This window comes from Acinetobacter sp. YH12043 (assembly GCF_013419915.1).
Lineage (GTDB): Bacteria > Pseudomonadota > Gammaproteobacteria > Pseudomonadales > Moraxellaceae > Acinetobacter.
Genome location: NZ_VOZD01000001.1, coordinates 1 through 57,671, shown reverse-complemented (window position 1 = coordinate 57,671; position 57,671 = coordinate 1). Strand labels below are relative to the sequence as shown.

Here is a 57,671-nt window from a genome sequence, read left to right as displayed (position 1 = left end):
TTTCTTTTTGTTTTAGTTGGCTCATTTGAGCTTGGGTAAGTTTAATTAGATGCTCTAAAACCTGTGCCAATTCCTGTTGCATCACCGGTTTAAGCAGGTAGCCGTCTGCATTAGACTTGAATGCATCCAGCGCGTGTTGGTCATAGGCCGTACAAAAGACAATAGCCGGCATCGGGTCGAGCTGACGCAAATGCTGCGCACAGGTCAAACCATCCATTTCAGGCATTTGAATATCTAATAAGATGACATCAGGTTCATGCTGGTGAGCCAGATCAATTGCTTGACGACCATGCGTAGCTGTTGCAACCACATCATGCCCCAGTTGAGAGACTAAACGTGATAGTCGCTCGACAGCCAAAGGCTCATCGTCACAAATCAGGACGTCCATTTCTCCTCCTTAATCCAGTCAACATTATTCATTTGATTATAAGTTAACTGTGATTTCCTTGATTTCTTTTTATTTATAGCGATATTGCACAACCGTGGTAAACACCCCTCCACCGGCGAAAGTTTGAAACGTCATCGTAGGTCCGTAATAAGCTTCCAGACGCTGTCTGACATTTTCAATTGCAATACCATGTCCCTTTTTTAATGTTTTATTATCCTGCGTATAGGGGTTTGTTATGATGATATTAATTTGATTTTGCAAGATTTCAATCAATATGCTTATGGTACTCTTTGTCAAAATTTTTTCAACTCCATGGAAAATACTATTTTCCACTAGGGGTTGTAAAGTCAATAATGGAATTTGGACTTGTGAGTATAAGTCTTTGTTTTCTAATTTCCATTCGACCTGCAAACGCTCTCCCAGACGAATCTGTTCAATCTCCAGATAGCGCTGGCAGAGTTCAATTTCTTCCTGCAACTTGACCAGCTTCAATTCCTGAAAACTGGCCCGAAAAAGACGGGACAAATTCAGCAACATTTGTTCGGCTTTGTCCGGGTCAATACTGATCAGGCTAATCACGCTATTGAGACTATTAAACAGAAAATGCGGATGAATCCTGGCCTGCATGGCCTGAATCCGTGCATGTAATTCACTGTGCTGCTGCTGCGCCCATTGTTCACGCAAATACAGATAGCGAAAACAGAACATGCCTAACAGGATACCAAAACTCAGATGTAGGCCGACCTGATCCAGTGCGACTGCCAGACTCAGTCCCTGAAAATTCAAATTGCTGCCAAAATAAGTCAGCACATTCAGACTGGTCGTAGTTACCAAAACAATCGCCTGTAATAGCAAAAATCCGCAGATTAATGCCAGCTTAATCCCCATACGTTGAAAGTGCTGATGAAAAAGCTCGACTAGCGCTGCAAAACATAACAGTATCCAGTTGATATACAGCATATATTGAAGCAGATCTGCCAGATTGAGTGCCTGCCAGGACTGTGCTTTTGCCAAGGCTAAGACCATGGCCAGCACATTGCCGCCAATAAACATTTCCAGCAAATAGTGCAGCTTGCCGATCTGGCTAAAAAAATAGGAGCTTTGCGCTGATCTAGTCGGAGATGTAAAAGATTGATCGACTTGGACTTCGGCAACGGGCTTTGAATTTGTTATACTCTTTTTCGTTCTACTGCTTTTAATCTGATTGAGCCGACATGACCACATCTTCTAATTCCTCAAATCCATCACAAGCCCAGACTTCGGGTATGTGGGGCGGTCGTTTCTCTGAAGCGACTGATGCTTTTGTTGCTGAATTTACAGCATCTGTTCAATTTGACCAACGTTTTTATAAACAAGACATTGCAGGCTCGATTGCACATGCAACCATGCTGGCAAAAGTTGGCGTACTGACCGAACAGGAACGTGATGACATTATCGAAGGTCTGACTGCCATTAAAGCAGATATTGAAGCAGGTAACTTCGAATGGCGCATTGACCTTGAAGATGTGCATATGAACATTGAGTCGCGCCTGACTCAGCGTATCGGCATCACCGGTAAAAAATTGCATACGGGCCGTAGCCGTAATGACCAGGTTGCCACAGATATCCGTCTGTATGTCCGTGATGAAATTGATGCCATCCTGGAATTACTGAAAAAATTGCAAAAAGGCATCCTGGGTCTGGCAGCGAAAAATACCAATACCATCATGCCAGGTTTTACCCATCTGCAAACTGCACAGCCAGTGACTTTTGGTCATCACTTAATGGCTTGGTTTGAAATGCTGGTACGTGACTCTGAGCGTCTGATTGATTGCCGTAAACGTGTTAACCGTATGCCACTCGGTTCTGCTGCTCTGGCAGGTACGACTTACCCGATTGACCGTGCTTATACCGCTGAGCTTCTAGGTTTTGAAGCTGTTGCTGAAAACTCACTTGATGCTGTTTCTGACCGTGATTTCGGTATTGAATTCAATGCTGCGGCATCTTTAATTATGATGCACCTGTCACGTATGTCTGAAGAAATGATCCTATGGACATCGGCTCAGTTCAAGTTCGTAAATATTCCAGACCGTTTCTGTACTGGTTCATCTATTATGCCGCAGAAGAAAAACCCGGATGTACCTGAACTGATCCGTGGTAAAACCGGCCGTGTATATGGTGATCTGATGAGCTTGTTGACCCTAATGAAAGGTCAACCGCTTGCTTACAACAAAGATAACCAGGAAGACAAAGAACCATTATTTGATGCGATCGATACCGTCCGTGGTTCATTAATGGCATTTGCGGATATGATTCCTGCGCTTGTACCAAACATCGAAATTATGCGTGAAGCAGCACTTCGTGGCTTCTCAACGGCCACTGACCTGGCAGATTATCTGGTAAAAAATGGCGTGGCTTTCCGTGATGCACACGAAATTGTGGGTAAAGCGGTAGCTCTGGGTGTACAGGAAGGTAAAGACCTGTCTGAACTGACACTTGAGCAACTGCAACAGTTCTCTGATCTGATTCAGGCAGATGTATTCGAAAAAGCCCTGACCTTAGAAGCATCTGTGAATGCACGTAATCACATCGGTGGTACTGCACCTGCACAGGTTGAAGCTGCGATCGAACGTGCGCATGCTCGCCTAGAGAAACTTTACGCTTAATTGCTTTCGCTTTAAATTGGAGTATTGATATGTCTCGACAAGTTTTTTGCCGTAAGTATCAACAAGAAATGGAAGGTTTAGACTTTGCACCATTCCCGGGTGCAAAGGGTCAGGAACTGTTTGATACGATATCTAAACAGGCTTGGCAAGAATGGCTGAAACACCAGACCACGCTGATCAATGAAAAGCGTTTAAACGTGTTTGAACCGGATGCGAAAAAGTTCCTTGAAGAGCAACGCGAGAAGTTCTTTAACAATGATGAATCATTGGAAAAAGCTGAAGGTCTAAAGCCTGAAGAAAAATAAGGCGCTGCCTTATTTTTCTTCAAGACAAGCACCGAAGGTGCGCGTAGGTCAACATTTGAAAAGCTCCATAAACGGGGCTTTTCTTATATCAAAAGCACTGCTCCGCCACGCCGCAAGACAAGCAGCTATGCTGCGCGTAGGCTTTAAAAAGAATCTCCGTTATGGGAGATTCTTTTTTATGTACTGCTCTAAAAATTACTCAAGACAAGCGAAGCGCGTAGTTTCAAATGTCAAAAAGGAGCCTGACAAGGCTCTTTTTTTTATGAATACTGCAAGAGCTAAACTGCGTTTTAACTAAGCAAGACAAGCGCATAATTTTACTTGTCAAAAAGGAAATCTATGAAAGATTCCCCTTTTAGTTTAAAGCCCTACTCTTTTTGTTTTTTACACAAGACAAGCAGCTATAAGTTCATAGAATAAAAAAACTCCTTACATGGAAATTTTTTTATCTAAGCTCAAGCTTTTCTCTTACGTAAATTAAGCGAAAGGTATCACTTCGAATGCTATAAAAAAGTAACCTATAAAAAGAATTCCCTTTTTAATTTGAAAATTACTTCTTCATCAGATCATGAGTTAAATACCTGACAAGAGACTCCTCGGATATTCTTTTTCTATAGATACTCTATTTCTCTTAAAAGCACTCTAAAAACTATTCTAACTTTCATGAAATCGAAAATTATTGAGCTAAAAACAAGCTCAAAACCTGTCATTTTCTTACCGTGTTTTTTAAATTTAAGCAGCCATTATCTTACTGAAAAGCAATCATATTTGTATCAAAATAATCAATTGTAAATTCTGTATACATTGCTCTCACAAAACACAACATTCAGCTACAAGAAACCACATGATTTTGTGGAAGGTGCTCCCTATAATGACCAGCAAGAAGATGAGATATCTTTGAATAACTATAATAATAACTGAGAAATACCCCCGATTTCATCCCAGTTCTTCCCCCAAAGGCTGGGTATTTTTTTTGCCTGTTATTTTTATATTCTCTATTTTTAGCTATAAAAAAAAGCCCCTTTTAAGGAGCTTTTATTGATTAAGGCTGTTTCAGATATGGCCAAGCTGCTTTTAGGTAAATAAACATTGACCATAAGGTCAGTACCACAGCTGTATATAGCAACGCATAAGCCAGCATTTCTAGCGGTGGCCAGTTCAGCAGGAAAACCGTAATTGCGATCATCTGGAACGCGGTTTTGTATTTACCCACTGTCGACACCGCCACACTGGTACGCGCACCGAGTTCAGCCATCCATTCACGTAAAGCTGAAACTGTAATTTCCCGTGAAATAATCACAATCGCTGCAAAAGCCATCGAGATCGAAGGTTGCCATTGCACTAAGACAATAAGCGCAGCAGCGACCATCAACTTGTCTGCAACTGGATCCAAAAAACGACCAAAAGCAGACGTCTGATTCAGAGTACGCGCCAGATAACCATCAAACCAGTCAGTGACTGCAGCCACTACAAAAATTGTCGTTAAGATAATATGCCGCGTCACATCAGGACTGGTTTCATTAAATCCCATTGCCGGTGGCCAATATGCGACCAATAAAAAAACCGGAATCAGGATAATACGAGCCAAGGTCAAGATATTTGGAATATTCAGGATACGACCTGTAGTCATAGACACCGCCAATTGTTCCCCTCATGTACGATGAAAATGCACACTTTTTTCGAGGTTTAATCCATCATTAATACGCTTCACTTTATACGAATTGACTTGAAGTGTCACTAGGCAAACACCGTCACTGTCTGTCTGGCCATCGCAATCAGCCGATTTTCTACATCCCACAGATAGGCATGTTCTGTTGAATAACCGTCAGCCGCATGGTCGGTAATCACTTTATATTTAAACCAATCATGTAGCTGATGCTGCACTGGATGCACATAGGTTACAGTCCAGGTCAGGCTGCTCGCTGGGGCCAGTGTTTGAAACATCGGTAACACCCCAGGTGGCCAGATGTCAAAAATGGCCATCAGGTCAGCTAACTGAAATTCACGGTCAGAATGTTGGTCTGGATGGAAGCGGCACCAGCCTTCAAAATCAGGACGTACACTTGAACTGCACGGCAGATTCAAATCCGCCCATCTGAGTTCAAAATGATCAAAACACTTTGGAAGCTTGAACTGTGCAGGAATCTGGAACAGGGTTTCAGGAGGAGCATAATCCGGAGCCTGGATTTCCTGATGTACCTGAATGCTAGAATCGCGCGCTACGCCGAAACTGGCAATCAGAATGCTCTGAACAGCCTCATCCTGCCATAGACGCACTTCGATGGTAGTGACCGATTTGCCTTCACGCAGAATTTCCGCAGTTAGGCGTGCTTTGCCTTCCTGTACCGGGCCAACAAAAGTCACACTGGTACTCAGCAGACGTTTAGTAGGATCATTGATTATTACCACGGCTTTTTGCATCATGACTGCAGCTGCAAGTCCACCGTAGATGGTTCTTCCTTGTCCCCAGCCTGGCGGCATTTCAATCCATTCTTGCTGCGCAATTTGTGCGTACAGTGTTTGCAAAGACATATCGATCCTTCAACTTTGTCTGATGAACCGATATATTGCTGGAAAAATCTATGAATAGAAATGACCTTTGACTCGAAGGTCAATGTGCATTTTTGCACTTGTAATTGATATAAAACGATTACTCATGCAGAACTTTATAAATCATCCGGGCCATGACCGAACCCAGACCCGGTACCAGTTGCAGATCTTTTTCTGAAGCTTTAAGCACACCCTGAATCCCGCCAAAATGGGTCAATAAATCACGACGGCGCTTCGGCCCTAATCCTGGGATCACTTCCAATACGGATGAACCCCGTTTTTTATCGCGTTTGGCCCGATGGCGGGTAATGGCAAAACGGTGAGCTTCATCACGTACCTGCTGGATCAGATGCAGGGCCTTATGATCTTCTGGAAGCTGGATCTTACCGCCATCGGTAAAATGCAGGGTTTCCAGACCCGGCTTACGTCCTTCGCCTTTAGACACACCGACCATAAAGGCATCCAGCCCAAGTTCCTGCATGACTTCCATCGCCATATGCAATTGCCCTTTACCACCGTCAATCAGCAGCAAATCTGGCAGCATGGCTTTTTTATAACGACGGGTTAAGGCCTGACGCATCGCGGCATAGTCATCACCCGCCTGAATATCATTGATAGAAAACTGGCGATAATCGCGTTTGCGCGCGCCTCCACTATCAAAGACTACGCAAGAAGCAACCGTATCTTCACCCATGGTATGCGAGATATCGAAACACTCAATCCGATCTACCGGCCGTCCTACGACCTCCTCTAACTGATGGAAACGTTCATTCAGCTCAAAGTGATTGGCCAGCTTGCCCTGAATGGCATGTTGCACATTCATCTGTGCAAGTTCCAGCCATTCGGCACGGGTTTCCCGAACTTTGGATTTGATCTGAATTTTCTTGTCAAAATGTTGAGAAAGTGCGGCTTCCAGCTCCTTCCGATCTGGCATTTCAATATTTACGATCAGTTCAGAAGGAATTTCATCGGCAACCTGGAAGTAGAAGTTGGCAATAAAATCCGAGAGCATTTGTCCCAGATCGTCACTCAGCATATCCGGAAAATAGCCTTTACCGCCGAGCATCTTGCCATTACGCACATGCATGATCTGCACACAAGTTACTCCTGCCTGGTAGGCAATCGCTAGAATATCTGCCTCACCTTTGACTTTATAAATCGCCTGCTGGGCCTGTACATCACGCAGTAATGCCATCCGGTCACGATAAAATACCGCCTTTTCAAATTCCAGATTTTCTGCGGCTGCTTCCATCTTGGCAATCAGTTCCTGATTCAACTCTTTGGTATCGCCTTGCAGGAAGCGAATCGAATTATTGACATCTTCCTGATAATCCTCAGGTGAAATCAGGCCGACACAAGGGCCGGAACAGCGCTTGATCTGATATTGCAAACAAGGTCGAGTACGATTGGCAAAGAAACCATTCTCACAGGAACGTACATTGAATAATTTTTGCAGAATAACCAAAGTATCGCGGGCATTGTAAGCACTCGGATAAGGTCCAAAGAACTTGCCGACCTGATGTTTGCCCTTGCCACGACCGCTGGCAATCCGCGGATAAGGCTTGTCTGCAGAGACAAAAATATAGACATAGGATTTGTCATCACGCAGCATGATGTTATATGGCGGACGATGCAGTTTGATCAGGTTTTGCTCTAGCAATAAAGCTTCAGTTTCTGAACGCACCACCAAGGTTTGAATGTCATAAATCCGTGCTACCAAAGCTTGAGTCTTGGGATGATCAAGGGTTTTGACAAAATAACTGGAGACCCGATTTTTCAGGTTTTTGGCTTTTCCCACATATAAGAGTTCGCCATCTTTGCCATACATCCGGTAGACCCCGGGTAAGGTAGTCATATTGGCCAAGATTTTTTCAATATGAGGGCGTGCGTTCTCGTTCACCTAAAACCTATTTTTCACCTGCAATATGCAGATATATGTGATGTTTAATGTGTCATTTTCAAGCGATGACACAAAATTCACCCGAACTGTCATCGAAAGTGAAACAGGTTATGCCCAGACCGCCGTATTTATAAGCAACCCAATATGGTCTGATTGCTAAAAGCTATAAGTCGCCTGAACTAACTTTGCTATGCTCGACAGGTTCAATCTCGAGATGATCCAAGATGACAAGTTCCCAATCCGGTATTCATGTTGTGCAACCTGCCACTTCTAGCCATAGCCAGTCTGAGCGTGACCGTTTGATTGGGAAACCGCGTTTTCATTTTGAACCTCTGGCTGTGATGCAGTTGCTACGGGAACGGATCATCGGTCAGGATGCCGCCTTAAATGAAATTGAAAAAATGCTACATGTGGTCAAGGCTGACTTTTCCAGTCCTGAACGTCCGCTTTCGGTTACCTTAATGCTTGGCCCGACCGGTGTCGGCAAAACCGAGACCGTGCGTCTGATTGCCGAAGCAATTTATGGCCGTCCTGATGCTTTCTGCCGGATTGATATGAATACTTTGGCGCAGGAACATTATGCAGCTGCCCTGACTGGCGCGCCTCCGGGTTATGTGGGCTCTAAAGAAGGCCATAGCCTGTTTGATGAAACCGCTATTGCCGGAAGCCATACCCGTCCCGGCATCATGCTGTTTGATGAACTGGAAAAAGCCAGTACTGAAGTGATTCGTGGTCTGATGAATGTACTGGATACTGGTCGACTGACGTTGACTGCTGGTACCAAAACCATCGATTTTCGTAATTGCATGATTTTTATGACCAGTAATGTCGGTGCACAAGCCGCACAACAATATCTGGAAAAGCTCAGCTATCTGCCGCAAAAAATGCAGCAACTATGTCTGAAAAAAGTACCGACCCAGCAGATTATTGAAAAAGTCATGCAGCGCAAGTTCGATCCCGAATTTTTAAACCGGATTGACCGTACCTTGCACTATCAGGCCGTCCAAAATGATGCCCTGCCACGACTGGTTGAGATTGAGCTGGATAAATTAAATCAACGTCTGCAACATCAGAAACGACAGATTCACCTCACTGATGCAGCCAAGGCCCATTTTTATCAGGGTCATGACATCCGTTATGGCGCCCGTCATTTGGGCCGAAAAATACGGACTGAACTGGAACCGATCTTAGCGATTTATTTCCTGAACCATCCAGAACAACTGCAACTCCATCTGGACTGTATTAATGGTCAATTGCTAGTTCAGCCTCAAGCCTCCGATTCCAATTAAACTGTTTGATGTGCTTGAATCGCCTGAATCAATGCATCCGGGTCTTTAGGTGAAATCAGGACATACTTTTGTTGATCTGCCAGCATATAGCTAACTTTTAAACGCTTGAAAGACAAAGCAGGTGCAATTTCTGAGTGATCTGTAGGCTGGATATTCTGAATCGAACCAAGCGGAATTTGCCAGGTCAGCCACAAGCTTTTGATAATCAACTGCCCATCCTGCACGATATAACGGGTACTCCAGACCGGCCACCACACCAAGAGGATTGTGAGTATATAGACTGCGGTATGCACCGGATATTGAGCCATCGTCCCTTTGGCCTGCATGGTCAGTAATAATTGCAATAACAAACCACTCATACAGATTAAAAATGCCAGCAGCCACCAGTCTTTTTTGGAACGAAATACACGCATCATCTTCCCCCTATTTTGTTTTATCTTACACAAAATCAGAATGATGTGGTGAATCTCTGCAAGTAATAAAAAACGCCCATGTGGGCGCTTTATTTTTTATGTTGCAGCTTAGGCAAACAGATAAGGACGAATAAAGATCAGGAAGAAAATACCCAGCATCAGGAACCATTTCAGGAAATAGTACAGCTGGCGGTTCTGTGCTTTTAAAGCTTTGGCTTTTACCCGGAGTTGATAGACATAACCAAAGACTTTGTTTAAGCCACCAGTCTGATCCCCAACCTCATTCGGTGAACTGGCTGCTGTCATCACTTTTTTACCAAACCAGTGATTGAAGCGTTCCATCCAGCGGGTTTTTAAAGGTCGCTCGACATCAGCAAAGAAAATGATCCGGTTCTGGTCAGTCTTGTTTTCGGCATAATGAATATAGGTTTCATCAAATACCACACTCTCGCCGTCGCGCCAGGAATAACGCTGACCATCGACATCGATAAAGCAGCGGTCATCATTCGGGGTCATTAAGCCCAAGTGATAACGCAATGAACCGGCATAAGGGTCACGATGACGGACCAAACGGCTATCGGGTGCCAGCTCGGTAAACATGGCCGCTTTAATGGTAGGCAAAGTTTTGAGCAAAGCCGTAGTTTTTGGGCAGAGTTCTGCTGCAGAGGGATGCGCCGAGTCATACCATTTTAAATAGAAGCGTTTCCAGCCAGTCTTAAAAAATGAGTTAAACCCCAGGTCATCATATTTGCTCGAAGCCTTGATCCCGCCTTTCTGATAGAGTGCCTGTGCTTCGTCACGAATCATTTCCCAGTTTTCATCCAGCACTTTTAGGTCTTTAAAATGCTGCGTATCGATATAAGGCTGATTCGGTACGCGTGAAAAGGCGTACATCAGAAAATTGATCGGTGCAAACAGGGTCGAATGGTCAAAAAACTGGCGATAAAAAGAATGCCGAACTGTGCCACGTCGCTGAATATATAACGCTGAGATGACAAAGATGGCCAAAATAATCCACTTAAGCATATCAATACCCAAAAAATCCTAGCCCTAAAAAAGAACGGGGAAAAATAAAAAAGTCACATCTGGGCCGCATTATAACAAAGCTGCTTTTGCTCTCCCTACCCGCTTGTAGAACACAGCGTTGCATACATTTTCTTACATCCGTATCGAATAATTTGAATCTCAATTGACTATTTTGACCAAAACACCACACAGCAAACATTCCCTATCTGGTCAATTTACGTTATAAAAACAGCGCGACAGCAATAAAAAAGTGAAATTGAAACAATAACTTCATTACACTGCGATAACGGTTCACTGTATTCCGGACATGACAACACCTTGATTGAGCGATGAAAATTGATGACCCTTGCGTCACGGCTTGATACAACTTGTGTTGTTCTTTTTGGATATAGTTATCGTAAGATTAGCGAAGTAAAAAAGTGCGCGGGAAATGCGCGCTTGCTTCACAACATCAACTTAGAAGTCCTCCAAAATAAAGGAGATCAGGGCATGATCCACGCTGGCAATGCCATTACCGTCCAAATGCTTGAGGACGGAATTGCAGAATTCCGCTTTGACTTACAAGGTGAGTCGGTTAACAAATTCAACCGTGCAACGATTGAAGATTTCAAGGCTGCGATTGACGCAGTTTCCGCTGCTGACATTCAGGGTTTAATCGTGACTTCAGGCAAGTCTACATTTATTGTAGGTGCTGACATTACTGAATTCGGCGATAACTTTGCTCAAGGCGAAGAGGCAATTGTTGACTGGGCACTACCAGTTCATGAAATTTTTAACAGCTTCGAAGACCTGGACATTCCTAAAGTTGCCGCGATTAACGGTATGGCACTAGGTGGCGGTTTCGAGATGTGCTTAGTCTGTGACTACCGTGTGATGTCAGAACAGGCGCAAGTCGGCCTGCCTGAAATCAAACTTGGTATCTTCCCTGGTTTCGGTGGTACGGTTCGTTTAAGCCGTCTGATCGGTATCGACAATGCAGTTGAATGGATGGCCATGGCTACTCCGAAAAAACCGGCTGCTGCACTGAAAGATGGTGCTGTTGATGCGGTTGTGGCTGCAGACAAACTGAAAGATGCTGCGATTGACCTGTTGAAACAGGCAATTCACGGTCGTTTAGACTGGCAAACAAAACGCCAGGAAAAACTGGATCCAATCAAGCTGAACATGCTTGAGCAAATGATGGCGTTCAATACGGCGAAAGGTGCGGTTCTTGCAAAAGCAAACCCTGCTCAATACCCAGCGCCAAAACTATTGCTTGATTCTCTTCAGGCAGGTGCAAGCTTACACCGCGATGAAGCGTTAAAAGTTGAAGCTCAAGGCTTTGCGAAAGCTGCGGTAACTCCACAAGCAGGTGCGTTAATCGGTCTGTTCCTGAACGACCAGGTTGTGAAGAAAACTTCTAAGAAATATGAACAAGGTGCACATCCAGTGAACCAGGCTGCCGTTCTAGGCGCAGGGATCATGGGTGGTGGTATTGCTTACCAGGCGGCAAGCAAAGGCACTCCAATCATCATGAAAGACATCGGTAACCAGCAACTTGCACTGGGTATGTCTGAAGCAAACAAACTGCTGACCAAGCAGGTTGAACGCAAGAAGATGAAGCCGGCGCAAATGGGTGAAACCCTTGCTCGCATCCGTCCTACTTTAAGCTATGACGAGTTTAAAGAAGTCGACATCGTGATCGAAGCAGTAACTGAAAACCCGAAAGTGAAAGGCATCGTACTGAAAGAAACTGAATCTAAAGTACGTGAAAACACAATTATTGCGTCGAACACGTCTACGATTTCAATCACGCGTCTGGCTGAAAATCTGGAACGTCCTGAAAACTTCGTCGGTATGCACTTCTTTAACCCGGTACACATGATGCCACTGGTAGAAGTGATTCGTGGTGAGAAGACTTCTGCTGAAGCGATTGCAACGACTGTTGTTCTTGCTCAGAAAATGGGTAAAACACCAATCGTAGTGAATGACTGCCCGGGCTTCCTGGTAAACCGCGTACTGTTCCCTTACTTCGGTGCATTTGACCTGTTACTGAAAGATGGTGCTGACTTCCAGCAAATCGATAAAGTGATGGAAAAATTCGGCTGGCCTATGGGTCCTGCTTACCTGATGGACGTGGTTGGTATCGATACTGGCGTTCACGGTGCAGAAGTGATGGCTGAAGGCTTCCCGGATCGTATGAAACCTGATTTCAAAGGTTCGATCCAAGTGATGTACGAAAACAACCGTCTGGGTCAAAAGAATGACGTTGGTTTCTACAAATACGAACTTGACCGTAAAGGCAAAAAAGCCAAAGTGGTTGATCCAACCGCATACGAACTTGTGGCATCTGTTGCAACTGCTGAAAAACGTGAATTTGATCCTCAAGAGATCATTGACCGTATGATGCTGGCTTTCTGTAACGAAACTGTTCGTTGCCTGGAAGACAACATTGTTGCAACTCCGGCTGAAGCAGATATGGCGATGATCATGGGTGTAGGCTTCCCTCCATTCCGTGGTGGTCCATGCCGTTATATCGACCAAACTGGTGTAGCTGAGTATGTTGCACTTTGCGACAAATACGCGCACTTAGGTAAGGCTTATGAAGCGCCGCAATCATTGCGCGACATGGCTGCTAACAACAAAAAATTCTACGGTTAAGGAGTGACGTGAATGGCTACTTTAAATCCACGTGACGTTGTGATTGTTGATGGCGTACGTACTGCCATGGGCAAATCGAAAAACGGTATGTTCCGCAATGTACGTGCCGACAGCATGTCAGCTGAACTTATCCGTGCGTTGATGGTTCGTAATGAATTCGATCCGAATGAAGTCGAAGATGTGATCTGGGGCTGTGTGAACCAGACTCTGGAACAAGGGATGAACATTGCGCGTAACATCGCATTGTTAGCTGACCTTCCTAAGACTGTTGCAGGTCAAACGGTTAACCGTCTGTGTGGTTCTTCTATGCAGGCAATCCACACTGCGGCTGCACAGATTGCGACTAACCAGGGTGATATCTTCATCATCGGTGGTGTAGAGCATATGGGCCACGTAGGTATGATGCACGGCATCGACCTGAACCCTGCTGCATCTAAGCACTACGCAAAAGCATCAAATATGATGGGCCTGACTGCTGAAATGCTAGGTCGCATGAACGGCATTACTCGTGAAGAACAGGATGCGTTTGGTGTGGAATCTCACCGCCGTGCCTGGGCTGCGACTGAAAATGGTCTGTTCCAGAACGAGATCGTAGGCATTGAAGGTCATAATGCTGACGGTTATAAAGTTCTGTGCGATATCGATGAAGTGATCCGTCCGGATGCCAACATCGAAACTTTCCGTGCTTTACGTCCAGTATTTGACCCTAAAGGCGGGACAGTGACTGCTGCAACATCTTCAGCATTGTCTGACGGTGCATCTGCAATGCTGTTAATGTCTGCTGAACGTGCTCAAGCGCTTGGTTTGAAACCACGTGCTGTGATTCGCTCTATGGCGGTTGCAGGTTGTGACGCTGCGATCATGGGTTATGGCCCTGTTCCAGCAACTCAAAAAGCGCTTAAACGTGCTGGCTTGTCAATTGCTGATATCCAGACTTTTGAATTGAACGAAGCTTTTGCTGCACAAGGTCTGTCTGTTCTTAAAGGCTTAGGCATTTATGACAAGCAAGACATCGTGAACCATAACGGTGGTGCGATTGCACTTGGTCACCCATTGGGTTGTTCTGGTGCACGTATTACAACCACGTTGTTAAACGTGATGGAACAACAAGATACGCAAATTGGTCTTGCGACGATGTGTATCGGTTTGGGTCAAGGTATCGCAACGATTATCGAACGTGTTTAATGTTTAATTAAATACTGAGATAAAAAGAACCCCGCTTATTGCGGGGTTTTTTATTAAAATGATATACTTAAAAAGATATCGGTGATTAGAAATTGAGTTGTGTATCACAACTTGCTGACTAATGTTAGCAGAACTGCTTAACTACGTACGACCTTAATGGTTGAACTTTGATAAAACTGGTGTCGCCATTTGAGTTTTCACCGATATCACCTTTTATTTTATGATCTTTCTTAAATTTCCTATATCAAAACTAATGTTAGCAACAGATAAGAAAGACTTAGCTAACTTTTTAAATTACGACTATAAGCATTTTTGTTGGATTTTATATTCTCAGCCTATTCATACTAGATATAACATAATTGAGATTCCTAAAAAATCTGGAAAATTAAGGGTAATTCACGCACCTGACTCACATCTTAAACAATTACAAAAAAATTTAGCTGTACAACTTACAGAGCTATTTGAACAAAAAAATACTGGTAAACCTTCTTTTTCATTTGCTTATAGGAGAAATAATAAGGAAGAAAAATTTGGTATTTACTTTAATGCAAAAAGACATAGAAATCGAAAGTTAGTCATTAATATTGATTTAAAAGATTTTTTTCATACCATTGAGTTCAAAAGAATAGTTGGCTACTTTACAAGAAATAATCATTTTAAATTTCCAATTGATGTTGCTATTGGAATAGCCCAAATAGCATGTTACAAAGATCCCAAAACAGGAAAAGTATTTTTACCCCAAGGAAGTCCTGTATCACCTATTATTTCTAATTTAATAACTGAAATACTTGATGCAAAAATTACAAAATTAGCCATACAATATAAATTTTATTACTCAAGATATGCTGATGATCTGACTTTATCTTTCGATACAAAAAAATTACCACAAGAAATAATACAGTCCAATGAAAATAATTTTTTTCTAGGTGATAAGATTATTAAAGCTATTAAAAGTAGTGGTTTTAATATCAACAATGATAAAATTTGCTTTAGAACTAATTTTGATCGACAACAAGTCACAGGACTTGTTGTAAATAAAAAAATAAATATACCTAGGAATTACTATAATTTATCTAAAAGTATGGCTTACAATTTTTGTCAATTTGCCACATTTGAGAAATCTTCATTTCATACCTTTTCCAAGAATAACTCAGATAAGGGTAAATCAATTATTGGTATAATGACTTACATCTACAATATAAAAAATGAATATAACAATAGAACTATCAATGCCGAACCGAATATCTATACTGATTTCAAAATGGAGAAACCAAAATCACCAGAGCATTTGTTTTGGTCAAAAAATAGCTTTAATCGCTTATTTTTACATACTTATTTTCAGGAATTTTTTGTTTACAGAAAAAAAATTCATTTACTCTGTGAAGGAAAAACAGACCCTCTTCATTTTAAAAACTATATTTCTACATTAGATAAAAAAATTCAAAATTATTATGAATTTACAGCATTTAATGAAGATAAGTTAACCATATTTCAAAAAGAGTTAAATATTCGCTCTGGCACACCTAATTTAAAACGATTCATTGATATTTATTCAACATTATATGTTTCTAAACTATCATTTTTGAATCCAACAATAATAATTGTAGATAATGACAAAGCTGGTAATGAAGTCTTTCAATGTGGAGTTGGTCGCTACAACAAGACAAGTCAACATGGGAAAACTACCATAAATAAACTAGAAGTAGAATATGCATATATTTGTAAAAATCTTTTTATCCTAAAACTTCCTAAAATTTTAAAAGATACAACCATCGAGGACTTATACGAACCATCTGTTACTTCAACTTTACTAAATGGAAAATCTTTCACTAAAGATAATAATTATGACTCCAATTTATATTATGGAAAAGTTGAGCTTTTAAGAAATGTCATAAAAAAGAATAAACTTTCTATAAATTATAAAAACTTCGAAACGATGCTTGAGGCAATTGATCGATTATTTTTAATGAACTTATATTTAAACTTAACTAACTCTATCAAATAAATCCTCAGTTTTTATTTATTAACAAAGTAATTACCATCGACTTATTTTAATTTTTGCGCAAACAACGTCGTAAAATGCTGCTTAATCCGATTACCTTGCTCATCGACCCGATGCAACTCCCCGACATTTTCATTGTATTTCACAATGTTCCAGCCACCATATAGCGCACTTAACTCTCCTGTTTTAAACGCAAATGGAAAGTCAGGCTGCGCAGGAATATCATCGGTATCCATCGCACAGACAATCAGGTTATAACCGCCCGGCACTGTCGCCTGCTGCATCTGTGCAATAAGTGGTGGAATGGTATCGGCCTGCAGGAACATCATCACCACTGTACAGTAAATGAAGTCATATTGACCCTGAATACTGGTGTCAAGATTTAAATCCCGTTGCTGAACCTGAATATTCCCGATTTCTTCATTCTGAATGATCTGTCTTAAGGTCTGTAGACTATTTTCATTCACATCCCAGGCGTCGACTTCAAAACTGTTCTGACTCAAATACAACGAATTGCGGCCTGAACCACAACCGACATCCAGCGCACGACCACCCTTTAAATACGGCATAGCCGCCAGAATTTCCGAATGGGTCGGGCTTAGCTGATATTTCTTAGTGAAGTAATCCTCAGGTTTGCAGTAAAAACGCAGCTGACATTCTGCATCTTCACTAGCCGCAACGATCTTATGCCAGACCTGTGGCTCAATGAACGGCGGTTGCTGCTCTGGCGTAAATACATGTTCAGACTGTACATGACCTGACGGATCCAGCATGGCAAAATGCAGCTCACCTTTGAGCACAGTCAGCTTTGCCCAAGTGCCTGCTTTGGTATTGTGTGGCTGCTTGAACCCTTGTGGGATAGCTTGCTGCGTCCAGACCGGAAATTCTTTATAACATTTCAATTGTTGCATAAAAGATTGTGCTCCCTATTCTCGCTTTCCGTCTGCAAACATGCTTCTGGATATTCATTTTTCTTAAGCATAGCTGGTTCTCTTACCAATGAGAACTGGCACATCTTTGATGTAAGCAATGCAACAAGACTAATTCTGACAGAAAAACATCATGTCATTTAGAGATAAGAAATCATAAGATCCTTATACTTAGAGTTTGTTCTCTGCCTCTTTAAGTGCCTGCTGATCCACTTGAGTCATTTGCTGATTGAGCTGCACTATTTCCTGATACAGCTTATTGAATTGCTTTAAGGGTGCATCTTCATAGAACATAAAGGTCTGGTTTTTCTTTTCCCATTTATTGTTTTTCAGCACCAGAAATAGCTGGTCTGCTTTGGCCAGACTCTGTTTTTCAATTTCAAAAATTGCATGGGCATTATCCTGCTGCTGATTGGCTTTCAGATTATCTGCCAGCTGCTGACGATAGCGGTTTTTAATGTCCAGCTGTTTCACCTGCTCTAACTGCTGGGTTGCCCGCTGTTGAATTGTCTGTTCATAACCATCGACAATTTCATGCACACGCTTCAGCATGGCTTCGGTTTCTTTATAGTCTTGGGCTTGATCTTTGGCTAAACGGTCAATGTCCAGAAAACGATCCCAGTCCGCTGCTTTGAGGTCACGTAAATACTGATTGCGAGCCTCGGCACGATCACGCATCTGACCCAGAATAAATTGGGCCATCACGGCATAATCCCCATCCAGACGATCATCTTCCAGATCAATCTGAATCGGTTTAGACCAATCCTGTGCCTGTTGCAAAATAGATCCAGTTTTTTCTTCCAGTACCGTTTCATATTCTTGCAAATCGGCCTGCTGTTTCTGCTCTACAGAATTTTGATAAAATAACCAGATCAAAATTGCCAGTACCACTCCAGCGATAATCATAAAAACACGGGGCATCTACACGCTCCAGGTCTGTCATCCAGATCTTGTTGATTTTTTACACTATGCTTATTTTTCCAGCATAATTCAAGACATAGAGCTTTTCACATTTGTGAACGTGCTTCCTCAATACTGAAAAAATGAATCCAGTAAAAAGCCTGAAGAAAGGAAATAAGTTTTCAGATTTCCTTTCTTCATGACGTGATCTGGCTATACCGAAACTGACTGACCTGATCAGCCTGACCCATCGGATTGTGTGCTAGCGCGAACCAAAAGGCAGACTGAGCTCAAGCCGATTCGGATCAAACTGCTCCCTGACAATCTGGACATTGGTGGCATTCCGGTCAATACCAAAAGGTTGCAAAATCACATAGATTCCATTTCTTGGATCTGAGGACTGCAAGCCTTGCGCTACTGCCAGTACATATTCCCGGAACACAGTAGGCAGACTGTCCAGATCTGGATTAGGCGCTGCTGCCCCCATGTCAATATTTGCAACGACATCACCATCGACACTATAAGCCTGGATATCGCGTTCAATTTTCATCAGGCGCATCTGCAAAGCCTTACGCTGGCTGGCACCTTCCTGATAAGGCGTGATTTCAGTTACAGCCCGCATTTCAGGCTCTGCCATGACAGTTAAGGTGGGAAGTATGGTTGCTTCAGAATGAGCAGGAGCTGCATGACTCAGTACAGGGAGAGTAAAAGCAGTACAGGTCAGCATCAGGCCCAAGCTTTGAATGGATTTTAGGAGATTCATCTTATTACCCCTCGGTTGGAAAAGGGAAAGCGTCAGATTAAATCTTACAAGTAATACAGCTTCTTATTGTTAAGTTTGATAAACGGTCAATCGGACCCATTACACCCTCATAAAGCCAACCAGCAAATCAGGAACAAAGCTCCTAAAAAATATGAATTATTCAGAAGTTAGATTTAAAAAAGCAAAAATCCCCAATATGGGGATTGATTTGCATTACTGGCTCATCCTTTAAGGAGATCTTGGAAATTGCGCTACAGGAGATGGATTGTTGTAGTTTTCTAATAAGCCCAAATTTACCTTGTCCAGATTAATCTGTAGTTGAAGACCACGCCCTGGCTGCATGCTGCTGCTTCGATCGATCCCGACATTCTCCAGCAGTGTATACAGCCCTTGGGTTGGATCACCAGATTGTAAGCCTTGGGCAATGGTCATCACATACTGTTGCAGTGCAGGTGACAGCAAACTCAAATCTGGAGCTTGGGTCGGCTTGATATCAAGGTTTGCCAGCACATTTGGATTGACCATGAAATTTTCTGCATCTTTGGTTCCCCGGATTACCTGATGCTGTAAGGCAAGACGATTGGCTTCATTCTCAATAAATGGAACATAGCCAGTCTCATTACTCATTTCAGGTTCCGCCATAATGGTCATCGTAGGCAAGGTAAGCACCGGTTTCTGTTCTTCCGCATGCACTGCTATGCTAAATGTACCTAACAGAGCCCCAAATAAAGATGTTTTTAGACTATTCATGGGCTTTCCCCTACTTCAAATTTCACAACCTGAATGCCTTCATCGGTTGCTAAAGTCTGTATTTAATTTAATTATCTATTAGATTACCTTGATTATTTAGAGAACTCATTCTTGCTCAGATGAATGGCAAAACAAGTTAATTCTTAGGCTGAATCAAAAATCACAGGCGAAAAAAAACCTCAAACAATGTTTGAGGTTTTTTCGAATATGGTGGCGAGACCCAGGATCGAACTGGGGACACACGGATTTTCAATCCGTTGCTCTACCAACTGAGCTATCACGCCGATGCGGTGTATTAAGCCGTATCTAGACACATTAGTCAATCGAAATTATGAAAAAAAAAGATTGAGTGTCTGAATTTTGGCCTAAAAAAAATCCCTGATGGGATCAGGGATTGAAAACTTTAAAATCGTTTTGAATATGGTGGCGAGACCCAGGATCGAACTGGGGACACACGGATTTTCAATCCGTTGCTCTACCAACTGAGCTATCACGCCGATGTCGCGTATTAAACAGTTTCAGCTCTTAATCGTCAAGTACATAACGTATAAAAATCATCAAATGTTTACTTTTCCATCGATTTGCGTATTTATACAGCAATATTTTCAGCAAATACCTGACTAATAAAACAAATTGAATCTGGTATTTACAAAAAAAGCAGCCCGAAGGCTGCTTGAAATTATCTGTATCTAAATTTTTTCAAGATTTGCCAGACAGCGGTGAATGGCTCCGCATCCCGGTACAAATGCTTTTACTCCTTTTTCCTCTTCCATGCGGCATGCCTCACTCACCAGCCTTTCTGCAACCCCGCGTCCACGGTTGGCCGGATGCACCACAATGTTTTCCAGGGTTCGACTTTCGCCTTGTCCCGTGCACCAGATGGCGCCGATGATTTTGGTGTTAAATTCTGCGGTATAAAGTAAGGTATACTGTGCAAGGTTTTGCTCTAGATGTTCAATGGCATCTGCCCCATCACTAAATTCAGGGCTAGTGTCATACAGTCGCTCAAGCTGGCTGCGCACTTCGTCGTTTTCTAGAGAAGTATAAGCATGTACGGTAATAGGCATTGATAAACCCTCCTGAGCAATCTAATATGCGGTGACGTCGTCACGGCGAAAATATTTTCTACATCAATCATTTTGACGTATTTGAGGAACGTGTCTATGACAGATCGTATCAGTGAAGTGGTAAGAAATACCAACGAAACCAAAATTCGAGTTCGTTTGAACCTCGATGGTACTGGTCAAGGCACTTTAAACACTGGTATTCCATTTTTAGATCATATGATTGATCAAATCAAGCGACATGGTCTGTTCGATATTGATATTCATTGTGACGGAGATCTGGAAATTGATGACCATCATACCGTAGAAGACTGTGGTATTACCTTAGGTCAAGCGTTCGCTCAGGCTTTGGGTGATAAAAAAGGCCTACGTCGTTATGGACACTTCTATGCGCCGCTTGATGAATCTTTAAGCCGTGTCGTGGTGGATCTGTCTGGCCGTCCGGGTCTGTTTATGGACATTCCATTTACCCGCGCCATGATTGGCCGTTTTGATGTAGACCTGTTCTCTGAGTTTTTCCAGGGCTTTGTCAACCACTCGCTGATGACTGTACACATTGATAACCTGAAAGGTAAAAACAGTCACCACCAGATCGAAAGTGTATTTAAGGCATTTGCCCGTGCACTGCGTATGGCATGTGAAGTTGATCCACGTGCTGCCAATACTGTTGCTTCAACCAAAGGTACCTTGTAATGACCCGTATTGCCCTTCTTGACTATGGCATGGGAAATCTACACTCAGCAGCCAAAGCACTTGAACACGTCGGTGCAACGGTAGATGTGACCAATGATCCAAAACTGATCGCCCAAGCCGACAAAATCGTTTTTCCGGGTGTAGGTGCGATGCGTGACTGTATGCAAGGCATGCATGAAGCCGGAATTGATGAAGTCGTACGTAATGCCGTGTTCAACAAACCGGTATTGGCGATCTGTGTCGGCATGCAGGCCCTGATGCAACGTTCCGAAGAAAATGGCGGTGCGGATGCACTGGGCATTTTTGCCGGTGAAGTCAAACACTTCCCGGAAATGGCAGGTTTAAAAGTGCCGCATATGGGCTGGAACCAGGTACATCAGGCCGATCCAAGCCATCCAATGTGGAAAGACATTGCTCAGGATGCACGTTTCTATTTCGTGCACAGTTACTATGTGGAACCACAAGATCCAAGTATCGTGGCAGCGACCTGTAACTATGGTATTGATTTCTGTACTGCTCTGCATAAAGATAACCTGTTTGCGACTCAGTTCCATCCTGAAAAGAGCCATACTGCAGGCCTTCAATTGCTAAAAAACTTTGTGGATTGGAATATCTAATCCAATACATTCAAAAAGCTCGCATCATGCGGGCTTTTTTATGGGCTACAGCTTAAAATTTTATTTTTGAAAAATAATTCACATCCAAGCTTCCTTCTCTAAGGTATGCTCTATTCAACCCGAATATTCATCAATGGAAGATGCTTTAATCATGGATACCCAGCTTAACGATATTCTGCCGAGTAAAGAGGCAATAGCAAATTTTCCACCTTTTCAAAATATCGCGCCTGAAAATATTGTGGTGATTAACAGCATTCAGCAATGTGAAGCTCTACGCGAAGAACTTGAGCAGATCGCGGTCTTTGGTCTGGACACTGAGTCTAAACCGACCTTCAAGGTTGGTGAAGTGTCCACTGGTCCGCATCTGATTCAGCTGGCCACTCTGGAAAAGGCCTACCTGTTTCAGATGAATGCTGCCATTTGGGATTTTCTGAAACCGATTTTTGCCAATCGAGACCAGATTAAAGTTGGTTTTGGCCTGAAAAATGATGCGCATCTCTTCCGTAAAAGAGGCATTGAGCTAAATAGTGTGATTGAACTGTCAAAGTGCTTTGGTGCGTTCGGCATTAAAAATCCTCTTGGATTAAAAAATGCGATGGCTTTGCTATTTCAGGTGAATTTTCCTAAATCGAAACGGGTTACGACATCGAACTGGGCGAAAAAACATCTCAGTCAGGCACAGATTGAATATGCGGCTGCAGATGCCTATGCACCTTTACTGGTCTTTGAAGAATTGCTGCACCGTGGCTTGGGTCCTAAGGAAGTTCCCAATACTTCACTAAAATTGAAAATTCGCCCGCATTCAAAAATTTGAACAAACAGAAGATCAGTTTTCTAATGAAATATCATTTTGATATCAGACTCCATCAGGAGTATTGCAAAGAATAAAAAAATTGAAGAATAAAATCCTGTCACTCCAGCATATCTTCAGACAGGTTTTCTTTTTTCATACCGTTTAAGAGTTAGAAATTTCGACTTTATTTGCTAAGATGAACTCACTGAAATTCATTCTAAAGATTAAGCAAGGAGCGAAAGCATGCTGATCATCCCTGCAATTGACCTGAAAGATGGCAAATGTGTCCGTTTAAAACAAGGTCGTATGGAAGACGATACCGTATTTTCTGACGATCCGGTGGCAACAGCACAGCATTGGGTAAATGAAGGCGCTCGCCGCTTGCATTTAGTAGATTTAAATGGTGCTTTCGCAGGTACACCGATTCATAAGCCAGTGGTAGAAGCCATTGCCAAATCACAGCCAGAATTGCCTATCCAGATTGGTGGCGGGATCCGCTCGCTGGAAACTATCGAGCATTATCTGGAAGCAGGCGTATCTTTTGTGATTATTGGTACAAAAGCAGTACAAAATCCTGAATTTGTAGAAGAAGCATGCAAAAAATTTGCAGGCCACATTATTGTGGGTATCGATGCCATGAACGGCATGGTGGCAACCGATGGCTGGGCGAATGTGACTGATGTAAAAGCGACTGATCTGGCAAAACGTTTTGCGGATGCAGGCGTGTCTAGTATTGTTTATACCGATATTGCCCGTGATGGCATGATGCAGGGTGTCAACATTGAGCAAACTGTACATCTGGCACAATATTCAGGTCTGCCTGTAATTGCTTCAGGTGGTGTAACCAATATGGATGACGTGCGTAATCTGAAAGATCAGCCTGGCATTTTAGGTGCGATTACCGGTCGTGCGATCTATGAAGGCACTTTAAATCTACGTGAAGCACAATTATTGCTGGATGAACAAGAAGCGCTATAATAGCGTCTGCTGAAAAAGAGGTCTGTGGACCTCTTTTTTTTTATTGTTCAATTTTTTGATCCTCTCTCCCATGTCGACACCTGTTTCCCAAAATCCCTCTACCTGGAGGATGAAAGTTCCTCAATTTGCTCTGATCCTGATTACGATTATCTGGGGCGGCAGTTTTATCACTGTACAATATGGCCTGAATTTTAGTAGTCCGGTGATCTTTGTCGGATTACGTTTTGCAGCAGCGGCAATTGCCGTAACTATGCTGTCCCTGAAGCACTTGAAAGGCATGACACTTAAAGAAGTGGCAGCGGGTGCCATCATCGGGGCTGTAATTGCAATCGGTTATGGAACCCAAACGGTGGGCTTGCAAACGATTAGTAGCAGTGAATCGGCCTTTCTGACTGCGCTGTATGTTCCCTTAGTGCCTCTACTGCTGTGGCTACTGTTCCGTAAAAAACCATATTTCATGACCTGGGTCGGTGCCCTGTTTGCCTTTCTTGGCTTGGTCTTTTTAACCGGTAATGGCTTTGGTGCCATCCAGCTGAATTTTGGTCAGGCGCTGACTTTGCTCGGCTCGATTGCCATTGCGCTTGAGATTATTTTTATCAGTCATTTTGCTCCGAAGGTGAATACCCGGCGTGTCACCGTGTTACAACTCATTTTTGCCTCGCTATTTTGTTTTCTGATGGCACCGATACTGGGTGAATCTCAGTTACCTGGCTTCCACTGGCATCTGGCAGGTATTTTGGTCGGTCTCGGTATTGCCAGTGCCTGTATTCAGCTGGTGATGAACTGGGCACAGGAAATGGTAGATCCTTCTCAAGCTGCGATCATTTATGCCGGTGAACCGATCTGGGCAAGTTTATTTGGACATATGGCGGGAGAACGCTTACCTGCTTTAGCACTTATGGGAGGCTTAATGGTCGTACTTGGAGTAATTGCCAGCGAATGGAAACCAAAATTTTTCAGAAAAGAAAAAATAGAAGAGTTGAAGGAAGATCTTTCCTAAGCTTATGAGCTCCCCCTCTTAGAAAAGGGGGAGTTTTTTATCTAGAGAAATATAGCTAATCTTATTTGGTATACATCGGTCGATTGTCATTCAGACGCATAATGCCGCGAATCGCGCGATAGACAATCCAGATCCAGGAAACAAAGACCACAACCAGACAGAAAGTTGATGCGCCAAAAGCGACGCCTGCAAACAGGTCCGGATCTTCATGGGTAAAGAACAGGAATAGGAATGGCACAAAGGCTACAATATTCCAGAACAGATACCACCAGAAACTGCGGATTTGCCAGGTAAAGTGACTTTCAAAAATCGAACCTCGTACATCCGAGCGCTTCACATAGTTAATAATCAGTGCAATCACTGCCAGCAAGCCACCACTAAAAATGGCCACGATATATAAGATATAAAGAATCAGGGTTAGCGTGCGATTTGAGTCTTTATCAATTGAATAGTTCATCTACGCTCCTGTGGTTGTTTCTAGATATTCAGGCTGTTAAAGGGAGAAATCAGCCATATAATCAAAATGATGTTAAAAGCTATAGTACAAAAATAAATTTGCCGGAAGGGTTGTTTTTGTGTTTTATGACGTAATTTTTGCTGTGCCAGCCAGGCTGCCGGCCATCCTCCTAGAAAAGCTACCAAATGCAGGGTGTTTTCAGGAATACGGCGATTGCCCAGTTGTGCCGCTTCCTTATCCTGGGCATATAGCCAGTAACTGAGGACATTCATCAGGCTCACCAGTAACAGGATCATTCCACTCAACAATCCGGCTAAACTGAGTCCTGCCAGTACCAAAATATAGGCCACAGAAGCAACCTGCATCGGCTGTAGTTTTTCTGGCTGGCTTCGGCCTGATGTTTTAGTTTTTGTTTTTGCCGTTTTGGTTTGTGATGCTTTCAGGTACATAACCTGCTGGGCACGATAACGTCCCTGCTCATCTAGAATCACCAGATAATCTAGCGCACAACCAACAATTGGCCGTGGACCGGGACGGGCAAAATCTTTGATATGCAAAAACACGCGATCTTTGGCCGGATCATTGGGCTGAATAAAGCCATAGCCTTTGTCATCAAACCATTCTACCAAACGTCCCTGATCGCGCATTTTGCCTGTTCCTGTTTATTTTTAATTTAAGCTGTCACAAATTTTAAACGTTCAATCAGCATGTTACGCATCTCTTCCGGATTTTTTTGCAGAATATCTTCACCGGTGCGGCCTTCAGCAGCATTTTTCTGTGCCACCTGTAAACGCATCATCCAGAAACGGCCCGCAGCCATTGCCAGGTAAAGCTCCAGACATGATTTTTCATCCTCAGTCAATGGACGCACAGTTTCATAGGCTTTTAAAAAGGCATTGGCCTTTTCTTCATTTAAAGTAACTTCCGGATAATTGGTACAGAAGTCATTTAAAGTAATTGCAATATCAAACAGGAATTCATCTTTATTCAGCTCGTAAAAGTCCAGAATACCTTTCAGTTGGTCACCCTCAAACAGGGTATTGTCACGGAACAGATCCGAATGGATAAAGCCACGTGGACGATCCGGATATACTGCGGTTAAAGCTTCATACAGGCCCAGAAGTTTACCCAGTAAGACTTTATCTGCTGCGTTCAGACTCGGTTTAATTTCCTGTGCTACGTTATACCAGTAGGCATGGTCACGGACAAAGGCGCGCTCAAGTTTAAAATCTTTCAGTGCGACATGCATTTTGGCCTGAGCAATGGCAATCGCTTCCGCCTGCGCGACGGTAGATGGCATTGGATGCTCGCCCATCATGCGTGGCGCAATTTGTGCCGGTTTATTTTTTAGTGTGTGAATGGCTTTGCTTGAGTGGGATAAAGGCACCGGTACGGCGAGACCTGCCTGCCCCAAATGCTGCAAGACCGGCACCAGTTCTCCGGCGGCCTGTTCATCCATATCTTCAAAAACGGTCAGCACATATTGCTGGTTTTCGCAGACCAGAAAATAGTTCGTATTCTGGATACCTCCTTGAATGGGAATCAGATCAATCACCTCAAGTCCATAAGGTGCTGCGAAATCCTGAACTTCCTTTAAAGTCAAAGTGGTATAAACCGACATAGAAAACCTGCGAAAAAACTTACATATTTTTGCTAGAATACCGTTTCCATCTACCAAGGTGTAGCGCTTGCGTGGGTGAGTTTCATAATCGGCTGTAATAATTGGAAAAATTTATGCTAGCTAAACGTATTATTCCTTGTCTGGATGTCGACAACGGTCGCGTAGTCAAGGGTGTTCAGTTCCTTGATATTCGTGATGCGGGTGACCCGGTAGAAGTGGCACGCCGTTATAATGAACAAGGTGCCGATGAAATTACTTTCCTTGATATTACCGCTACACATCATGGACGCGACACCACTTACCGTACCGTTGAGCGTATGGCTGAATCTGTATTCGTACCGCTTACCGTAGGCGGTGGCGTGCGTAAAGTCGAAGATATTCGTCTACTATTAAATGCAGGTGCGGATAAAGTCAGCATCAACTCGGCAGCCGTCTTCAACCCTGAGTTTGTACAGGAAGCCTCACAGCGTTTTGGCGCGCAATGTATCGTGGTAGCGATTGATGCCAAAAAAACTGGCGAGAATAAATGGGAAATCTTTACCCACGGCGGACGCAAACCGACCGGCATTGATGCCCTGGAATGGGCAGAAAAAATGGCCAGCTACGGCGCAGGCGAACTGTTAATTACCTCTATGGATGCCGATGGCACCAAAGCAGGTTATGACATTCCACTCATGCGTGCTATCAATGACCGCGTCACTGTACCAACGATTGCCTCTGGTGGCGTAGGCAACTTGCAGCATCTGGCTGACGGGATTATCCATGGTGGTGCTGATGCAGTACTTGCCGCCTCTATTTTCCACTTTGGCCAGCATACCATTCCTGAGGCCAAGGCTTATCTAGCTGCTCAAGGTATTGAAATGCGTCTTTAAACGACAGCCTTCAAATGAAAAAGAGCGTGAATATCACGCTCTTTTTTTATGCATTATTCTTAGAAATCATTTAAATTCTGGACAAAAAAAAGGAGTCTTGCGACTCCCTATAAAAACCAAGAAGAACTACAGCACTTGGTATCTTTGACATTTACAATATAACTCAATCTGTATGCAGGTTGATAAGACTTTCAATCATCAACAGACGCAAATATAGGTGAAATCCTGAGCGCAATATTGACAATATATGCAGAATTTATTGACAAATCACGACAGGGTTAACCAAAGTGAGAAATGGTTAACATTTTATGTGGCAGATTACTCGAAATTTAAGTTATTTAATCACGATCTTTAGCCCATTTAGCCGGGAAATAACGCTGGGTTAAGTGGGTTAAGCGCATAGAGATCTGTTCCGGCAAGACAATACCAAGGGGATTTTTTTCCTGTAAATCTGCTGAGGAAATCACCCGGGTTCCCATCAAATAATCAAACCAGGGCTTGGTTACACACCAGTTGGCGTCTTGGTTACTATTCATATGGTGATCATAATGCCAGGGAATTTTTTTTCTGGCCCATTCTGGCTCCAGATGTGCTCGCCGATGCATATAGAAATAATTGCCTGCACTATACAGCGTGGCCAAAAACATACCTTTGGACAAGGGATAAAAAGCCAGCCCGAATACGCTTGCTGCGACGGCCAGTGAACCGATTTCATTGCGGATTCGCCAGTTTTTCAAACCTTCCACATAGGCATAATCAGAAAATCTGGTCTTGCGAACTTCACGATGATGTTCCCAATGTGAACGCATGCTGTCCGGCACTGGGCTATAACGCGTCTGCCCTGCCCGATGCGTACCATGCAGCACATATTTATGCGCAAACCATTCAAAGCCATTGGCTACGACCAGTCCTGCTAGAAAGCCTTTCCACATGATCTTTTCCTCCCTGTTTGTTTACACTATAGGTCAAACAAAGGGCTAGATATTGACCGATAATTTCAATATCATTGACAAAAAACGACAGAACAAAAGAATTAAAAAATGCACGTTCCCCAAGATTATGTCGGTTCGGTATATGGTGGTTTAGGACATTTGCTTTTGGACTATTACCAGCTCAAACAACTGGACATCCCCAAGAAATTATTTGCGATCCAGAACCTGGAGCGTTTTGATTATATTCTCTGGCGCGATCTGCTCAGCCAGCTGGATCAGGAGTTGCAGCGGCCAGCACTCGGCCTGGAAATCGCGCAACTGGTGCAGGCCAAACATCTGGGTATTATTGGCTATCTGGCATTATCCAGTGAAACGCTGGGCGAAGCCTTTATGCGTTATCATGACTATCATCGCCTGATCTATGATGGCAGTCCTTTACAGGTCAGTCTGGATCGAGATTACCTGTCCATTTCCTGGAGCGAGATTCCGTTTAAAGTGAGTACGCAACTCACAGATGAGATTGCTATCGCGCTCATGACAGAATTTATTCGCTCAAGCATTCTTGACCAGCATCAACTGCATCTGCATGAAGTCCATTTTCAACATCCGGTCAATAAAAATATTGCGGTCTATGAACAGTATTTCCGCTGCAAGGTCCGTTTTGGTCAGGCCAGAAACCAGGTACTGATTCCTGTGAGTGAAATGTCTACGCCTTTAAAGAAAGGCGATCAGACCTTACAGAAATTACTGATGCAACAGGCAGAAGCGGTGCTGGAAAAACTTCCGAACTCCACCCAGATTGATCAGCGCTTGCAACAGGCGATTCTGGTGGGTCTGCAGAAAAATATGTTCCAGATTGAACATATCGCCAAACAGATGAATTTTTCTGTACGTCAGCTACAACGTTACCTGCAAAAACAGGGTCAGACCTATCAGCAGCGTATGCAGGAAATCCGCTGCATGATGGCCATGCAATATCTGAAAGACCCTCATCTGAGTCTGCAGGAAATCAGCATGCTGCTTGGCTATTCTGAGCAGAGCGCATTTCAGCGTGCCTTCAAGCAGTGGACGGCTCAAACACCACAACAATGGCGCTCAGAATATCTAAAAACCCAGGTGCAGGAAAAATTTCTGGACTATCCTGCTACCGCAGAGATTAATGTCCCATATCAGATTTAAAAGTTTGAATAAAATAAAAAAGCTCCTCATCAAAGGAGCTTTTTTCTAGCCAGAATAGTGATTAAGAAATTTCTATAAAAATGGATTTTCAATTTCATCTGCATCATTGCGTTCAATTTTTTCTGGCAGATCCGGTGTTTCTTCGAGCTGCTGCACAATATCATTTAACAGTGCCTGCAAAACTTTGGCCGCCTTGAGACCAGCCTGGTCTTTAGTAATTTGCAGATTGCCATACAGACTGACACAGTCCAGATCATTCTCAACTGTCAGATCATGAATCGCATGCGATTCGGTTCCATTTTCAAATGCTTTAAACATTAATTTCTACTCTGTTTTATTATTTTTACTCACCTGTCTTCAGCATGCTACCTGAAGCCTGCTTTTTACAGCAAGCTCCTTTTCACTATTTCAGCAGCTGCAGGATGTATTGCAACAAGGCCTCAATCAGCTGTTTAACAATCGTATCCTGAGTATCATGATCGATCCCGCTCTTATTAACTGATGAGCTGGTATTGCTTGTACTGGCCGAACTTGAAGCCGACGGTTTGAACTCACGCTGCAGTTTTTCCAGATCTTCTTTCGGCACATCTTCAGCACACTGGCTTTCTGCATCCCAATTCGAATAGGCAATTTTCTGGTTGGCCTTCACAGCATTTGCAGTCAGTGGCAGATGATAGGTATTGCGTTTCTGTTCTTCAGTTAACTGAGGAAACAGGTTAATGCCAAGCTGCTCTTCCAGATAGCAGACACTGACAATGCGAACCTTGAGCGAATTATCATTAGGTGCATAGTAGGCACCAATGGCACCAGTTTTCGGCATGTAGATCGCTTTATACACGGCAGTTGGTACAATTACACCCTTGCCAATAGTTTTCAGCTTTTTGGCAGCAAAGACCGGCCCGGTCACTACATATACGTCCTGCTTCTGCTTGGTCACAATGGCACGGGTTGCTTCTTCCAGCTCACGCCAAACCTGCTGATTGTTCTTTGGTGCCTGCGGGACCATATTGGCCAGCGAGAAACTGTCAGACTGTGAAGCTTTATTTTGCATATCTGCATTTGGCGCCATATGGCCACGGTCATAGCCTGAACCACGGTAGTCAGCCAAAGTCGCACGATGAGCAGCATTTAGTCGTGTTTCTTCATGGAAGTTGTCTTCACGTGGAATTTTCTGGCTCAGACGCTTCGGTGTTAAGGCCTCCGCCACCCAAAGTGGCGTTTTGGATACCCCAGAATAACCCACATTAAAGCCATTAAAACACAGTGAATAACTGTCTTTTTTCAGGCTGTCTTTCATTAAGTAAGGCGGGATGTCCCGGTAAAACTGTTCCAGACAGCTCGAATTCGATGTAGACGGCAAAGAAATCCACTGACTGATTTTTTCCTGGCCAAACGCAATCGCAAAACTCCCGGAAGCGACCATTGCCAGGATCACTTTCACGCTATTTTCATTAAAAAACTGAAAAACTGAATTCTTCGACTTACGCTGCTTCTTTGCCATGCTACACGTGCTTTTAAGATCAAAATCGGGGATTTTGCGAGCTTAACAAGCCATGTATATGAAGTATATCTTACCCTCTTTATTTGCCTAATAATTACACAATCTACCCCTATATTCTTAAATCTTGTAACAAAGTGTCGTTTTTTTAGTGAGCTTTCAGCGCGGTTTTTTAACCTTTAAGTAGCTTTGATTGTGACCTCGTCTTGAGTGTGCAAAGCTATTTGACTACTCAAATTACGTACAATTATTAGCAATGGAGTTAATTTATGAATTCCAAACTATCTAAGTTATTAGGTCTCGGAATATTTACAAGTGTGATCAGTGCCGGCGCATTCGCTGAGCCTCCTGTACAAGCGGGTGAAACACTTGAAAGCTTATCTAAAGCTAAAATTAGTACCACTGTAAATGGTCAGCAAGCCTCACTGGAAAGCCTGGTGAATTCTGGACAGATCCGTCTGGTAAACCAGCCAATGTCTGCACCCGCTCAGCCAGGCCAACAGCCACAACAATCAATGCCAAATCAGCCAATGCCAACACCAGGCATGCCTGATGCACCTGTTGCACAACCAGAAATGCCGGATACCAATCCAGCTCCAGCCAATCTTGAGTCTGAACCAGCAGCGCCTGCTACAGAACAGGAAATGACTATGGGTGAAGCTGTAGAGCAACCAGTTCTTGAAGAACAGCAAGCTGCTGCACCTGAAGCAGCTGCGATGACTGAGCAAACTGAAATTGCAGTAGAAGCTGAAGCTGATCCTGCGGTAGATGCACCTTTAAACGCCGCCCCTGAAATGCCGGCTGAGACAGAAGCAACAGAACAATAATTTGTTATAAAGCTTTCTAAATTTCTCTCCCCTAAAAAACCAGAGCCTCGCTCTGGTTTTTTTATTTTTACATCTCGATCTGGCTACCCAGTTCAACTACCCGGTTGGTCGGAATCTGGTAGAAGTCGCTGACCGGACTGGTATTACGCTGCATGGAAACAAACAGTTTTTCCCGCCAAGGTGCCATTCCCTCTCCCACCGTATGCATAATCCGTTCCCGGGAGATAAAGAAACTAATCTGCATCAGGTCATATTCAAAGCCCCATTCTGCATACGCATGCTGCAATGCTTCCGGAATATTGGGCTGATCCTTAAACCCGTAATACATTGTCACTCGATAAAAATGCTCACTGAGTTTTTCCAATTTAATCCGTTCTTCATCGCCTACAAAAGGAATATCTCGGGTAATAACCGTCACTAGAATATTGCGCTCATGTAGCACCTTGTTGTGCTTGATATTGTGCAACATCGCATGCGGCACAATGGTCGGAGTTCCGGTCAGGAAAATCGCTTCACCCGGCACAAACTTGGTGCCTCCCCCAATTGAGATACTCTTAATAAACAGGTCAATTGGTAGCGCATCTTTTTCCAGACGGTTCAAGACCAGTGCACGACCATCTTTCCAGGTCATCAGAATCGTAAATAATGCCGCCCCGAGCAGGATCGGCACCCAGCCACCTGATGCAATTTTTAAAGAAGTTGAGGCTACAAAAACTAGATCCAGCATCAGGAATGGTGTGGCAAATAACACTACTTTCCAGATTGGCCAGCGCCAGAAACCATAAGCCAGAATGCTGATTAAAATGGTACCACACAGCATAGTCATGGTGACTGCGACCCCATAAGCACTCGCTAAGCGGGCGCTATTTTCAAAGAGTAAAATCAGAATCACTACAGAAATAAACAGCATCCAGTTAATGAAGGGCAGATAAATCTGGCCACGCTCTTCGGCTGAGGTATGTTTTACACTCAGGCGTGGCAAATAACGCAGTTGAATGGCCTGATTCACCATGGAGAATACCCCGGTAATGACGGCCTGTGAGGCGATCACAGCAGCTGCTGTGGCCAAACCAATCATTGGATATAAGCCCCATTCCGGAAGCAGCATATAAAAAGGATTTTCCAGTGCTTCAGGACGGCGCAGCAATAATGCCCCTTGTCCAGCATAATTGAGCAACAAACATGGCAATACGATAATGAACCAAGCCAGACGAATCGGCAGACGACCAAAATGCCCCATATCGGCATAAATGGCTTCACCACCAGTCATGGTCAGAATCACGGCGCCCATGGTCAAGAAGGCTACAAAAGGCTGATCGACCACAAAATGATAGGCCCAGTATGGATTCACCATAGCCAGTACTGTCGGGGTCTGAATAATACTCCACAAACCGAAACCACCAATTGACAGGAACCAGAGTAAGGTCAACGGACCAAAAAATTTGCCCATGGTTCCAGTACCATGACGTTGTACCAGAAAGAGTCCCGCAATAATCCCGATCGATAGAGGTTCTAACCATTGATTAAACACAGGTGTGGCTATACTCAGCCCTTCAACCGCAGATAACACAGAAATTGCCGGGGTAATGATCCCGTCACCAAAAAACAGCGATGCCCCAATAAAGCCGAGCGCAATCAGGTAAATTTTCTTGTCATCAGAAATGCGTGTGGTTCGCAAATTGAGAGCCAGCAAGGACATGATTCCGCCCTCACCGTTGTTATCGGCACGCATGATAATAGTGACGTATTTGAAGCTCACCGTCAGCATGATGCACCAGAAGATCAAGGACAAAATGCCCAACACCGAAGCTTCACTAATGGCAAGGTGCGACGTCAGGAAACATTGGCGTAGTGCATACAATGGACTGGTTCCAATATCTCCAAAAACAACCCCAAGCGCAGCCAGCGTAATTACCGGGAGAGCTGCTTTCTGTGCAGTGCTTTGCATATATCGTCTTCGTTTTTAACAAGCATTTTTGCGAATCATAGCATTGCGCTCAAAGTTTTTCCGCAAATCAATTGTTTCAAGCTTGGCAGACTGGCTTTTTTTCTATATCATCCACGGCCATGGTGAGGTGTCCGAGTGGCTGAAGGAGCACGCCTGGAAAGTGTGTATACGTTTATAGCGTATCGAGGGTTCGAATCCCTCTCTCACCGCCAAATATCATTATCATGTCGCCACATGATGTCTCAAAAGGTTTAAATCTAAAGGGTTTAAGCCTTTTTTGTTGCCGAAATTATTAGGGAATGGATTAAAAATAAAAGAATAACTATACAAGTTACATAAATGATGCCGGATGGCTGTTGAATGACACTGAGGAATATTCGAGCATGATCCTATCTTGGTAAAAAATGATGGATCGCTATGAAAGATGATGAAAAACCCCTAAATTTTGATGATGATAATGAGCCTCTGGATTTCGAAGATGAGGAGTTCACTGACGATAAAAAAGAGGATGAAATGTACAATCCGATCACCAAAGATGGATCAAGTGTAGATCCTGCGGATGATGGCACACGTCATCTTCGTCCTGAAGATGGTGATCCGCTAGAAGTCGAGCCTTAAGCCCTAGCCCAATTTTATATTGGGCTTTTTTTATAGTCTAAAACCTTAAAAGTGAGCATCTTGGACAGATGAATTGAAAAAGGATAATTCATTTTACTGGTTATTTTTGAGATGAGTATTGCTTGCCTTTTCTTTTGATAGATTTAAAGATGTAAGGATATAGGTTGAGATATATTGAAATAAATTCTCTGGATAAAACCATGATATATCCATTTTTATTAATTTCTTAACTTTATGTTCTTCTTTTAGTTTATTTATATGATGGAGACAAAAACTGGCATAAAAATAGCTTAATTTAATTGTCATCATCGCTATGTTATGGTGGAATCAAAACAGGATAAAAGGAGAATAAAAACCTAAAGATAGAAAACGTTATTGCTTGAGTCTTCCTTATTTGGGTTAGAAAAAAGTGGAAACACTGCTATTCGGAGAGTGGACATGAATAACAGCGCAAACTACATGAAACAGATAAAAAATGCCAAACGCGGTGGTTATACCCCGACCATTGCCAAAGACGTCAACAAACATAAGATTCAAAAAGCCCTAAAATTAATTGAACAGTGGAGAAGTCTTGCTCAAGAACTCAAACCTCAAATGCAGTTTGATATGGCCTTTACTTTAGAGGAATGCGCACAAGACCTGGATCGGATACTCAAAAGCAGATAATTCCCTTTTAACTCACTCATAATAGATTTTAAATATCAACCCCTTATCCTTGCCCATATCACTGATATGGGCAATTTCATGATTTAAATGTAGATGCCTGAGTGAAGATGATTCAATGATCAGCAATAAAAAATTGGTTATAAGATTGAACGGTTATTTTTTGGCTTGCGCCCTTAAGAAAAATCTGTAAAATGCACTCCACAACGCCGGCATAGCTCAGTTGGTAGAGCAACTGACTTGTAATCAGTAGGTCCACAGTTCGAATCCGTGTGCCGGCACCATTTTCTTAGCCTCGCTTTTTAGTGAGGCTTTGATGTTTCTGGGTTTGGCATTTTTATATAGCTGTTTTTTGCCTTGAATACTCAGATCGCCTGTGCCGTCACCTGCACATATCTTACAATCCCATCCTGATATAACTTCTGACAAAGCTTTGCCGTCATCTGGATTTTAAACTGATCCAGTCTTTTGCCTTTTTGTTTCAATTTCTTTGTATTTAAATTCTGATTTACATAATCAGCAAAACCTGAAAATACCGCTTCGGACAGATCTTCAATCTGAATATTCTTAAATTCAAAATTTTCCAAACAATGATAAAGCTCATTTTTCAACATCAGGTTTTTTAAATTGACATCGGCGGATGTCAGCAGAAACTGATATTTACGCTTTTGCAGCGCATTCAAGCTGTTCCATTTTTCAGACAAGATCAGATGATGAAAGCCAATCCGTGCATTGGTGTTCAAAACACTGCGTACCTGATCTAGAAGTTCGGGAACGGAACTATGATAGGCAGCATCCAGACATAGCACCACATCAAAGCGCTGGGAAAAATGCATGTCTTTTAAACGCAGGAAAGAAGCCGGATAGATGGCATTGAGATTAGGTAAATGTTGCTGAATATTCGCCACACAAGCAGGCTGAAGTTCTACACCGGCCAGATATTGCACCTGATAGTGTTGCTGCCAGTGCAACAGGCTGGCACCCTGTCCACAGCCCAGATCCAGCAATTTATCCTTTGAATTTAAACCGACCATTTCTGCCAAATGGTCGGCCAAAGTTCGACAGGCAGCTACATAATCCTGCTGCCCTTCCCGCCAATAACCCAGATTGCTCCAGGGCAACTGCGACTGGTCTCCCAGCAACGAAGCATCAATTGCATATTTATGTTGAGGAAGACGCTGACGAAGTGCCTGAAACCATTGCATCAATCAATAACCGAGTTGGGGTGCTACCTCGATCTTAGGTTTAAGTCCTTCAAATGGCAACGGTGCTCCCATAATTGCAGCAATTTTCATGGCAGAAGTCACTGCAGATTCCAAGATTGGTAAACCGTCCGATGACCATGAGCCGCAGTAGAACACTTTACGGTTCATTTCCAGATGACGATGCTGTAATTCTTTATTGAGGGCGATGGTATTAGCATCCACCACCGCACGGGTCAAGGTCACTGATGAAATCACTTTTTTCGGATCAATCTCAGTCACAGGACGCCAGGTCTGGAATACTGGTGATTTACCCACCAGACTCGGTTCAACCGCATTCAGCCAAACCGTAAATTGCTGACGGGTAAACTTGCGATCCATCATATAGCTGAGTACAGCCCAATCCTTACGTTTCGGTGGCATCACGCTGCTATCGCGGTGAATGACCAATTCACCCTGTTCAAATTTGAATTTCTTTAACAGCTCGATATCACGGCCAAACTGTTCATGATCCAGGAATTCATCAATATGATTGGTTGGTGTCGCCACAACCACACGATCAAAGGTTTTCGACAGACCAGCTGCATTTTCTACCAGTACTTTGTCGCCCTGCTCTTTTACCGAAACGATCGGCGCACCACTTTCAATGTGAATGCCTTCAATCAGCTTGTCTACCAAAGCCGGAGTACCGCCCTGCATACGTAATAAGGCATCACCATCCGTTAGCTGACGCAGGAAAATCAATAAAGGTTTGGCTGGCCATTCACCAATGGTTTTTGGATTACAGGTACAGATGGTATACAGCACCGGCATCACCGCACCATGCCAGAACACTTCTTCAATCTCATTGCGATTGATAAATTCTGCCAGGCTGATGTCCTGATTTTTGGATTTAAAGAATTTTGCCAAGGCTGTTTTGAGTTGCAGCAAACCTTTAACCAGACGCCAGCCATATTGCTGGATGCCTTTGCGGTTATTGATAATCGGAATATTGCCAATCCGGCTACGTGACGTGGTTAGCCAGGTTTCTACCCGGTCTTCAAACAGCCAGCTACAGGCCATATAGGTACGTACCGGGTAAGTTTTAATGCCCAGATGAGTCGCCAGACTTAAGGTATTTTTCCACAGATAAGGATTCATCACACGTAAAGGTGCGTCAATGAGGCCTCCTTCAAATTCGAGACTATGACTGTCCATGCCGCGACCTTGAAGCGCTTCAAAAATAGTAATGCGATGTCCTGCGTCCTGAAGAATTCTGGCAGTAGCCAGTCCAGCCATGCCACTACCAATTACTGCGATATCCAATCTGATCATCCGTCATTGAAAAACTAAAAGAAATTATGAACCATGCTTTCGGCAAATAGGTTATTAAAATCTTCCAGAATACTTTTTTTTCGTAAGTCTGAGTTAACGTAACTTTACAAATAAATTACATTTTTTGAATAGCAAAAAACGTCTTTATATAGAGTAACTTAAACCGCCATTATATTTAAATATTTAAAAATAAATCTTTAAAAAACAAATGATTTAATTAACCGATTTTTTAATCATCGGTTTACAAAGACCGCAAAACACTCTATAATATGCAGCACAAGAAAGAGATAAATTCATAGAGATAAACAAAATGAATTTATCCAAGAAACTCGTAAAAACGACAAGAAATTCCAGCGCATTAGAAAAAAAAGCCTCTGCTTGTGCAGAGGCTTCTTTGTTTTAAGACTGACTGTATTATTCGGCCTGTACCGCGATTTCACCAAATTTACCCTGATTAAAATCTTGAAATGCCTGAATAATTTCTTCCTTGGTATTCATTACAAATGGGCCATAGCCTTGAATAGGTTCATTCAGCGGCTCACCGGTCAAAAGCAAAAATTTAGTGTCCTGATCGGCCTGTAGCTGAATTTCAGGATCATCATCGCGCGCAAACATCACAATAGAGCTATCCAGGACTTTTTGACTGCCATTTACCACCAGCTCACCCGCCAGTACAACCAGCAAAGCATTATGTCCGGTAGGTACATGCAACGTAGTTTCATACTCCGCTTTTAGCTCGCCATCCCAGACATTCACCGGACTAAAGGTATGCGCAGGGCCATGATGACCTCCGAATTCTCCGGCAATCACCCGGATATGTCCTGCACCTTCATCCATTTCAATCCGTGGAATCTCAGCTGCAGTAATGGCCTGATAACGTGGCGCGGTCATTTTGTCTTTGGCTGGCAAGTTGACCCAGAGTTGAACCATTTCAAACAGGCCGCCCTTTTGCGCAAAATCTGGAGAATGAAATTCTTCATGCACCACCCCTGCACCCGCTGTCATCCACTGCACATCGCTGGTCTGAATCGTACCGCCACCGCCACTGGAGTCCTGGTGGGTCACTGCACCCTGATAAGCCAAGGTTACAGTTTCAAAACCACGATGCGGATGTGAACCTACACCATGCTGCTCAGTGGTTGGCGCAAAGTGATACGGCGCTGCATAATCCAGCAATAAAAATGGACTAATGGCCTGCCCCAAACGGTCATAAGAAAACAGGTTTTTCACCGGGAAGCCGTCACCAACCCAGTGCATGTTTTGATTACGGTAAACACCAATAATTTTTTTCATCTTTTACTCCTATACACAATAGGATGAACATGCAGCCATTTTAAGCTTTATCAGCAGTCATCAATACCGTACTTCTAGAATGCAGTATTTCAAATATAAGACGGTTCGACTCTTAGATTTCTGTGTAGCTACTTATAACTTTAGCTTTGCTATAAGACGTTAATTTAGGTAGTCATGAGCAGTAGATAATAAAAAACCCAGCGCTGAGGGCTGGGTTTTTTAATTTCGATAAAGTGTTATCGAATTAGATTTTACCGACCAGGTCGATTGAAGGAGCAAGAGTCGCTTCACCTTCTTTCCATTTTGCAGGACATACTTCACCTGGGTGAGCGTGTACATATTGAGCCGCTTTTACTTTACGAAGCAGTTCTTGCGCGTCACGACCGATACCGCCCGCGTTGATTTCAACGATCTGGATTTTACCGTCTGGATCGATCACGAAAGTACCACGATCCGCCAGACCATCAGCTTCAATCAGCACTTCAAAGTTTTTCGCCAAAGTCCAGGTTGGATCGCCGATCATTGGATACTGGATTTTACCAATCACGTCAGAAGTATCGTGCCAAGCTTTGTGCGTGAAGTGCGTGTCGGTAGATACTGAGTAGATTTCTACGCCCAGTTTCTGGAATTCAGCATACTGATCAGCAAGATCGCCTAATTCTGTTGGACAAACAAATGTGAAGTCAGCAGGATAGAAAAATACTACAGACCATTTGCCTTTCATGTCTTGCTCAGACACTTCAATAAATTGGCCATTGTGGTAAGCAGTTGCGTTGAATGGCTTAACTTCAGTATTGATTAAACTCATAAGTCTATTCCTATCTATTCGTGAAAGTGTGTGTTCATTTGATGTAGTTAAGAATACGCAAAAATCACCAATAGGTAAAACCGTAACTTTTTATTAAAACTATCGGTTTTTTAGATTTATAGTTCCTTTTATTTTTATCTTTCTGATTTGTTTAATCGATTTTGACGGTTTTACTTTCTTGAAAATGCTGTATAGATTTCCAGGCCGATTTTGCCAAGGCTGCTGCATAGTGTTTAGGAGAGGCGTGGACTCGACTAGATAACCAGCTCCGGCAATAACTTTCAGTGGGTCCAATGATCAGTGACATAAGCAGTTCTAAGGGAATAGCTTGTAATTGACTGATATCTGCCTGCTGAGCCAGCCATTGTTTTAATTCCTGATTGCGCTGCTGATTCGACTGCTGCAATTCCTCTTTGAAGTCACTATTTTGAACTGTATGATGCGCGGCATAAAGAAAGCGGGCAAAATCAGGATATGCTACAACCCAATCGATATAACTCTGAATCACTGCCTGTATACCTCGTTCAATACCCTGAACTTGTGACAAAGCCTGCAAACGCTGCTCCGACTGATCTGTAAGTGCTGAAATATACAGTGCTGCAATGATCCCTTCCTTGTTTTTAAAATGATGGTAGATCGCCCCGATACTGGTATCGGCCTGATCACGGATCATTTCAATCGTAGTCGCAGCAATGCCTGTACGCAGAAACTCTGTCAATGCACATTCCAGAATCTGACGTTTGAGTAAAGCCCGTCTTCCCTTAAAAATCCTTTCCAGCAATTCCATGTTTTGCATTTTTAATATTTAAATCCTCTCTATTTTTGAAAGCAGGCTGGCAGCCTGATGTCTGGTTTTTGTCAGATGTGCTAATACAGAATAATATTCTGTATGAGAATATTATTCTGATTAAAAATAATATACAGGAAGTTATATATGAGCCAAGCCCTAAAAATCTGGAAAAGCCTAGAAAATAAGCCAGCCGGTAAATATCTTTTTTCTAAATTACTTTGTCTAAAAGCACCCTATTTCGGCAGTATTTCTCCACTGTTTGAAGATTTAAAGCCTGAATATTGTGCAGAAACATCGTGCCGTGCTGAACCATTTAGGCACTGTACACGCGATTGCCATGTGTAACATGGCTGAACTGGCAGGCGGCACCATGACCGATGCAACCGTTCCGAAAACTCATCGCTGGATTCCCAAGGGTATGCAGGTCGAATATGTCAAAAAAGCCACTACTGATCTGATCGCGATTGCGACACCCGCCGAGCCTAACTTTATATGGAACGAAGGCAGCGATTATCTGGTCAATGTAGAAATTAAAGATACTGCAGAAGAAGTCATATTTCGGGCAGTGATCACCATGTGGGTGTCCGTGAAAAAATAGAAGAACCTAGATATGAAAAACCCGCCAAATGGCGGGTTTTCATGATGATTTACCTTTCTAATATCGGGATCAAAATGGAAGATCATCGTCCAGATCAGCTGCAGGCGCTGCTACTGGAGCAGGTGCAGACTTCGGCGCATAACCACCCTGGTTATTTTGGTTATTGTTGCCATAACCACCGCCCTGATTATTGTTAAAACCACCTTGCTGAGGAGCTGAGCCATAACCACCTTGAGGATTATTGCCATAACCGCCACCCTGGTTATTGTTATTAAAACGTGGCTGGTTAAAACCGTTATCGCCTTGCTCGCCTTGTGGACGACCAGAATCCAGCATTTGCATTTGCTCACCACGGATTTCCGTTGTGTAGCGTTCTTGACCGCTTTGATCTGTCCATTGACGGGTACGTAATGAACCTTCGATATAAACTTTAGAACCTTTGCGCAGATATTGCTGTGCAATTTCACCTAAACGGTTATGCAGCACAATACGATGCCATTCGGTTTGCTCTTTACGTTCGCCCGTATTTTTATCAGTCCATGAATCGCTGGTTGCGATAGAGAATTGAGTGAGAGAACCACCATTTGGGAAAGTTTTGGTCTCAGGATCTCGACCTAAAGTACCAACTAAAATGACCTTATTAACACCACGCATCAGACGTACACTTCCTATTTATTTCTATATTTTACTTTATAAGAGTTATGTTTAAATGGCTACCTCTTTACCTAACAAGTGCGTTAATTGTTGTCGCGAAACATCATCAACCTGCTGTTTATCGACCTTGACAAAGGCGACTTGCTGTTCAGACATGACCACAACCTCTTCAATACCACGAATCGCTAAAAGTTGAGAAGTCCATTCATCTGTTTGTTTACTCTCTGGCAGACGAAGCACGAGCGATGAAAGATAGCGTGGTTGAGCCAACCCAAAACTCATGAGCAGCCAAATTATAGCAATTGCCGATAAAATACTCCAACCGAGCGAAGTGTTGTTGAGTAACAACAATTGTCCACCAATGATCCCGCCAAAAAACGCGCCCAGAAACTGACTACTGGCATTCACGCCCATCGCAGTGGCTTTAGATTGAATCGGGGCTGCTTTGGACAACCATGAGGGCAATAAGGCTTCCATGACGTTAAAGGCAATAAAGAATAAACCTAATCCACCGATCAGCACATATTTGGATTCAAAGCCAAAAATCATGATCAACAGACCCAGAATAATCCCGCCAATCGCTGTCAGGAAAATACTGCGCATCTTGCGATATTTCTCTGCCAGTACAATGCTCGGGAAGGCAAAAAACAGACTGACGACCAGCAGCGGCAGATAGACCCAGCCATGGCTCGATAATGGCAGTTCAGCAACTTCAATCAGTTGCGATGGCACATAAATAAACATGGCTGTGAGCAGCAAATGCAGGGTAAATACTGAAATATGCAGACGGTTCAGATCCCCCATTTTCAGGACCTGTTTTAGCTGCTCCAGATAGCCCTGCTGAAAATTTTTATGATGACGGGTAACTTTAGGGACCATCAACAACATCGCAATCGCAGCCAAGCCCATTACGGTGGTCACCCAGAACAGACCGGAAATGCCGACCAGTCCTGTCACCCACGGCCCCATGGTAAAGGCCACCACAAAGGACAGGCCGATACTCATGCCCATCACCGCCATGGCTTTCATGCGGTTTTCTTCGCGGGTCACATCGGCCAGTAAGGCCATTACCACTGCTGAAACTGCTCCACCACCCGCAATCGCACGACCGATGATCACGCCATAAATGGTGTCAGACATTGCAGCAATCGCACCACCTAGAGCGAATAGCAACAAGCCCAAAACCACCAGTGGCTTACGGCTATAGCGGTCTGCAATCAGGCTAAACGGAATCTGTAAAATGGCCTGTGTCAGGCCATAAATACCCACCGCCAGACCAATCAGTGCCGGCGTAGCATATTCATATGACTGCCCTGCTACCGAGAATACAGGGATGATCATAAACAACCCCAGCATGCGCAGTGCGAAAATACTGCTCAGGGCAAAGGTCGAGCGACGTTCTAAGGCATTCATCATAAAGTCTGGCGATCGAGTTAGTTAATCTTGATGCGTAGATTATAGGCCATTCCGCTCAAAGGAATGCATGAATTTTATTTGAAATAAAGATGAGGACTATCTGAAAATTGACATCCTCCCCCAGCTAAAGCAAGGGGATTCCTACTGCTAGACGCTCATGCCCGAGCGCAAGAATATTCAGTGCGGAATTTACATCCCGATCCCATGAGCTACCACACTCACCACACTGCCACTCTCTTATTCCTAAACCTGCTCTACCTTTCGGACTACTGGAGCGTGAGCCACAGCACGAACAAGTTTGGGTGGTATAGGCTTCATTGACTTCTTCATACCATACCCCTGCGTTCTCGCATTTATACTTGAGCATGGTTCTTAGTGTTGTCCAACTGGCATCTAACACAGACTTGGCTAGTTTGGTTTGCGCTAATGCTTTGCCATTCACATTGCCAACGAAGATTGCTGCATGTTCTTTTACTAGTTTATGGCTGAATTGATGCAGCATGTTTTGTCTTACATTTTTAATCTTGGCGTGAATTGCTTTCACTCGTTTTTTATTTTTTGCACGTTGAGCAATACCAAGTTTTTGTTCATATTTCCGATAGATTTGAGGGGCTTTAAGTTTTACACCATCTGAACAAGTGGCTAAATCTTTTAAACCTAAATCTATGCCAATTGAGGTTTTAGCGGTGGTTTTCTCTGTTTTAGCATTGTCAACTACAAGACATACATACCAACGGCCTCGGCTATCTTCAACGAATGAGCCTGTTTTAACCCTGTATTGACTTAAACCGTAACTATCCCATAACTTGAATTGGTGTTTACCATATTGAACACAGCCATCAGCATATTTGATTGCAACCTTTTTAAACGGTATCCAACCTAGTGAACGTCTAGCTGATTTTTTATTACTGACACGCCATTTTAGTTTTGCTTTTTTGAACTGCTTGCGTCTTGTGACCAATTCTTCTGTCACTGCCTGAATAGTTTGACTGTGCAAGTTGCATTCTTTCGATGTGCCTTTCGTGTATTTTGCAATATCGTATGCTGAAAAGAATTGTTGTTTTTTTTGAAGATGTTTAAAACACAAATCATTGACATAATTCCAAACAAAATTTACTTCGGATGCTAACTGATTTAGCACCTTGCAATGTTTGTCTTTTATGCGTAATTTGAGTGTCTTCATCCAATTATTTTAACAGTATTTTTCTTAATAGTGACTATAGTACAAGTATTTAAAACGACATTTCGTGTCGTTCATGTGGTTTACTCCAGTCGCTTATATCCTCGTGCTGAACCACGAGGTTTTACGCTCCAATGGATAAAAAAGCGTAGCCGGAGCTACGCTTCTGTTCAGCGATCACGGGGCTATTTGCCTGCTTTTAATAACTGACGCTTGGTATATTGAATCGAAGCAATGACTGCCCAGATAATGAAAGCCACACCGATCAGACCGGTCACTACTTCAGGAATATGTACACCGGTACTGCTTGCCAGCATGATAAATGCCAGAGCACCAATCGCATAGTGCGCGCCATGTTCCAAATAGATATAGGCATCCAGCGTGCCTTTATCGACCAGGTAAATGGTCATCGAACGCACGAACATCGCACCGATGGCCAAGCCTAACATGATGATTACCACGTCAGACGTAATCGCAAAGGCACCGATTACACCGTCAAAACTGAAAGATGCGTCCAGCACTTCCAGGTAAAGAAAGCCACCAAAGCCGGCTTTTACCACGCCAGTCGGTACGCCTTCAGCATCATGACGAACGGCATTACCCTCTTCGTCTACTTCCGGTTCCCCACCTAACATATGGCTTAGGACCTGTACCCCGATATAAATCACGATTCCCCAGATCCCCGCCAGAATAACATCCAGACGTTTCGCTTCTTCGACCTGGAAATCCATGATTAATAAGGCAATCAGGGTAATAAAGACTGACATCGCCGGAACGTTTGCCAGATGCGCCAGACGGCGTTCCAGCATGCGGAACCAGTGGGTGTCTTTTTCTTCATCCAGGAAGAAGTTTAGGAATACCAGCATCAGGAAGGCACCACCAAAGGCAGAAATCTCGGCATGATGTGCCATTAGTTTGGCCGAATATTCTTTGGGTGCATTTAAGGCGAGCTGCACCACTTCCATAAAGCCCATATCCGCAGTCACGGCCACAATGACCACCGGGAAAATCAGGCGCATCCCGAAAACTGCAACCAGAATCCCGACTGTCAGGAAAATCATTTTCCAGAAATGATCCCAACCGCGCAGGACGGATGCATTGACAACCGCGTTATCAAACGACAACGACACTTCCATAATCGCCAGAATAGCGGTGATGGTCAGTGCTGTGAACATGGTTTGCAGGCCCGCTTCCGGACCATGGGTAAATCCCCAATAAGCAGACAAACCAAGACACACGATCGAAAATACGATTGAGAAACCAAAGTGTTTCAACATATATATCGACCTTAGATAAATTTCATTAAATGCATTTCTTTAAACGTAGAGAAATACTAAGACTAAAAGTTGTCCCAATTATGAAACTTTTGCCGCATAAACCAAAGCACTTCCTGAACCATTTTTAGGTATTTTCTGCTTTTCAGATTTGCTGATCTTTTAAACAGATTCATCTTTGCTATAGTGCTGGATATTTTGACTTCAACTGCTAAGGATTTCAGTATGAGTTTCTCTCAAGACGTATGGCAACGTAATCTCGGACTTTATCAAAAGACATTGGCGCTGCCTTTTAACCAGCAGCTGGCGCAGGGAACATTAAGCCGTGAAGCTTTTAGTCATTATGTGATTCAGGATGCGCATTATCTGCTGGCCTATGGCCGTGCGCTGGCGGTGTGTGCAGCCAAAGCTTTTGAAGCAGATGACGTGATCCAGTTTAGTGAAGCCGCTAAAACTGCCATTGTGGTCGAACGTAGCCTGCATGATGGCTTTATGCAGGATTTTGGCATCAGCAAAACCCAATTTGAAAATACACCTTTGACTCTGGCCTGCCATCATTACACCTCTTATTTACAGGCAACAGCTTGGGCAGAAAGTTATCCGGTGGTTCTGGCTACCCTCTTGCCATGTTTCTGGATCTATGCAGAAGTCGGTAAGGATATTGTCGATAAGGCGGCGCCGAATAATCCATATCAGGCCTGGATTGATACTTATGCTGGTGAAGATTTTCATACAGCGGTACGCAATGTAATTGCTACTGTGGATCGGGTGGCAGCGCGGGTCGATGCCGATACTCTGGAAAAAATGCATCAGGCCTATACCCATGCAGCACGTTTGGAATGGTTGTTCTGGGACAGTGCTTATGAACAGCGCCAGTGGCCAGGTCTGGATGATTAATTTTAGTTTCTATTGACTACGCCCTGTCCAATGCAGGGCTTTTTTATTTTTAAACCAAACTCTAAATGATGGAAAGTGAAGCTAATTTTGATGTCGTTATGCATCATGAAATTTTATCTATTAGATGTTTGGAAAAGAGCAAATCTAATCTACGTTTTCCCCCAGTTGCTTTAGTACTGATCTTTTGACCAATATCCGACACAACTTGACGTTTAAAATACTTTTATTTGCACTTGAACATTTTTCATTCGGTATCATATAAAGGTTTTTGATGAATTTTCTAGGATCATTGCATGAGCCAAAGTCACATCCGTATTCGAGGTGCACGTACCCATAACCTGAAAAATGTGAACCTTGATATTCCACGCGACAAGTTTGTGGTGATTACGGGACTGTCTGGTTCAGGTAAGTCCTCATTGGCATTCGATACGTTATATGCGGAAGGTCAACGTCGTTATGTAGAATCTTTGTCTGCCTACGCGCGTCAATTCCTTTCACAAATGGAAAAGCCGGAAGTTGATTCGATTGAGGGTTTAAGCCCAGCCATTGCTATCGAACAGAAATCGACTAGCCATAACCCGCGTTCGACTGTAGGTACCATTACCGAAATCTATGACTATTTACGTCTGCTCTATGCACGCGTAGGTACACCTTACTGTCCGGAACACGATCTGCCCATGGTGGCACAGACCGTAACTGAAATGGTCGATGCGGTTAAAGAACTGGAAGAAGGCACTGCGCTGTTATTGTTAGCGCCTGTCGTGCGTGAACGTAAGGGTGAGTACACAGCGTTATTTGAGCAACTGCAAAGCCAAGGCTTTGTGCGTGCACGTGTCGATGGCGAGATCATGGAAATTGATCCACCACCCGAGTTGGACAAAAAGAAAAAACATACTATTGAAGTCGTGGTTGACCGCTTTAAGGTACGTGATGATCTCGGTAACCGGATTGCAGAAAGTTTTGAAACTGCACTGCGTCTCGGTGGAGATATTGCGATCCTGTCCTGGATGAAAGGTGAAAATGATGATCGCGTATTTTCTGCCAAACACTCCTGTCCGGAATGTGACCGCGCTGTGGCTGAACTGGAGCCACGCCTGTTTTCATTTAACAATCCCTTTGGTGCCTGCCCGGTCTGTGATGGTCTGGGTACCCGCAGCCATTTCAGTGCGGACAAACTGATTCCCAATCAGGAAGTCAGCATCAGCCAAGGTGCGATTCGTGGCTGGGATCGTCAGCGTCCGTATTATTATGGCATGCTGCAAAAAGTAGCCGAGCATTTCGGTTTTTCTCTAGAAACGCCTTGGAATGAACTGGATGCCAACACCAAGAAGAAATTCCTTTACGGTACCGGCAAAGAAAAAATTGACCTGAGCTATATTGATGAACGTGGTCGTCGTCATAACCGGGTGATGCCATTTGAAGGTATCTTGCCGCATCTGGAACGCCGTTACCGCGAAACTGAAAGCAATTATGTGCGTGATGATCTGGCGCAGTATCTCTCTAATGCTGCCTGTGATGCTTGTGATGGTTCACGTCTGAATGAAATCTCACGTAATGTGAAAATTCTGGACAAGACCATTGCCGATGTTACTCGCATGTCGATTGGTGATGCCGAGAGCTATTATCAAGGTATTAATCTGGAAGGTGCGCGTGGTGAAATTGCGGACAAGATTTTTAAGGAAATCCGTGAGCGTCTGCACTTCCTGGTATCTGTCGGTCTGAACTATTTGAGCCTGTCCCGTTCTGCTGAAACCCTGTCTGGTGGTGAAGCACAGCGTATCCGTCTGGCCTCACAAATTGGTGCTGGCCTCATGGGCGTGATGTATGTGCTGGATGAACCTTCGATTGGTCTGCATCAGCGTGATAATGATCGCCTGTTACAAACCCTGATTCGTCTGCGTGATCTCGGTAATACCGTTTTAGTGGTCGAACATGATGAAGATGCAATTCGTGCTGCAGACCATATTATTGATATTGGTCCGGGTGCCGGTGTGCATGGCGGTCATGTGATTGCAGAAGGAACCTATCAGGAACTCGCTAAAAATAAAGATTCCCTGACCGGTAAATATCTGTCTGGCAAACTGAAAATTGAAGTGCCGAAAAAACGGGTTCAGCCACCAAAACCGGAAGAACAGATCAAATTGATGGGTGCTGCCGGGCATAACCTGAAGAAAGTCGATCTGAACATTCCATTGGGAATCATGACTTGTGTCACCGGTGTTTCAGGTTCTGGTAAATCTACGTTGATTAACCGGACTCTGTTGCCACTGGCAGCGACTCAGCTGAATGGTGCAACCACGCTGACTGCTGAGAAGTTTGACTCAATTGATGGTCTGCAATTTCTGGATAAAGTGGTTGATATTGACCAGAGCCCGATTGGGCGTACACCACGTTCGAATCCAGCGACTTATACCGGTTTGTTTACTCCAATTCGTGAACTGTTTTCACAGACTCAGGAAGCCAAAGCACGTGGTTATACCGCTGGCCGTTTCTCGTTTAACGTGAAAGGTGGGCGCTGTGAGGCCTGTGAAGGTGATGGCATGATCAAGGTAGCGATGCACTTTCTGCCGGATATGTATGTGCCGTGTGACGCCTGTCATGGCAAGCGTTATAACCGTGAAACGCTGGAAGTGAACTACAAAGGCAAGAATATTTCTGATGTATTGCAGATGACCGTTGAAGATGCCATGCATTTCTTTGATGCGATTCCAGTGATTCATCGTCGTCTGGAAACCTTGCATCAGGTTGGTCTGGGCTATATCCGTTTAGGTCAGTCAGCGACGACCCTTTCTGGTGGTGAAGCACAACGGGTAAAACTGGCACGTGAGCTGGCCAAACGGGATACCGGTAAAACCCTGTATGTCCTGGATGAGCCAACCACTGGTCTGCATTTCCATGATATTGCCAAGCTGCTGGACATCCTGCATGAGCTACGTAATAAAGGGAATACCATTGTGGTGATTGAACATAACTTGGATGTGATCAAGACTGCAGACTGGGTGGTAGACCTTGGCCCTGAAGGTGGTGCTGGTGGCGGTATGATTATCGCGGAAGGTACTCCTGAAGATGTTGTGAAGGTCAAAGCTTCACATACAGGGAAATTCTTAAAGCCGTTGTTGAAGTAATTTAATCCTCCCCAACCCTCCTTTTTCAAAGGAGGGAGTGCCCCTTTTTTTAGAAGAGGGGCTTTTATTTTTGACTATGCGATTGAGCGAATATTTTCAGCCAATTGTGCCAGCGCTTGATCATCCGCCCTTCGAGCATCATGCGATGAAATATAGCCCTCATAAGCATCAAAATACTTATCGACTGAAGAATTAATTGGCTGCCATTTTTCATGGGTATTTTTAGTCTGATGCATTGGAAATAGCTTGGCATGCACATGATCGACACCAAATCCCTCGAACACCATTGCTGTTCGGCCAACGTCATCAAAATAACGATCCAATTTTAGGGCTACCTGCTTGGTATATAAAACCAGATTTGTCAGCACCTGGTCACTCAGTTCAAAGGCATAGCTGGAATAATGCTGTTTTGGAATCACTACGCTTGCGCCCAATGTATTGGGAAATATAGTAAGAAACGCCATAAAATCATCATTTTCATCGATTAAATGACATGGCAATTCCCCTTTTACCATTTGACAGAAAATACAATTTTTACTCATTTTAAGATCCCCTAAATTTTTATATTTTTTAAAAACTTCAATGAAATTTACTTTATTTTTTAACAATATAAATTATAAAATTATGACTCTTCAGACTGTTTAGCTTAAAAAATTCAGTTAAGTGGTTTAAACCTCAGCCACCACATTACGTCCTTTGGCTTTGGCCTTAAATAACGCCTCATCGGCCTGTTCCAGTAAAGCAATCCATGACTCTGCGCCAATCGCCACCCCAATACTCACCGATACATGAATATCTTCATCAGCTGAGGTCAGAATAGAATGTTCAGCGACCTCAGTCCGGATTTTATTCGCCAGCATGAAAGCATGCTCCATCTCGATATTTTCAATCAGTACCAGAAACTCATCACCGCCATAGCGAACCAGCAGATCCGAAGCTCGAACATTGGCTTTTAAGCGTTCTGCAACCAGTTGAATGACCTGATCACCAATAATATGCCCATATTGATCATTGACCTGTTTGAAGTGATCAATATCAATAATCATCAGGCAGGTTCGCTTAAACTGGGTCGGATGCGTTTCCATAAAACGGATATATTCATCGAGCGCAAAACGGTTAGCCAGTCCAGTCACGGAATCGGAATGGGCAATATTTTTCAGTCGAAATTCTAATGCTTCACGCTCTTGCAGCGTATGCTGCAGTTTTTGAATTGCTGTAAATAAGGATTCAGTAGGCCGGTCTGTTTTTAGTTTTGATGGTGCTTGCTTCCGTTCAGACCCAGTGGACAAATCAAATAAAATTTTACGTGCCCGAATTAAAGGAATAAAGATGCGTTTACGCGCAAAAATCATGGTCAAAATTGCCGTAATCAGGGAAATTCCAGATAAGGCCACTGTCCAAATCAAATGATTCAGACTGTGGCGCATTTCCTTAATAGCCACATCTTTGGTGTATTGCAGTAAATAGCTTTGCAAATCAATCACTGTTGTAAATTTATCTACAATGGCTTCAGTCAGCTGGGTTCCAGTTAAATAGTAAGGACGCTGCTGCCGACTATCTTCAATCAGTCGCTCCACAATCGGTAAACCTTGCTGGATAAATTCAGTTCCGACCCGCTGATGTAAACGAATAAATTCATCAGTTTTGTCCTGAACAGGCTGTAGCGTATCAATAATATCCCAGAGGTAGCGTACCTGATGCTGGACCTGCAAGGAACGGGTAATGTTTTGCTCTGGAATCTGGGTTCCAAATGTCACATGTGCCATGACATTTGACGCTACCCGACCCGATTGATCCCTGAGATCAGATAAAAACAGGATTTCACTCATGTAATTATCCAAACGGGCAGATGGCGTAGCAGAGGCAATCACTACTCCTTTCAGAATTTTACGACTGCTATCCCAGGCACTAAACATGGCGAGAATGGCCTGATCCATTTCCTGTGCAGTACGTTCCGGGCGAGGTATTTGAGTATAGAGATCGACCTGCTTACGCCCATATTGCAGACTAGGCTTTAACTCAGATAAAAGTTGCTGGCTTAGGTGATTAAAACCAACCTGATCAAGTGCCTGAGCTGTAATCTGCATCTGTTGATCGACTTCCTGACGGTAATCGCTTAACTCCTGCTGATGTTTGGCAAATTCCTCAACCGAGCTAGACATTACTTTGTTGGCAGGTGCCCGTTCCCGGGAGATTTTATTGGAGAGATCGGTGACCTGTTGTAAGGCATAAAGCTGCTGATAGGTTTGTTTTGATTTTAAATAATGTTGAATACTATCAATAATTAAGGGAATACAAATACACAATAAACATAAAATAATGATCGACATCGACCAGTACAGATGTTTGCTGATTTTCTCAGAGCGCAAAGTATTCATCTTGATTTTTAGTCCTTCACATGAATCAAGGACTCCCCATTTAATAGTAGATAGATTATACAAATAAACGCCTACTCATCATCAATATTTCTTCCCAATTGCTTTGATTTTCAGAAGGTTTTTCTTATGTTCTTAAAGGTTTTAACTCTTTATATTTTCAGGATTTTTCATCTGTTATCACTAAAATATAAATAGGAATGAAAATTTCATAATTTAAAATATAAGAAAATTAAAAAACTCGCTTTCTGAACTATTTACACGTGCAACAATTAGGTGCATAATGCACTGCATTAGGGCGAGTTAAATTATTCCTCAGCAGATTTTTTGATTTACCCGCAAATTTTGGCGAAAAAACCTCAATTTTATATAGAAATTGAGGTTTTTTTTTGCAACTTTATAGAACGAAGCAATTTTTAAATTGAAATAATGCACCATTAAGGTGCACTTAAGAATCATCTTTGACGGCTTTCTATACTAGTTTTTCTAATCTTCTTTTATGAACTAATCCGTAGACTGATGCTTCTAAAAAATTCTGGCAAAAAAAAGCCCAACCTTGGGGAAAGCTGGGCCGATAAAAACAAAAATATGTGGAGAATCAGTCAAATTATCATGTAAAAACATGAACTCTAACCTGATTTTTTTATTATCAGTCAATTTGGTAACAATGTAAAGCACATTAATTTACTAGGATTTATGACATATCACAATTTATAGACAAAACAGTGAAATACATCACATTACAACCCTGATTTTGTCGCTAAACCGATCAATTCTTTCATAAATTTGCTTTATATTACAGTTTTTACGCCTCTCTTAAATTCAGTGTAATAAACATGATTATTTTCATGATAAATAAATTGGTTTTTTGAATTAAAATCCACTATTCAACTTAATTAAACAATCAAAAAATCCTTTATTAATTCATTTTCCTGATTAGATGTAACAATTTATTTAGTATACAACATTGTTATTTAAGCTTTTTTCTAAAATAACTAAATTTTCTAATTAAAAGACTATTAAACAAAATCAATACAATGATTTTGTACAAAAAAATAGCGATTTCGAATTGGATTGACTTAATAAATTGTCACAATACAATACGTTTCTGTTGTACATCTTTTGTAACAAAATGGTAAATATCATGAAAAAACTCGGTTTAGCCACTGCTTTATTATTAGCCATGACCGGTGCTCAAGCATATCAATTTGAAGTTCAAGGTCAGTCAGAGTACATCGACAACACTGCGAATGACAAAGACTTCACTGGCGCTGTTCAAGGTACTTACTACTTCAAAGATGTAGACGCTTCTAAAGGTCCTTTAGCTGAAGCTGCTTTCATCAACCAGGCATCTAATGTTTCTGCTGCTTATACATACGGCGAAAACGGACAAGAATTTGGTGATCGTACTGTACACCATACTTTTGGTGCAAAAGGTGAAGCTTACATCCCAACTAAAGTTGTTCCTGCTTATGCAAGCGCTTCTTATAGCCATACTATCACTGATAGCAAAGCTGGTAACCCAGATGACAATGGCGACCGTTATGCATTAGAAGTAGGTGTACTTCCTATTCCTAACTTCCTGGTAGCTGTAGGTTACACAAGCGTTGCAGACCAAACTTCTTATGACGCTTTCAACATGTTCAACAATGGCGTTGCTAAAGCTGCTATTGAGTCTCAAACAATCGCTGAAGACCAAGATGCAATCACTGCTCGTACTAAATATGTAGGCGCAATTGACGGCACTAACATGTCACTTGGCTTCGAAAGCGGCTTGGTTTATGGTGAAGATACTGCTTACAACCTAGGTACTACTTTGTACATCAACCCTAAATTAAGCGTTGGTGCATCTTATATGGAATCTAGCTACGCTAACTCTCCAGACAAAGCTTGGGGCGCAAACGTAAACTACTTCATCACTCCAGCAGTTGCTGTAGGTGCTAGTTATGTGAACTCAAACTACGAAGCAAATCTTGCTCAAAATGATGTAGTTCGTGATACACAAACTGTAGGCTTAAATGCTAAATTCCGTTTCTAATTTCTGAATTAGTGACTGAGTAAAAAAAGGACGCATCAGCGTCCTTTTTTATTGGATCAAATATCTATTCCGGAGAACGGACCAGACTTAAAAAATGCAAATGGCGTTCATATTGGTCAATGATGTCCTGGATCAAATCTTCTTGAGTCCATTCCATCACATCATAATTTTGCCCCCCTTCCCTTAAAAAGACTTCTGCCTGATAAGACTGCGGAGAATCCGCATCCGGCATAAAGCTCGGTGCCAGAGTCTGGGTAGCAATGACCTGATAAATAAAGTTCATTTCATTCTGATGATCGACACGTAACTCGATCCCATCTTCCAGTTTAAAGATTTTCACCTGGATGTGACGACGTTTCAGTTCAGCCTGAAAACTGTTAAAAGCTTTGCTGACCATCTTATCAATATAATCACGTACTTCATCATGCGTATGCGGATAATGCATAATTAAACCGAGTCGCTGTTGCCAGCTACGCGGGTTCTGAATGGCCCGTGGGGTAATACGCGCAGCTTGTAGCGCATGCATTTTCGTTACATCCAGATGCAGGGCCTTAATCAGTCCCCAGCAAATCAGCAGCATAATAAATGTAAACGGCAAGGCACTCATAATCGTAGCCGACTGCAAGGCTTCCAGCCCACCTGCCAGTAACAGAATGATGGCCAATAAAGCCATTAATACGGTCCAGAACAGACGTTGCCAGGTCGGTGAATTCTCGGTTTTAGCAGTGAGATAATCCGTGACTAATGATCCTGAATCTGCTGAAGTGACAAAGAATAGAATAACCAATACCGTAGCAATGATACTGGTCACCGAATTAAATGGCAGATTACCTAAAAATTCGAATAGCGCTACAGAAGAGTCACGTTGTACTGCCTCAAGCAGATTAGTATTGGCTTCATGCATGATACTGAATAATGCAGCATTGCCCATAAAGCCCATCCAGATTAAGGTAAATCCGGTAGGAATCAGTAGAACCCCAACAATGAACTCACGAATACTGCGGCCTTCGGATACTCGGGCAATAAACATCCCGACAAATGGCGACCAGGAAATCCACCAGGCCCAATACATAATGGTCCAGCCACCAATCCATCCACTAGGCTGATAGGCATACAGATTAAAGGTCATACTGAACAGGTTTGCAACATACTGGCCAGAATTCTGAATAGTGGTCTGCAGAAGATAGATGCTTGGACCGGTAACAAAAACAAAGATGAGTAGCAGTAAGGCAAGCAGCAGATTCAGTTCAGCCAGGCGTTTGATGCCCTTATCCAAACCAAAAAATACGGACATTGATGCCATTACAGTGACGGCAATAATCAAAATGACCTGAGTACTGGGGGTCTGCTCAACTCCAAATAGGTAATTCAGACCCGAATTAATCTGAGTCACCCCAAAACCTAAAGTTGTCGCAACCCCAAATACTGTCCCTAAGGTGGCAAAAGTATCTACCCCGTCTCCGATTGGGCCATGAATCCGGTTACCGATCAGTGGATACAAGGCGGAGCGAACTTTTAAAGGCAGATTATGTCGATACGCAAAATAGGCCAATGACAGACCCACAATGGTGTAAATCGCCCAGGCATGCAGGCCCCAGTGGAAGAAGGTCACGCGAATAGCCTGCTGTGCGGCCAGTACAGTTTCCGGGTCACCAGCAGGCGGTGTGACATAGTGCATAACCGGTTCGGCAACACCGAAAAACATCAGGCCAATTCCCATACCTGCGGTAAACAGCATGGCAAACCAGGATGCCTGGCTGTATTTTGGCTGACTATGGTCGGGCCCGAGTTTGATTTTCCCCATATCAGACAGGGCAATATAAATCAGGACAATCAGGAAGATCGCCACGGAGAGGACATAAAACCAGCTAAATGAAGTGGTAATCCACGCATTCATTTGCTTGGTCAACAGGTCGAATGAATCAGGTGCCAGTATTACCAGTCCCAAAAAAATGGCGATAATCACCACTGTACTAATAAAGACATTCGGATTGATATTGGCAAACCAGGATGAAGGTTTGGAAGGCATAGATCCCCCATTTTTTTAATAGATTGGATGCCGGGAGGCTTGAATCATTATTGATAAGTAAAAACATTCTGATCGAGAGAATTACGATCAAAGATACGTTTTGGACCTTAAGATTTTAAAATATTCAGGAAAATAAAGCCGTTAAGTTACTGTAACCAAGCTATGCAGCTCTGTACGTTCTATTCCTCAGGCTTTCTATGCTTATGTTGTATATGAGTCTGTTTAGGAAGATGGGAAATATACTGTAAGGCAATCAGACGGGAAACAATCAAGGCCAGATACATTACCCCGACAAACATTTGGATAATGGCAAGCATTCGTGCGACCGGACTGACCGGCATCACATCAGATAATCCTGTAGCAGACTGCACACTAAAGCTCAGAAAGAGCAGATCCAGCCACGGCTGATAAGCTTTTAGATCTGGGTCCGAAAAGCTGTAAGGTACCCATAACTGGCAAATGCTATAGAGAAAAGCAAAGCCCCAAGCCAGCAATGTGAAAACTGCTCCCGCTGCAAATAGTTCGTCTTTGGTCAGATAACGGTCATGAAACATATAACGTAACAGGCCATACGCTGCACTGAAATAGGCACTGGCTTCAAACAGATGCGCGACGATCATGATCCAGGTATAGCGCAGCCCCAAGAAAATCAGCGACGAAAAGAAAATGGCCCCTGCGACAAAGATGAGTCCCAGAATGGTAAACATCGGAGTCTGACGAATTACCTTGGCAATCACCAGCAAGACCACCACCCCCAGCATCCATGTACCCGCGCGATAAGAAACGCTGTCATAACTCAGCATCGACAGGATCAGAATCAGTAACTGCAGGCATAGCAGCCACGCAGAAGGCAGATACTTAAAATGGGTCCAGAATCGTAGCAGGGAGTGCTTCATGAGATTTGTCTTGATGTCCTGTCGAGCATCATTATTGTTATCGCTGGCTTAACATAGCATGATCTGTCGAATGGATAGAAACAGGATTGTATAAAAATCATTGAAATCTCAGTTAAAAATGGTCATATTTAATTTTAGATAAACTATCCCAATGTCTTCTTCATTGGGTAGCTTACGTATTTATAGCTATAAAAAAAGCCCCCATCAGGATAATGCCAGTCAGTTAAGCAAATTTTAGTAAAATGTAGTAAAAATGAGTGTATGTAAATACGCTCATTTTTTTATGTCTTTATCTGAACATTTAGAATCCACTCTTGAACATTCTCTCCCATCACTC

The 57,671-nt window shown here is 43.1% G+C and carries 51 protein-coding genes, 4 tRNA genes and 1 pseudogene (1 of these 56 running past the window's edge); 22 read left to right on the top strand and 34 right to left on the bottom strand.

Features of this window, described 5'->3' with window-relative positions:
• Together FTU01_RS00280 and FTU01_RS00275 are read right to left on the bottom strand one after the other, a co-directional pair.
• Nucleotides 1–388, bottom strand: the 5' portion of a protein-coding gene (locus FTU01_RS00280; protein ID WP_005232557.1) for a LytTR family DNA-binding domain-containing protein. It extends 353 nt beyond the left edge of the window; 388 of the gene's 741 nt are visible here — the first part of the coding sequence; its start codon is at nucleotides 386–388; its stop codon lies beyond the left edge, outside the window.
• A 69-nt stretch (nucleotides 389–457) separates the two neighbouring features.
• On the bottom strand, nucleotides 458–1,612 hold the full coding sequence (locus tag FTU01_RS00275) for a sensor histidine kinase (protein WP_180012038.1): 1,155 nt from the start codon (nucleotides 1,610–1,612) through the stop codon (nucleotides 458–460).
• Between FTU01_RS00275 and argH the strand changes: the two genes are divergently transcribed.
• Nucleotides 1,603–3,033: an argininosuccinate lyase gene (argH, locus tag FTU01_RS00270; RefSeq protein WP_051065353.1), complete on the top strand. Its 1,431-nt coding sequence runs from the start codon at nucleotides 1,603–1,605 to the stop codon at nucleotides 3,031–3,033. The genes FTU01_RS00275 and argH overlap by 10 nt on opposite strands.
• A gap of 29 nt (nucleotides 3,034–3,062) precedes the next feature.
• Complete coding sequence (locus tag FTU01_RS00265) at nucleotides 3,063–3,338, top strand: oxidative damage protection protein (RefSeq protein WP_004781637.1); 276 nt, start codon at nucleotides 3,063–3,065, stop codon at nucleotides 3,336–3,338.
• Nucleotides 3,339–4,380: 1,042 nt separating this feature from the next.
• On the opposite strand, the gene pgsA is transcribed toward FTU01_RS00265, so the two are convergent.
• From pgsA to uvrC, 3 genes are all read right to left on the bottom strand, one after another.
• Complete coding sequence (pgsA, locus tag FTU01_RS00260; protein ID WP_004781631.1) at nucleotides 4,381–4,968, bottom strand: CDP-diacylglycerol--glycerol-3-phosphate 3-phosphatidyltransferase; 588 nt, start codon at nucleotides 4,966–4,968, stop codon at nucleotides 4,381–4,383.
• 107 nt (nucleotides 4,969–5,075) lie between these two features.
• Nucleotides 5,076–5,870, bottom strand: a complete 795-nt coding sequence (locus FTU01_RS00255; RefSeq protein WP_180002515.1) for a thioesterase family protein — start codon at nucleotides 5,868–5,870, stop codon at nucleotides 5,076–5,078.
• 118 nt (nucleotides 5,871–5,988) lie between these two features.
• Nucleotides 5,989–7,788, bottom strand: a complete 1,800-nt coding sequence (gene uvrC / locus FTU01_RS00250; RefSeq protein WP_180025219.1) for an excinuclease ABC subunit UvrC — start codon at nucleotides 7,786–7,788, stop codon at nucleotides 5,989–5,991.
• Nucleotides 7,789–8,012: 224 nt separating this feature from the next.
• Between uvrC and FTU01_RS00245 the strand changes: the two genes are divergently transcribed.
• Nucleotides 8,013–9,077: an AAA family ATPase gene (locus tag FTU01_RS00245; protein ID WP_180137743.1), complete on the top strand. Its 1,065-nt coding sequence runs from the start codon at nucleotides 8,013–8,015 to the stop codon at nucleotides 9,075–9,077.
• On the opposite strand, the gene FTU01_RS00240 is transcribed toward FTU01_RS00245, so the two are convergent.
• Nucleotides 9,074–9,490, bottom strand: coding sequence for a PH domain-containing protein (locus FTU01_RS00240; RefSeq protein ID WP_159123727.1), 417 nt, complete (start codon nucleotides 9,488–9,490; stop codon nucleotides 9,074–9,076). The two genes, FTU01_RS00245 and FTU01_RS00240, sit on opposite strands and share 4 nt — an antisense overlap.
• 108 nt (nucleotides 9,491–9,598) lie before the next feature.
• Nucleotides 9,599–10,516, bottom strand: coding sequence for a lipid A hydroxylase LpxO (gene lpxO / locus FTU01_RS00235; protein WP_166136817.1), 918 nt, complete (start codon nucleotides 10,514–10,516; stop codon nucleotides 9,599–9,601).
• 489 nt (nucleotides 10,517–11,005) lie between these two features.
• Between lpxO and fadB the strand changes: the two genes are divergently transcribed.
• From fadB to FTU01_RS00220, 3 genes are all read left to right on the top strand, one after another.
• Nucleotides 11,006–13,156: a fatty acid oxidation complex subunit alpha FadB gene (gene fadB, locus FTU01_RS00230; protein ID WP_180137741.1), complete on the top strand. Its 2,151-nt coding sequence runs from the start codon at nucleotides 11,006–11,008 to the stop codon at nucleotides 13,154–13,156.
• Nucleotides 13,157–13,168: 12 nt separating this feature from the next.
• Complete coding sequence (gene fadA / locus FTU01_RS00225; protein ID WP_180137739.1) at nucleotides 13,169–14,341, top strand: acetyl-CoA C-acyltransferase FadA; 1,173 nt, start codon at nucleotides 13,169–13,171, stop codon at nucleotides 14,339–14,341.
• Nucleotides 14,342–14,594: 253 nt separating this feature from the next.
• Nucleotides 14,595–16,346: a reverse transcriptase domain-containing protein gene (locus FTU01_RS00220; protein WP_180137738.1), complete on the top strand. Its 1,752-nt coding sequence runs from the start codon at nucleotides 14,595–14,597 to the stop codon at nucleotides 16,344–16,346.
• A 41-nt stretch (nucleotides 16,347–16,387) separates the two neighbouring features.
• On the opposite strand, the gene tehB is transcribed toward FTU01_RS00220, so the two are convergent.
• The 7 genes from tehB to FTU01_RS00185 form a co-directional block, all read right to left on the bottom strand.
• The gene (tehB, locus tag FTU01_RS00215) at nucleotides 16,388–17,254 is read right to left on the bottom strand and encodes an SAM-dependent methyltransferase TehB (RefSeq protein WP_180137736.1); all 867 of its coding nucleotides are present in this window, start codon (nucleotides 17,252–17,254) and stop codon (nucleotides 16,388–16,390) included.
• A 189-nt stretch (nucleotides 17,255–17,443) separates the two neighbouring features.
• A complete protein-coding gene (locus tag FTU01_RS00210) occupies nucleotides 17,444–18,193 on the bottom strand; it encodes a hypothetical protein (protein ID WP_159123719.1) in 750 nt (249 codons plus the stop codon).
• Between the two features lie 241 nt (nucleotides 18,194–18,434).
• Nucleotides 18,435–18,935, bottom strand: coding sequence for a hypothetical protein (locus FTU01_RS00205; protein WP_180052765.1), 501 nt, complete (start codon nucleotides 18,933–18,935; stop codon nucleotides 18,435–18,437).
• Between the two features lie 228 nt (nucleotides 18,936–19,163).
• Entirely contained in the window at nucleotides 19,164–19,685 is a 522-nt protein-coding gene (locus FTU01_RS00200; protein WP_166136839.1) for a hypothetical protein, read from the bottom strand.
• A gap of 208 nt (nucleotides 19,686–19,893) precedes the next feature.
• Nucleotides 19,894–19,969, bottom strand: a tRNA-Phe gene (locus FTU01_RS00195).
• A gap of 137 nt (nucleotides 19,970–20,106) precedes the next feature.
• Nucleotides 20,107–20,182 (bottom strand) — tRNA-Phe (locus FTU01_RS00190).
• A gap of 192 nt (nucleotides 20,183–20,374) precedes the next feature.
• Nucleotides 20,375–20,752 carry a GNAT family N-acetyltransferase gene (locus FTU01_RS00185; RefSeq protein ID WP_004781604.1) on the bottom strand — a complete coding sequence of 126 codons (378 nt, stop codon included), beginning with the start codon at nucleotides 20,750–20,752 and terminating at the stop codon, nucleotides 20,375–20,377.
• A gap of 96 nt (nucleotides 20,753–20,848) precedes the next feature.
• Here FTU01_RS00185 and hisB point away from each other — a divergent pair, with 96 nt between their 5' ends.
• The 5 genes from hisB (at nucleotide 20,849) to FTU01_RS00160 (ending at nucleotide 24,830) form a co-directional block, all read left to right on the top strand.
• Nucleotides 20,849–21,442 carry an imidazoleglycerol-phosphate dehydratase HisB gene (gene hisB / locus FTU01_RS00180; protein ID WP_005232589.1) on the top strand — a complete coding sequence of 198 codons (594 nt, stop codon included), beginning with the start codon at nucleotides 20,849–20,851 and terminating at the stop codon, nucleotides 21,440–21,442.
• Nucleotides 21,442–22,059 carry an imidazole glycerol phosphate synthase subunit HisH gene (hisH, locus tag FTU01_RS00175; RefSeq protein ID WP_004781601.1) on the top strand — a complete coding sequence of 206 codons (618 nt, stop codon included), beginning with the start codon at nucleotides 21,442–21,444 and terminating at the stop codon, nucleotides 22,057–22,059. The genes hisB and hisH overlap by 1 nt, the downstream gene beginning before the upstream one ends.
• Nucleotides 22,060–22,210: 151 nt before the next feature.
• Nucleotides 22,211–22,873 (top strand): 3'-5' exonuclease, encoded by a 663-nt coding sequence (locus FTU01_RS00170; protein WP_180034195.1) that lies wholly within the window; start codon nucleotides 22,211–22,213, stop codon nucleotides 22,871–22,873.
• A gap of 222 nt (nucleotides 22,874–23,095) precedes the next feature.
• Entirely contained in the window at nucleotides 23,096–23,830 is a 735-nt protein-coding gene (gene hisA / locus FTU01_RS00165) for a 1-(5-phosphoribosyl)-5-[(5-phosphoribosylamino)methylideneamino]imidazole-4-carboxamide isomerase (protein WP_005232592.1), read from the top strand.
• A 70-nt stretch (nucleotides 23,831–23,900) separates the two neighbouring features.
• Nucleotides 23,901–24,830, top strand: coding sequence for a DMT family transporter (locus FTU01_RS00160; RefSeq protein WP_180137734.1), 930 nt, complete (start codon nucleotides 23,901–23,903; stop codon nucleotides 24,828–24,830).
• Nucleotides 24,831–24,891: 61 nt separating this feature from the next.
• Here FTU01_RS00160 and FTU01_RS00155 read toward each other — a convergent pair whose 3' ends face one another.
• From FTU01_RS00155 to FTU01_RS00145, 3 genes are read right to left on the bottom strand one after another with little or no spacing between them, the layout of a single operon-like run.
• Nucleotides 24,892–25,287 (bottom strand): hypothetical protein, encoded by a 396-nt coding sequence (locus FTU01_RS00155; protein WP_004781593.1) that lies wholly within the window; start codon nucleotides 25,285–25,287, stop codon nucleotides 24,892–24,894.
• 20 nt (nucleotides 25,288–25,307) lie between these two features.
• The gene (locus FTU01_RS00150) at nucleotides 25,308–25,934 is read right to left on the bottom strand and encodes a DUF1294 domain-containing protein (RefSeq protein WP_034170207.1); all 627 of its coding nucleotides are present in this window, start codon (nucleotides 25,932–25,934) and stop codon (nucleotides 25,308–25,310) included.
• A 26-nt stretch (nucleotides 25,935–25,960) separates the two neighbouring features.
• On the bottom strand, nucleotides 25,961–26,908 hold the full coding sequence (locus FTU01_RS00145; protein WP_159123715.1) for a homoserine kinase: 948 nt from the start codon (nucleotides 26,906–26,908) through the stop codon (nucleotides 25,961–25,963).
• A gap of 113 nt (nucleotides 26,909–27,021) precedes the next feature.
• Between FTU01_RS00145 and hisF the strand changes: the two genes are divergently transcribed.
• Nucleotides 27,022–27,780: an imidazole glycerol phosphate synthase subunit HisF gene (hisF, locus tag FTU01_RS00140; RefSeq protein ID WP_004781588.1), complete on the top strand. Its 759-nt coding sequence runs from the start codon at nucleotides 27,022–27,024 to the stop codon at nucleotides 27,778–27,780.
• 338 nt (nucleotides 27,781–28,118) lie between these two features.
• Here the strand turns inward: hisF and FTU01_RS00135 are convergent, their stop codons facing one another.
• Nucleotides 28,119–28,712 (bottom strand): hypothetical protein, encoded by a 594-nt coding sequence (locus tag FTU01_RS00135; protein ID WP_179991945.1) that lies wholly within the window; start codon nucleotides 28,710–28,712, stop codon nucleotides 28,119–28,121.
• A 108-nt stretch (nucleotides 28,713–28,820) separates the two neighbouring features.
• Here FTU01_RS00135 and FTU01_RS00130 point away from each other — a divergent pair, with 108 nt between their 5' ends.
• Nucleotides 28,821–29,891 carry an AraC family transcriptional regulator gene (locus FTU01_RS00130; RefSeq protein WP_180137731.1) on the top strand — a complete coding sequence of 357 codons (1,071 nt, stop codon included), beginning with the start codon at nucleotides 28,821–28,823 and terminating at the stop codon, nucleotides 29,889–29,891.
• 72 nt (nucleotides 29,892–29,963) lie between these two features.
• Here the strand turns inward: FTU01_RS00130 and FTU01_RS00125 are convergent, their stop codons facing one another.
• Nucleotides 29,964–30,209, bottom strand: a complete 246-nt coding sequence (locus FTU01_RS00125; RefSeq protein WP_004781584.1) for a hypothetical protein — start codon at nucleotides 30,207–30,209, stop codon at nucleotides 29,964–29,966.
• Between the two features lie 85 nt (nucleotides 30,210–30,294).
• Nucleotides 30,295–31,392 (bottom strand): DNA/RNA non-specific endonuclease, encoded by a 1,098-nt coding sequence (locus FTU01_RS00120; RefSeq protein ID WP_180137729.1) that lies wholly within the window; start codon nucleotides 31,390–31,392, stop codon nucleotides 30,295–30,297.
• A 266-nt stretch (nucleotides 31,393–31,658) separates the two neighbouring features.
• On the opposite strand from FTU01_RS00120, the gene FTU01_RS00115 reads away from it, so the two are divergent.
• Entirely contained in the window at nucleotides 31,659–32,216 is a 558-nt protein-coding gene (locus tag FTU01_RS00115) for a hypothetical protein (RefSeq protein WP_180057553.1), read from the top strand.
• Nucleotides 32,217–32,283: 67 nt separating this feature from the next.
• Here FTU01_RS00115 and FTU01_RS00110 read toward each other — a convergent pair whose 3' ends face one another.
• A complete protein-coding gene (locus tag FTU01_RS00110) occupies nucleotides 32,284–34,164 on the bottom strand; it encodes a potassium transporter Kup (RefSeq protein ID WP_104426719.1) in 1,881 nt (626 codons plus the stop codon).
• Nucleotides 34,165–34,285: 121 nt separating this feature from the next.
• Between FTU01_RS00110 and FTU01_RS00105 the strand changes: the two genes are divergently transcribed.
• The 4 genes from FTU01_RS00105 (at nucleotide 34,286) to FTU01_RS00090 (ending at nucleotide 35,729) form a co-directional block, all read left to right on the top strand.
• Nucleotides 34,286–34,376: transfer RNA gene (locus tag FTU01_RS00105), tRNA-Ser, on the top strand.
• Between the two features lie 205 nt (nucleotides 34,377–34,581).
• Nucleotides 34,582–34,782: a hypothetical protein gene (locus tag FTU01_RS00100; protein WP_004781578.1), complete on the top strand. Its 201-nt coding sequence runs from the start codon at nucleotides 34,582–34,584 to the stop codon at nucleotides 34,780–34,782.
• A gap of 438 nt (nucleotides 34,783–35,220) precedes the next feature.
• Nucleotides 35,221–35,448 carry a hypothetical protein gene (locus FTU01_RS00095; RefSeq protein WP_004781576.1) on the top strand — a complete coding sequence of 76 codons (228 nt, stop codon included), beginning with the start codon at nucleotides 35,221–35,223 and terminating at the stop codon, nucleotides 35,446–35,448.
• Between the two features lie 205 nt (nucleotides 35,449–35,653).
• Nucleotides 35,654–35,729: transfer RNA gene (locus tag FTU01_RS00090), tRNA-Thr, on the top strand.
• A gap of 81 nt (nucleotides 35,730–35,810) precedes the next feature.
• On the opposite strand, the gene FTU01_RS00085 is transcribed toward FTU01_RS00090, so the two are convergent.
• The 5 genes from FTU01_RS00085 to FTU01_RS00065 form a co-directional block, all read right to left on the bottom strand.
• Nucleotides 35,811–36,650, bottom strand: coding sequence for a cyclopropane-fatty-acyl-phospholipid synthase family protein (locus tag FTU01_RS00085; protein ID WP_159123709.1), 840 nt, complete (start codon nucleotides 36,648–36,650; stop codon nucleotides 35,811–35,813).
• 3 nt (nucleotides 36,651–36,653) lie between these two features.
• A complete protein-coding gene (locus FTU01_RS00080) occupies nucleotides 36,654–37,961 on the bottom strand; it encodes an FAD-dependent oxidoreductase (RefSeq protein WP_125279600.1) in 1,308 nt (435 codons plus the stop codon).
• A 414-nt stretch (nucleotides 37,962–38,375) separates the two neighbouring features.
• Nucleotides 38,376–39,254 carry a pirin family protein gene (locus FTU01_RS00075; protein WP_180012427.1) on the bottom strand — a complete coding sequence of 293 codons (879 nt, stop codon included), beginning with the start codon at nucleotides 39,252–39,254 and terminating at the stop codon, nucleotides 38,376–38,378.
• A 244-nt stretch (nucleotides 39,255–39,498) separates the two neighbouring features.
• Nucleotides 39,499–40,062, bottom strand: coding sequence for an alkyl hydroperoxide reductase subunit C (gene ahpC, locus FTU01_RS00070; protein ID WP_005232609.1), 564 nt, complete (start codon nucleotides 40,060–40,062; stop codon nucleotides 39,499–39,501).
• A 151-nt stretch (nucleotides 40,063–40,213) separates the two neighbouring features.
• Complete coding sequence (locus tag FTU01_RS00065; protein WP_180012429.1) at nucleotides 40,214–40,858, bottom strand: TetR/AcrR family transcriptional regulator; 645 nt, start codon at nucleotides 40,856–40,858, stop codon at nucleotides 40,214–40,216.
• 138 nt (nucleotides 40,859–40,996) lie between these two features.
• Here FTU01_RS00065 and FTU01_RS00060 point away from each other — a divergent pair.
• Nucleotides 40,997–41,450: pseudogene (locus FTU01_RS00060) on the top strand (hotdog fold domain-containing protein).
• A 69-nt stretch (nucleotides 41,451–41,519) separates the two neighbouring features.
• Here the strand turns inward: FTU01_RS00060 and ssb are convergent.
• From ssb to FTU01_RS00040, 4 genes are all read right to left on the bottom strand, one after another.
• Nucleotides 41,520–42,104 carry a single-stranded DNA-binding protein gene (ssb, locus tag FTU01_RS00055; protein WP_004781559.1) on the bottom strand — a complete coding sequence of 195 codons (585 nt, stop codon included), beginning with the start codon at nucleotides 42,102–42,104 and terminating at the stop codon, nucleotides 41,520–41,522.
• Nucleotides 42,105–42,155: 51 nt separating this feature from the next.
• Nucleotides 42,156–43,520, bottom strand: coding sequence for an MFS transporter (locus FTU01_RS00050; RefSeq protein WP_034170221.1), 1,365 nt, complete (start codon nucleotides 43,518–43,520; stop codon nucleotides 42,156–42,158).
• Nucleotides 43,521–43,644: 124 nt separating this feature from the next.
• Nucleotides 43,645–44,703: an RNA-guided endonuclease TnpB family protein gene (locus FTU01_RS00045; RefSeq protein WP_159123703.1), complete on the bottom strand. Its 1,059-nt coding sequence runs from the start codon at nucleotides 44,701–44,703 to the stop codon at nucleotides 43,645–43,647.
• 182 nt (nucleotides 44,704–44,885) lie between these two features.
• Nucleotides 44,886–45,977 (bottom strand): DUF475 domain-containing protein, encoded by a 1,092-nt coding sequence (locus tag FTU01_RS00040; protein ID WP_004781554.1) that lies wholly within the window; start codon nucleotides 45,975–45,977, stop codon nucleotides 44,886–44,888.
• 222 nt (nucleotides 45,978–46,199) lie between these two features.
• Here FTU01_RS00040 and tenA point away from each other — a divergent pair, with 222 nt between their 5' ends.
• Together tenA and uvrA are read left to right on the top strand one after the other, a co-directional pair.
• Complete coding sequence (gene tenA / locus FTU01_RS00035) at nucleotides 46,200–46,871, top strand: thiaminase II (protein ID WP_166136873.1); 672 nt, start codon at nucleotides 46,200–46,202, stop codon at nucleotides 46,869–46,871.
• 293 nt (nucleotides 46,872–47,164) lie between these two features.
• Nucleotides 47,165–49,996: an excinuclease ABC subunit UvrA gene (gene uvrA / locus FTU01_RS00030; RefSeq protein WP_180137727.1), complete on the top strand. Its 2,832-nt coding sequence runs from the start codon at nucleotides 47,165–47,167 to the stop codon at nucleotides 49,994–49,996.
• Nucleotides 49,997–50,070: 74 nt separating this feature from the next.
• On the opposite strand, the gene FTU01_RS00025 is transcribed toward uvrA, so the two are convergent.
• Together FTU01_RS00025 and FTU01_RS00020 are read right to left on the bottom strand one after the other, a co-directional pair.
• Nucleotides 50,071–50,538 carry an HIT family protein gene (locus FTU01_RS00025; RefSeq protein WP_166139514.1) on the bottom strand — a complete coding sequence of 156 codons (468 nt, stop codon included), beginning with the start codon at nucleotides 50,536–50,538 and terminating at the stop codon, nucleotides 50,071–50,073.
• Between the two features lie 126 nt (nucleotides 50,539–50,664).
• Nucleotides 50,665–52,374, bottom strand: a complete 1,710-nt coding sequence (locus FTU01_RS00020; RefSeq protein WP_180137724.1) for a GGDEF domain-containing protein — start codon at nucleotides 52,372–52,374, stop codon at nucleotides 50,665–50,667.
• A gap of 1,141 nt (nucleotides 52,375–53,515) precedes the next feature.
• On the opposite strand from FTU01_RS00020, the gene omp33-36 reads away from it, so the two are divergent.
• Nucleotides 53,516–54,409 (top strand): porin Omp33-36, encoded by an 894-nt coding sequence (gene omp33-36 / locus FTU01_RS00015; RefSeq protein WP_180017242.1) that lies wholly within the window; start codon nucleotides 53,516–53,518, stop codon nucleotides 54,407–54,409.
• A 64-nt stretch (nucleotides 54,410–54,473) separates the two neighbouring features.
• On the opposite strand, the gene FTU01_RS00010 is transcribed toward omp33-36, so the two are convergent.
• Both FTU01_RS00010 and FTU01_RS00005 read right to left on the bottom strand, forming a co-directional pair.
• A complete protein-coding gene (locus FTU01_RS00010) occupies nucleotides 54,474–56,438 on the bottom strand; it encodes a choline BCCT transporter BetT (protein WP_180137722.1) in 1,965 nt (654 codons plus the stop codon).
• 179 nt (nucleotides 56,439–56,617) lie between these two features.
• A complete protein-coding gene (locus tag FTU01_RS00005; RefSeq protein WP_166139505.1) occupies nucleotides 56,618–57,334 on the bottom strand; it encodes an ion channel in 717 nt (238 codons plus the stop codon).
• Nucleotides 57,335–57,671 lie beyond the last annotated feature (337 nt).

Coding starts and splice junctions, on each gene's coding strand:
- FTU01_RS00100 (WP_004781578.1), top strand. CDS start 34,582: ATGAAAGATGATGAAAAACCCCTAAATTTTGATGATGATAATGAGCCT.
- FTU01_RS00210 (WP_159123719.1), bottom strand. CDS start 18,193: ATGCCCCGTGTTTTTATGATTATCGCTGGAGTGGTACTGGCAATTTTG.
- omp33-36 (WP_180017242.1), top strand. CDS start 53,516: ATGAAAAAACTCGGTTTAGCCACTGCTTTATTATTAGCCATGACCGGT.
- FTU01_RS00120 (WP_180137729.1), bottom strand. CDS start 31,392: ATGGCAAAGAAGCAGCGTAAGTCGAAGAATTCAGTTTTTCAGTTTTTT.
- FTU01_RS00170 (WP_180034195.1), top strand. CDS start 22,211: ATGGATACCCAGCTTAACGATATTCTGCCGAGTAAAGAGGCAATAGCA.
- tenA (WP_166136873.1), top strand. CDS start 46,200: ATGAGTTTCTCTCAAGACGTATGGCAACGTAATCTCGGACTTTATCAA.
- FTU01_RS00095 (WP_004781576.1), top strand. CDS start 35,221: ATGAATAACAGCGCAAACTACATGAAACAGATAAAAAATGCCAAACGC.
- FTU01_RS00110 (WP_104426719.1), bottom strand. CDS start 34,164: ATGCAAAGCACTGCACAGAAAGCAGCTCTCCCGGTAATTACGCTGGCT.
- hisH (WP_004781601.1), top strand. CDS start 21,442: ATGACCCGTATTGCCCTTCTTGACTATGGCATGGGAAATCTACACTCA.
- FTU01_RS00155 (WP_004781593.1), bottom strand. CDS start 25,287: ATGAACTATTCAATTGATAAAGACTCAAATCGCACGCTAACCCTGATT.
- ahpC (WP_005232609.1), bottom strand. CDS start 40,062: ATGAGTTTAATCAATACTGAAGTTAAGCCATTCAACGCAACTGCTTAC.
- FTU01_RS00115 (WP_180057553.1), top strand. CDS start 31,659: ATGAATTCCAAACTATCTAAGTTATTAGGTCTCGGAATATTTACAAGT.
- FTU01_RS00075 (WP_180012427.1), bottom strand. CDS start 39,254: ATGAAAAAAATTATTGGTGTTTACCGTAATCAAAACATGCACTGGGTT.
- FTU01_RS00265 (WP_004781637.1), top strand. CDS start 3,063: ATGTCTCGACAAGTTTTTTGCCGTAAGTATCAACAAGAAATGGAAGGT.
- FTU01_RS00220 (WP_180137738.1), top strand. CDS start 14,595: ATGTTAGCAACAGATAAGAAAGACTTAGCTAACTTTTTAAATTACGAC.
- FTU01_RS00050 (WP_034170221.1), bottom strand. CDS start 43,520: ATGATGAATGCCTTAGAACGTCGCTCGACCTTTGCCCTGAGCAGTATT.
- pgsA (WP_004781631.1), bottom strand. CDS start 4,968: ATGACTACAGGTCGTATCCTGAATATTCCAAATATCTTGACCTTGGCT.
- hisB (WP_005232589.1), top strand. CDS start 20,849: ATGACAGATCGTATCAGTGAAGTGGTAAGAAATACCAACGAAACCAAA.
- FTU01_RS00145 (WP_159123715.1), bottom strand. CDS start 26,908: ATGTCGGTTTATACCACTTTGACTTTAAAGGAAGTTCAGGATTTCGCA.
- lpxO (WP_166136817.1), bottom strand. CDS start 10,516: ATGCTTAAGTGGATTATTTTGGCCATCTTTGTCATCTCAGCGTTATAT.
- FTU01_RS00065 (WP_180012429.1), bottom strand. CDS start 40,858: ATGCAAAACATGGAATTGCTGGAAAGGATTTTTAAGGGAAGACGGGCT.
- FTU01_RS00130 (WP_180137731.1), top strand. CDS start 28,821: ATGCACGTTCCCCAAGATTATGTCGGTTCGGTATATGGTGGTTTAGGA.
- FTU01_RS00040 (WP_004781554.1), bottom strand. CDS start 45,977: ATGTTGAAACACTTTGGTTTCTCAATCGTATTTTCGATCGTGTGTCTT.
- FTU01_RS00125 (WP_004781584.1), bottom strand. CDS start 30,209: ATGTTTAAAGCATTTGAAAATGGAACCGAATCGCATGCGATTCATGAT.
- FTU01_RS00205 (WP_180052765.1), bottom strand. CDS start 18,935: ATGAATCTCCTAAAATCCATTCAAAGCTTGGGCCTGATGCTGACCTGT.
- FTU01_RS00255 (WP_180002515.1), bottom strand. CDS start 5,870: ATGTCTTTGCAAACACTGTACGCACAAATTGCGCAGCAAGAATGGATT.
- FTU01_RS00245 (WP_180137743.1), top strand. CDS start 8,013: ATGACAAGTTCCCAATCCGGTATTCATGTTGTGCAACCTGCCACTTCT.
- FTU01_RS00150 (WP_034170207.1), bottom strand. CDS start 25,934: ATGCGCGATCAGGGACGTTTGGTAGAATGGTTTGATGACAAAGGCTAT.
- argH (WP_051065353.1), top strand. CDS start 1,603: ATGACCACATCTTCTAATTCCTCAAATCCATCACAAGCCCAGACTTCG.
- FTU01_RS00025 (WP_166139514.1), bottom strand. CDS start 50,538: ATGAGTAAAAATTGTATTTTCTGTCAAATGGTAAAAGGGGAATTGCCA.
- FTU01_RS00200 (WP_166136839.1), bottom strand. CDS start 19,685: ATGAATAGTCTAAAAACATCTTTATTTGGGGCTCTGTTAGGTACATTT.
- FTU01_RS00045 (WP_159123703.1), bottom strand. CDS start 44,703: ATGAAGACACTCAAATTACGCATAAAAGACAAACATTGCAAGGTGCTA.
- fadA (WP_180137739.1), top strand. CDS start 13,169: ATGGCTACTTTAAATCCACGTGACGTTGTGATTGTTGATGGCGTACGT.
- hisF (WP_004781588.1), top strand. CDS start 27,022: ATGCTAGCTAAACGTATTATTCCTTGTCTGGATGTCGACAACGGTCGC.
- FTU01_RS00020 (WP_180137724.1), bottom strand. CDS start 52,374: ATGAATACTTTGCGCTCTGAGAAAATCAGCAAACATCTGTACTGGTCG.
- FTU01_RS00005 (WP_166139505.1), bottom strand. CDS start 57,334: ATGAAGCACTCCCTGCTACGATTCTGGACCCATTTTAAGTATCTGCCT.
- FTU01_RS00080 (WP_125279600.1), bottom strand. CDS start 37,961: ATGATCAGATTGGATATCGCAGTAATTGGTAGTGGCATGGCTGGACTG.
- FTU01_RS00085 (WP_159123709.1), bottom strand. CDS start 36,650: ATGCAATGGTTTCAGGCACTTCGTCAGCGTCTTCCTCAACATAAATAT.
- FTU01_RS00185 (WP_004781604.1), bottom strand. CDS start 20,752: ATGCCTATTACCGTACATGCTTATACTTCTCTAGAAAACGACGAAGTG.
- uvrA (WP_180137727.1), top strand. CDS start 47,165: ATGAGCCAAAGTCACATCCGTATTCGAGGTGCACGTACCCATAACCTG.
- tehB (WP_180137736.1), bottom strand. CDS start 17,254: ATGCAACAATTGAAATGTTATAAAGAATTTCCGGTCTGGACGCAGCAA.
- fadB (WP_180137741.1), top strand. CDS start 11,006: ATGATCCACGCTGGCAATGCCATTACCGTCCAAATGCTTGAGGACGGA.
- FTU01_RS00240 (WP_159123727.1), bottom strand. CDS start 9,490: ATGCGTGTATTTCGTTCCAAAAAAGACTGGTGGCTGCTGGCATTTTTA.
- FTU01_RS00010 (WP_180137722.1), bottom strand. CDS start 56,438: ATGCCTTCCAAACCTTCATCCTGGTTTGCCAATATCAATCCGAATGTC.
- FTU01_RS00160 (WP_180137734.1), top strand. CDS start 23,901: ATGTCGACACCTGTTTCCCAAAATCCCTCTACCTGGAGGATGAAAGTT.
- FTU01_RS00135 (WP_179991945.1), bottom strand. CDS start 28,712: ATGTGGAAAGGCTTTCTAGCAGGACTGGTCGTAGCCAATGGCTTTGAA.
- hisA (WP_005232592.1), top strand. CDS start 23,096: ATGCTGATCATCCCTGCAATTGACCTGAAAGATGGCAAATGTGTCCGT.
- ssb (WP_004781559.1), bottom strand. CDS start 42,104: ATGCGTGGTGTTAATAAGGTCATTTTAGTTGGTACTTTAGGTCGAGAT.
- FTU01_RS00275 (WP_180012038.1), bottom strand. CDS start 1,612: ATGTGGTCATGTCGGCTCAATCAGATTAAAAGCAGTAGAACGAAAAAG.